51 protein-coding genes, 2 tRNA genes and 3 rRNA genes (1 of these 56 cut by a window edge) are annotated in these 56041 nt (G+C 64.8%); 30 read left to right on the top strand and 26 right to left on the bottom strand.

Features of this window, described 5'->3' with window-relative positions; translation table 11 throughout:
- Positions 1–4466: the 5' portion of an Ig-like domain-containing protein gene (locus U6115_RS02200; RefSeq protein ID WP_193603931.1), read on the bottom strand. The gene continues 2299 nt to the left of window position 1, outside the view; the window shows 4466 of its 6765 coding nt (coding positions 1–4466); it begins with the start codon at positions 4464–4466; its stop codon lies beyond the left edge, outside the window.
- A gap of 219 nt (positions 4467–4685) precedes the next feature.
- Between U6115_RS02200 and U6115_RS02195 the strand changes: the two genes are divergently transcribed.
- The gene (locus tag U6115_RS02195; RefSeq protein ID WP_043580959.1) at positions 4686–5462 is read left to right on the top strand and encodes a class I SAM-dependent methyltransferase; all 777 of its coding nucleotides are present in this window, start codon (positions 4686–4688) and stop codon (positions 5460–5462) included.
- Here U6115_RS02195 and U6115_RS02190 read toward each other — a convergent pair.
- From U6115_RS02190 to U6115_RS02180, 3 genes are read right to left on the bottom strand one after another with little or no spacing between them, the layout of a single operon-like run.
- Complete coding sequence (locus tag U6115_RS02190) at positions 5454–5801, bottom strand: antibiotic biosynthesis monooxygenase family protein (protein WP_043580957.1); 348 nt, start codon at positions 5799–5801, stop codon at positions 5454–5456. The two genes, U6115_RS02195 and U6115_RS02190, sit on opposite strands and share 9 nt — an antisense overlap.
- Entirely contained in the window at positions 5798–6892 is a 1095-nt protein-coding gene (locus tag U6115_RS02185) for a cytochrome P450 family protein (RefSeq protein WP_052258436.1), read from the bottom strand. The genes U6115_RS02190 and U6115_RS02185 overlap by 4 nt, the downstream gene beginning before the upstream one ends.
- A complete protein-coding gene (locus U6115_RS02180) occupies positions 6889–7515 on the bottom strand; it encodes a DUF6058 family natural product biosynthesis protein (RefSeq protein ID WP_052258435.1) in 627 nt (208 codons plus the stop codon). Before U6115_RS02180 ends, U6115_RS02185 begins: the two co-directional genes overlap by 4 nt.
- A gap of 80 nt (positions 7516–7595) precedes the next feature.
- Here U6115_RS02180 and U6115_RS02175 point away from each other — a divergent pair, with 80 nt between their 5' ends.
- Entirely contained in the window at positions 7596–8303 is a 708-nt protein-coding gene (locus U6115_RS02175) for an ArsR/SmtB family transcription factor (RefSeq protein WP_043580954.1), read from the top strand.
- A 6-nt stretch (positions 8304–8309) separates the two neighbouring features.
- On the opposite strand, the gene U6115_RS02170 is transcribed toward U6115_RS02175, so the two are convergent.
- The 3 genes from U6115_RS02170 to U6115_RS02160 all read right to left on the bottom strand — a co-directional run bounded on the left by U6115_RS02170 (position 8310) and on the right by U6115_RS02160 (position 9263).
- A complete protein-coding gene (locus U6115_RS02170) occupies positions 8310–8705 on the bottom strand; it encodes an acyl-CoA thioesterase (protein ID WP_043580951.1) in 396 nt (131 codons plus the stop codon).
- A 130-nt stretch (positions 8706–8835) separates the two neighbouring features.
- Positions 8836–8970, bottom strand: coding sequence for a hypothetical protein (locus U6115_RS02165; protein WP_255361870.1), 135 nt, complete (start codon positions 8968–8970; stop codon positions 8836–8838).
- Entirely contained in the window at positions 8967–9263 is a 297-nt protein-coding gene (locus U6115_RS02160) for a DUF2325 domain-containing protein (RefSeq protein ID WP_043580949.1), read from the bottom strand. The genes U6115_RS02165 and U6115_RS02160 overlap by 4 nt, the downstream gene beginning before the upstream one ends.
- Positions 9264–9471: 208 nt before the next feature.
- On the opposite strand from U6115_RS02160, the gene U6115_RS02155 reads away from it, so the two are divergent.
- From U6115_RS02155 to U6115_RS02135, 5 genes are all read left to right on the top strand, one after another.
- Positions 9472–10785, top strand: a complete 1314-nt coding sequence (locus U6115_RS02155; RefSeq protein ID WP_043580946.1) for a Na+/H+ antiporter family protein — start codon at positions 9472–9474, stop codon at positions 10783–10785.
- 10 nt (positions 10786–10795) lie between these two features.
- On the top strand, positions 10796–11008 hold the full coding sequence (locus U6115_RS02150) for a SlyX family protein (protein ID WP_043580970.1): 213 nt from the start codon (positions 10796–10798) through the stop codon (positions 11006–11008).
- Between the two features lie 10 nt (positions 11009–11018).
- Positions 11019–11483, top strand: coding sequence for a hypothetical protein (locus U6115_RS02145; protein WP_043580943.1), 465 nt, complete (start codon positions 11019–11021; stop codon positions 11481–11483).
- A gap of 244 nt (positions 11484–11727) precedes the next feature.
- Positions 11728–12234 carry a hypothetical protein gene (locus tag U6115_RS02140; protein WP_043580941.1) on the top strand — a complete coding sequence of 169 codons (507 nt, stop codon included), beginning with the start codon at positions 11728–11730 and terminating at the stop codon, positions 12232–12234.
- A gap of 274 nt (positions 12235–12508) precedes the next feature.
- Positions 12509–13201, top strand: a complete 693-nt coding sequence (locus U6115_RS02135; protein WP_047238931.1) for a hypothetical protein — start codon at positions 12509–12511, stop codon at positions 13199–13201.
- A gap of 166 nt (positions 13202–13367) precedes the next feature.
- Here U6115_RS02135 and U6115_RS02130 read toward each other — a convergent pair whose 3' ends face one another.
- Both U6115_RS02130 and U6115_RS02125 read right to left on the bottom strand, forming a co-directional pair.
- Entirely contained in the window at positions 13368–13862 is a 495-nt protein-coding gene (locus tag U6115_RS02130) for a GNAT family N-acetyltransferase (protein ID WP_043580937.1), read from the bottom strand.
- 19 nt (positions 13863–13881) lie between these two features.
- Positions 13882–14805 carry a DMT family transporter gene (locus U6115_RS02125; protein ID WP_047244496.1) on the bottom strand — a complete coding sequence of 308 codons (924 nt, stop codon included), beginning with the start codon at positions 14803–14805 and terminating at the stop codon, positions 13882–13884.
- Positions 14806–14858: 53 nt separating this feature from the next.
- On the opposite strand from U6115_RS02125, the gene dapC reads away from it, so the two are divergent.
- The 9 genes from dapC to U6115_RS02080 all read left to right on the top strand — a co-directional run bounded on the left by dapC (position 14859) and on the right by U6115_RS02080 (position 21704).
- On the top strand, positions 14859–16064 hold the full coding sequence (gene dapC / locus U6115_RS02120) for a succinyldiaminopimelate transaminase (protein ID WP_043580936.1): 1206 nt from the start codon (positions 14859–14861) through the stop codon (positions 16062–16064).
- Between the two features lie 70 nt (positions 16065–16134).
- The gene (dapD, locus tag U6115_RS02115) at positions 16135–16956 is read left to right on the top strand and encodes a 2,3,4,5-tetrahydropyridine-2,6-dicarboxylate N-succinyltransferase (protein WP_043580965.1); all 822 of its coding nucleotides are present in this window, start codon (positions 16135–16137) and stop codon (positions 16954–16956) included.
- 327 nt (positions 16957–17283) lie between these two features.
- Positions 17284–18102 carry an ABC transporter ATP-binding protein gene (locus tag U6115_RS02110; protein WP_043580935.1) on the top strand — a complete coding sequence of 273 codons (819 nt, stop codon included), beginning with the start codon at positions 17284–17286 and terminating at the stop codon, positions 18100–18102.
- Positions 18095–18880, top strand: a complete 786-nt coding sequence (mlaE, locus tag U6115_RS02105) for a lipid asymmetry maintenance ABC transporter permease subunit MlaE (protein ID WP_043580934.1) — start codon at positions 18095–18097, stop codon at positions 18878–18880. Before U6115_RS02110 ends, mlaE begins: the two co-directional genes overlap by 8 nt.
- Before the next feature lie 12 nt (positions 18881–18892).
- Entirely contained in the window at positions 18893–19360 is a 468-nt protein-coding gene (mlaD, locus tag U6115_RS02100) for an outer membrane lipid asymmetry maintenance protein MlaD (RefSeq protein WP_043580932.1), read from the top strand.
- 93 nt (positions 19361–19453) lie between these two features.
- A complete protein-coding gene (locus tag U6115_RS02095; protein ID WP_043580930.1) occupies positions 19454–20086 on the top strand; it encodes an MlaC/ttg2D family ABC transporter substrate-binding protein in 633 nt (210 codons plus the stop codon).
- Complete coding sequence (locus U6115_RS02090; protein WP_043580926.1) at positions 20086–20373, top strand: STAS domain-containing protein; 288 nt, start codon at positions 20086–20088, stop codon at positions 20371–20373. The genes U6115_RS02095 and U6115_RS02090 overlap by 1 nt, the downstream gene beginning before the upstream one ends.
- Before the next feature lies 1 nt (position 20374).
- Positions 20375–21184 carry an MlaA family lipoprotein gene (locus tag U6115_RS02085; RefSeq protein ID WP_043580924.1) on the top strand — a complete coding sequence of 270 codons (810 nt, stop codon included), beginning with the start codon at positions 20375–20377 and terminating at the stop codon, positions 21182–21184.
- A gap of 181 nt (positions 21185–21365) precedes the next feature.
- Entirely contained in the window at positions 21366–21704 is a 339-nt protein-coding gene (locus tag U6115_RS02080; protein WP_043580922.1) for a zinc ribbon domain-containing protein YjdM, read from the top strand.
- Between the two features lie 86 nt (positions 21705–21790).
- Here U6115_RS02080 and murA read toward each other — a convergent pair whose 3' ends face one another.
- From murA to U6115_RS02055, 5 genes are all read right to left on the bottom strand, one after another.
- Positions 21791–23044, bottom strand: a complete 1254-nt coding sequence (murA, locus tag U6115_RS02075; RefSeq protein ID WP_043580920.1) for a UDP-N-acetylglucosamine 1-carboxyvinyltransferase — start codon at positions 23042–23044, stop codon at positions 21791–21793.
- Positions 23045–23054: 10 nt separating this feature from the next.
- Positions 23055–23300, bottom strand: a complete 246-nt coding sequence (locus U6115_RS02070; RefSeq protein ID WP_043580919.1) for a BolA family protein — start codon at positions 23298–23300, stop codon at positions 23055–23057.
- 25 nt (positions 23301–23325) lie between these two features.
- Positions 23326–24081 (bottom strand): ABC transporter permease, encoded by a 756-nt coding sequence (locus U6115_RS02065; RefSeq protein WP_043580917.1) that lies wholly within the window; start codon positions 24079–24081, stop codon positions 23326–23328.
- Positions 24078–24980 (bottom strand): ABC transporter ATP-binding protein, encoded by a 903-nt coding sequence (locus U6115_RS02060; protein WP_043580963.1) that lies wholly within the window; start codon positions 24978–24980, stop codon positions 24078–24080. Before U6115_RS02060 ends, U6115_RS02065 begins: the two co-directional genes overlap by 4 nt.
- Before the next feature lie 90 nt (positions 24981–25070).
- Positions 25071–25712, bottom strand: coding sequence for a TetR family transcriptional regulator (locus U6115_RS02055; RefSeq protein ID WP_043580916.1), 642 nt, complete (start codon positions 25710–25712; stop codon positions 25071–25073).
- A 219-nt stretch (positions 25713–25931) separates the two neighbouring features.
- On the opposite strand from U6115_RS02055, the gene U6115_RS02050 reads away from it, so the two are divergent.
- The 4 genes from U6115_RS02050 (at position 25932) to U6115_RS02035 (ending at position 33064) form a co-directional block, all read left to right on the top strand.
- Positions 25932–27113, top strand: a complete 1182-nt coding sequence (locus tag U6115_RS02050) for an efflux RND transporter periplasmic adaptor subunit (RefSeq protein ID WP_043580914.1) — start codon at positions 25932–25934, stop codon at positions 27111–27113.
- Positions 27114–27133: 20 nt separating this feature from the next.
- Positions 27134–30274: an efflux RND transporter permease subunit gene (locus U6115_RS02045; protein WP_047250344.1), complete on the top strand. Its 3141-nt coding sequence runs from the start codon at positions 27134–27136 to the stop codon at positions 30272–30274.
- Positions 30267–31670, top strand: a complete 1404-nt coding sequence (locus U6115_RS02040) for an efflux transporter outer membrane subunit (RefSeq protein WP_043580911.1) — start codon at positions 30267–30269, stop codon at positions 31668–31670. Before U6115_RS02045 ends, U6115_RS02040 begins: the two co-directional genes overlap by 8 nt.
- A 239-nt stretch (positions 31671–31909) precedes the next feature.
- On the top strand, positions 31910–33064 hold the full coding sequence (locus U6115_RS02035) for a branched-chain amino acid ABC transporter substrate-binding protein (RefSeq protein ID WP_047238941.1): 1155 nt from the start codon (positions 31910–31912) through the stop codon (positions 33062–33064).
- Between the two features lie 140 nt (positions 33065–33204).
- Here the strand turns inward: U6115_RS02035 and rrf are convergent.
- The 6 genes from rrf to U6115_RS02005 all read right to left on the bottom strand — a co-directional run bounded on the left by rrf (position 33205) and on the right by U6115_RS02005 (position 38885).
- Positions 33205–33319, bottom strand: a 5S ribosomal RNA gene (gene rrf / locus U6115_RS02030).
- A gap of 125 nt (positions 33320–33444) precedes the next feature.
- A 23S ribosomal RNA gene (locus U6115_RS02025) occupies positions 33445–36336 on the bottom strand.
- A 282-nt stretch (positions 36337–36618) separates the two neighbouring features.
- A tRNA-Ala gene (locus U6115_RS02020) sits at positions 36619–36694 on the bottom strand.
- Positions 36695–36697: 3 nt separating this feature from the next.
- A tRNA-Ile gene (locus tag U6115_RS02015) sits at positions 36698–36774 on the bottom strand.
- A 92-nt stretch (positions 36775–36866) separates the two neighbouring features.
- Positions 36867–38402, bottom strand: a 16S ribosomal RNA gene (locus U6115_RS02010).
- The 16S, 23S and 5S rRNA genes sit together here with 2 tRNA genes alongside, the layout of an rRNA operon.
- A 231-nt stretch (positions 38403–38633) precedes the next feature.
- Positions 38634–38885 carry a hypothetical protein gene (locus U6115_RS02005; RefSeq protein ID WP_146008394.1) on the bottom strand — a complete coding sequence of 84 codons (252 nt, stop codon included), beginning with the start codon at positions 38883–38885 and terminating at the stop codon, positions 38634–38636.
- A 24-nt stretch (positions 38886–38909) separates the two neighbouring features.
- On the opposite strand from U6115_RS02005, the gene U6115_RS02000 reads away from it, so the two are divergent.
- Positions 38910–40226, top strand: coding sequence for an MFS transporter (locus tag U6115_RS02000; protein WP_157889288.1), 1317 nt, complete (start codon positions 38910–38912; stop codon positions 40224–40226).
- Positions 40227–40310: 84 nt separating this feature from the next.
- Here U6115_RS02000 and hslU read toward each other — a convergent pair whose 3' ends face one another.
- Together hslU and hslV are read right to left on the bottom strand one after the other, a co-directional pair.
- Positions 40311–41657: an ATP-dependent protease ATPase subunit HslU gene (gene hslU / locus U6115_RS01995; RefSeq protein WP_043575148.1), complete on the bottom strand. Its 1347-nt coding sequence runs from the start codon at positions 41655–41657 to the stop codon at positions 40311–40313.
- Between the two features lie 44 nt (positions 41658–41701).
- Positions 41702–42253, bottom strand: coding sequence for an ATP-dependent protease subunit HslV (hslV, locus tag U6115_RS01990; protein WP_011133956.1), 552 nt, complete (start codon positions 42251–42253; stop codon positions 41702–41704).
- Between the two features lie 150 nt (positions 42254–42403).
- Here hslV and U6115_RS01985 point away from each other — a divergent pair, with 150 nt between their 5' ends.
- The 7 genes from U6115_RS01985 (at position 42404) to U6115_RS01955 (ending at position 48758) form a co-directional block, all read left to right on the top strand.
- Positions 42404–43111, top strand: a complete 708-nt coding sequence (locus U6115_RS01985) for an energy transducer TonB (RefSeq protein ID WP_043575146.1) — start codon at positions 42404–42406, stop codon at positions 43109–43111.
- Between the two features lie 44 nt (positions 43112–43155).
- Positions 43156–43485: an energy transducer TonB gene (locus U6115_RS01980; RefSeq protein WP_160309813.1), complete on the top strand. Its 330-nt coding sequence runs from the start codon at positions 43156–43158 to the stop codon at positions 43483–43485.
- Positions 43482–44159 carry a MotA/TolQ/ExbB proton channel family protein gene (locus U6115_RS01975; RefSeq protein ID WP_043575144.1) on the top strand — a complete coding sequence of 226 codons (678 nt, stop codon included), beginning with the start codon at positions 43482–43484 and terminating at the stop codon, positions 44157–44159. Before U6115_RS01980 ends, U6115_RS01975 begins: the two co-directional genes overlap by 4 nt.
- Complete coding sequence (locus U6115_RS01970) at positions 44146–44556, top strand: ExbD/TolR family protein (RefSeq protein WP_043575143.1); 411 nt, start codon at positions 44146–44148, stop codon at positions 44554–44556. The genes U6115_RS01975 and U6115_RS01970 overlap by 14 nt, the downstream gene beginning before the upstream one ends.
- Positions 44557–44736: 180 nt before the next feature.
- The gene (locus U6115_RS01965) at positions 44737–46584 is read left to right on the top strand and encodes a DUF3857 domain-containing transglutaminase family protein (RefSeq protein ID WP_043575140.1); all 1848 of its coding nucleotides are present in this window, start codon (positions 44737–44739) and stop codon (positions 46582–46584) included.
- Positions 46585–46779: 195 nt separating this feature from the next.
- Positions 46780–47340 (top strand): PAS domain-containing protein, encoded by a 561-nt coding sequence (locus U6115_RS01960; protein WP_043575138.1) that lies wholly within the window; start codon positions 46780–46782, stop codon positions 47338–47340.
- Positions 47337–48758 (top strand): methyl-accepting chemotaxis protein, encoded by a 1422-nt coding sequence (locus tag U6115_RS01955; RefSeq protein WP_043575137.1) that lies wholly within the window; start codon positions 47337–47339, stop codon positions 48756–48758. The genes U6115_RS01960 and U6115_RS01955 overlap by 4 nt, the downstream gene beginning before the upstream one ends.
- Before the next feature lie 66 nt (positions 48759–48824).
- Here the strand turns inward: U6115_RS01955 and U6115_RS01950 are convergent, their stop codons facing one another.
- A complete protein-coding gene (locus tag U6115_RS01950; protein ID WP_052258052.1) occupies positions 48825–49478 on the bottom strand; it encodes a methyltransferase domain-containing protein in 654 nt (217 codons plus the stop codon).
- Between the two features lie 282 nt (positions 49479–49760).
- Complete coding sequence (gene adh, locus U6115_RS01945; protein WP_043575134.1) at positions 49761–51266, bottom strand: aldehyde dehydrogenase; 1506 nt, start codon at positions 51264–51266, stop codon at positions 49761–49763.
- A 277-nt stretch (positions 51267–51543) separates the two neighbouring features.
- Here adh and U6115_RS01940 point away from each other — a divergent pair, with 277 nt between their 5' ends.
- Complete coding sequence (locus U6115_RS01940; RefSeq protein ID WP_043575132.1) at positions 51544–53412, top strand: sigma-54-dependent Fis family transcriptional regulator; 1869 nt, start codon at positions 51544–51546, stop codon at positions 53410–53412.
- A gap of 11 nt (positions 53413–53423) precedes the next feature.
- On the opposite strand, the gene U6115_RS01935 is transcribed toward U6115_RS01940, so the two are convergent.
- Positions 53424–54335, bottom strand: a complete 912-nt coding sequence (locus U6115_RS01935) for a LysR family transcriptional regulator (protein ID WP_043575129.1) — start codon at positions 54333–54335, stop codon at positions 53424–53426.
- Between the two features lie 92 nt (positions 54336–54427).
- On the opposite strand from U6115_RS01935, the gene U6115_RS01930 reads away from it, so the two are divergent.
- Entirely contained in the window at positions 54428–55234 is an 807-nt protein-coding gene (locus tag U6115_RS01930) for an NAD(P)H-dependent oxidoreductase (protein WP_043575127.1), read from the top strand.
- A gap of 50 nt (positions 55235–55284) precedes the next feature.
- Here U6115_RS01930 and U6115_RS01925 read toward each other — a convergent pair whose 3' ends face one another.
- Positions 55285–55989, bottom strand: coding sequence for a pseudouridine synthase (locus U6115_RS01925; protein WP_043575125.1), 705 nt, complete (start codon positions 55987–55989; stop codon positions 55285–55287).
- Between the last annotated feature and the right edge of the window lie 52 nt (positions 55990–56041).

Raw genomic sequence — 56041 nt, 5'->3', positions numbered from 1 at the left:
GTCGCCGTCGCGCGGATGCTGTGATTGCCGTCCGCCAAGCTGCTGGAAACGTTGTAGAACCACGCACCGGTATTGTCCGCGGTAGTCGTACCAACCGCCGTGCCATCCACATACAACGTCACCGTGCTGTTCGCCTCGGCCGTGCCTTGGACCGTTGGCGTGTTGTCGCTGGTGACGCCGTCGGAGCTGCTGCTGCCGGTATCGGTGGCAGCGGTCAGACCTGTCACCGTCGGCGCGCTTGGCGCGGTGGTGTCGATCATCACCGTGTAAGCAGTCGATACGCTGCTGTTCACCGAGCCGCTGGTTGCCATGGCGGTTATCGCATGGCTGCCGCTGGCGATCGGGTCACTGAAGGCATAGCTCCAGGCGCCGGTGCCGCTGGCGGTGGTGGTGCCCACCGATACGCCATCCACATAGATGGTGACGGTGCTGTCCGCTTCCGCCGTGCCGGTCACCGTCGGCGTGGCGTCGCTGGTGATGCCGTCGGAACTGCTGCTGCCGGTGTCGGTGCCCGCAGTCAGGCCGCTCACCGACGGCGTCGGCAGCTGGATGGCGATGTTGCGGGTGACGGCGGCACTGTTCACTTCGCCGTCGTTGACCACGAAGCTGATCACCCGGGTGGCGGTATTAGGCGAACCGGAGGTGTCGTTGTACGTTACCGCCTGCAAGGCTGCCTGCCATTGCGCCACTGTCGCGGTCGCGCCGCTGGAGGTCAGCGTCAGCACCCCGGTGCCGCTGTTGTAGCTGGCGACGATGTTGCCGTAGGTGGACGCGCTGGTATTGGTGAAGGCCAGCACGTCCTCGCCGCTGTGGAAGTTGCCGGTGATCGACACCGTGCCGCTCGCCAGCGTGGTGTTGTCGCGGTCGGACACCGTGATGCCGCTGTCCACCGCCACCGGCGTCGGCGTGCCGCTGAGGGTATAACTGCCGTTGGCGCCGGACACGGTGGCGATCGGCGTCTGGTCGGTGTCGGCCACCGTCACGCTGCGTGTCGCCGTGGCGCTGTTCTTGGTGCCGTCGTTGACCACGAAGCTGATGGTGCGCGTGGCGTTGTTGGGCGTGATCGCGCTATCGGTGTAAGTCACCGCGCGCAAGGCCGCCTGCCACTGCGCCAGCGTCGCGGTCGCGCCGCTGGAAGTCAGCGTCAGCACACCCGTGCCGCTATTGTAACTGCCGCTGATATTGCCGTAGGTGGTGGAGTTGGTATTGCTGAACGCCAGCGTGTCTTCCGCGCTCTGGAAGTTGCCGGTGATCGACACCGTCGCGCTGGCCAGCGTGGTGTTGTCCAGGTCGGACACCGTGACGCCGCTATCCACCGCCACCGGAGTGGAGGTGACGTTGTTGCCGGCGGTGAACGCGGCGCTGCCGCCGCTGGCGGTGAGCAGCGGCGTCTGGTCGGTATCCGCCACCGTCACCGTTTTGGTGGTGGCGGCGCTGTTCTTGGTGCCGTCGTTGACCACGAAGCTGATGGTGCGCGTCGCGCTGTTCGGCGTCACCGCGCTGTCGGTGTATTTGACCGCGCGCATGGCAGCCTGCCATTGCGCCACCGTCGCCGTCGCCCCGCTGGAAGTCAGCGTCAACACCCCGGTGCCGCTGTTGTAGCTGCCGACGATGTTGCCGTAGGTGACGGCGCTGGTATTGGTGAAGCTGAGCGAGTCCTCGCCACTGTGGAAGTTGCCGGTGATCGATACCGTGCCGCTGGCCAGCGTGGTGTTGTCGAGGTCGGACACCGTGATGCCGCTGTCGACCGCCACCGGCGTGGAGGTGGCGTTGTCGCCGGCGGTGAAGGCCGTGCTGCCGCCGCTGGCGGAGGCGATAGGCGTCTGGTCGGTATCCGCCACCGTCACCGTCTTGGTCACCGCCGTGCTGGTATTGCTACCGCCGTCCTGCACCTGGAAGCTGATGGTGCGGGTGGCGCTGTTCGGCGTCACCGCGCTGTCGGTATACGTCACCGCCCGCAATGCGGCCTGCCATTGCGCGATGGTGGCGGTGGCGCCGCTGGAGGTCAGCGTCAGCACACCGGTGCCGCTGTTGTAGCTGGCGCTGATGTTGCCCATGGTGCTGCCGTCATTGGTGAACGCCAGCACGTCCTCCCCGCTGTGGAAGTTGCCGGTGATGGACACGGTGCCGCTGGCCAGCGTGCTGCTGGCGTTGTCGGTGACGCTGACGCTGCCGTCCACCGCCACCGGCGTGGAGGTGGCGTTGTCGCCGGCGGTGAAGGCCGAACTGCCGCCGCTAGTGCTCAGCAGCGGCGCGTCGCTGATTGCCAGCGTCACGCTAGACGCCGAGCTGGTGCCGCCGCGGCCGTCGTTGACCGTCACCTGCACAGTGCGGGTGGAGGTATTGGGCGTGCCGGCGGTGTCGTTGAAGGTCAGCGCGTTGACCAGCGTGCCCACCCTGGAGGCAGTGGCGTTGCTGTTGAAGTCGACGATCAGATCCTGCCCGCCGCTGCCCACCCCGCTGCTGTCTATGGTGCCGACCGCTACGCCGCCTACCGACACCGTACTGCCGGAGTTAGTGCCGTTGCTGAGCGTGACCGTGCCGGCGGTGCTGATGCCCAGCACGTCCTCGCCGCTGTGGCCGTTGGCGGAGATGTGCACCGTCAGATTGCCGCCGTTGAAATTCGAAGTATCGCTGTCGCTGACCGTGGCCGCGGTGCCGGTGTCCAGGCTCACCGCGCCGCTGCCGGCGTAGTAGGTATTGCTGTCGCCGTTCAGGTTGCTGATCACCGGCGCGCTGTCCGCCGCCACGGTGACGGTCTTGGTCACCGTGGAACTGGTGTTGCTGCTGGCGTCGGTGATGGCGAAGCTGAGGGTGCGGGTGCTGGTATTCGGCGACAGCGAGCTGTCCCGGTAAGTCACCGCCTCCAGCGCCGCCTGCCACTGGGCATTGGTGGCGGTGGAACCGCTGGAGGTCAGCGTCAGCACCCCGGTGCCGCTGTTGTAGCTGCCGCTGATATTACCCATGGTGCTGCCGTTATTGGTGAATGCCAGCACGTCCTCGCCGCTGTGGAAGTTGCCGGTAATCGATACCGTGGCGCTGGTTTGGGTCGAGGCCGCGGTATCGCTGAGCGTGATGCCGCTGTCCACCGTCACCGCGTTGCCGTTGCCGGAGCTGTAGGCGCTGCTGCCGCCGCTGGCGGTCAGCGTCGGCCCCGGGAAATGGAAGGTGGTGGCGTTGATGGCGCCGATGCCGACCAGGCCGGTGACGTTGTGGCCATTGGCCGAGATCACGCGGAAGGAGTCGATGCCGACGAAATTGCTGTTGCTGGACACATTGAAGGTGACCGGCGAGCCGTCGTTGTCGATGTCGCTGACGCTCTGGCTCAAGGTGGCGCCGGCGACGGCGGAACCGTTCAGATAGCCCACCAGCTGCATGGTGCCGCCGTTGAAGGTGGAATCGTAGCCGTTGATCACCACGGTGATGGAGTTCAGCGTGAACAGGCTGCCATCGTTGGGCTTGACCGAGAAATAATTGATCTGCTTGACGCCGTTGCTCAGCGCGTCGACGGTTTCCGTGGAGCTCGAACCATCCTTCTCGACGATGATCATCTCGTTCTGACCGTCGCTGTTCGAGTTCATGTTCATGGTGAAATTCCAGCCAAGGTAATTGCTTACCGTCAGCGTGGCGTTGCCGGTGGGCACCACGGTGGTGGAACCGTCCAGCGAATCGAAACTGGTGGTGCCGGAAGTCGGCTGCGTCAGCAGGCCGTCATAGCCCGACAGGTCCAGCGTCGCCACGTGCAGCTTGCCGGTGGCGTATTCCAGCGTCCAGTCGCCGCCCAGGCTGGCGGCGCCGGTAAGGTCGGTAGAGCCGGCTGTCACGCGGCCGCTTTCCTGCGCGATCGCATTGACCAGCGCCGCGCCGTCGCTGCCTTCGGCCACATCGCAGCCGTAAAGCAGGATGTCGCCGCCGGGGCGCAAGGCCTGTCCTATCGTGGCCAATTCCGCCTGATAGCTGGCGACATTGGCCGTCGTCAGCTGCGTTGTGCCCAGCTGCAGATCGTTTTCCTGGCCGTGCGAAATGATGTGGATGGCGCCGTAGCCGCTGTGGGTTTGCGCCCACTGCGCGATCTGCGCCAGGCCGTCCTTGCTGCTGTCCAGAATCACCACCTGGTAATTGGACGGCAACTGCGACACCAGGCTTTGCAGGTTGGCGACGTCGTTTTCGACGAACACCACTTGCGGCACGTTGGCCGCGCCGTCGCGCGCTCCGACCGCGCGCGGCGCTTCTGCGGCCGACTGCGCCGCGGCGGCGGCCGGCCTAGCCTCGCCGTGATGCTGCTGCGCGCCGGCGTCCTGCGGGTCGTGCATCACGCCGACATGCTGCGCGACATGGTTGGCGGTGGCAGCCACTGCGCCGTCAAACATCATCCGGGGCTCCAGCGCCTGCAACAGCAAGCGATTGGCCGGACGGGCCGCCTGTTTGGCCGCCTGCTGCCGGCCTGCCGATTTCCACCATGCCATGATGACTCTCCCGACCACTGCCGACGGCCATCGCCGCAGCATGAATAAAGGACGTTCAACTAGATAAATAGACTAGTTGCCCGCATAAGAACATGTTGTTCGGGTAAATAAGCTTTAGATAAATTTACTTAGCAAACGCCAGCCGGTGGCCACTCCCATCCCGGCTTGCGGCAAACAGGCGCATCCCGTATCGTGCGCAACAGTTTTCAAGGAATGCCGATGACCGCCACCCCGCTCTACTGCGCCGAAGCCGCGCGCATCGATGCCGCCCGCCTGCTGGCCGACCGTTTCCAGCTTCCCCTGATCCGCCAGCGCCCCGCCGACGGCTATTGGCTGGAGTTGGGCGCGGAACGGCTGGAGCTGGTCACCACCGGCAAGCACGGCGCGGTGTATGCCGAATTCGTCGAGGGCGCGGCGCGCCATCGCCGCGAGCAGGGCGGCGGCCGCGGCCAGCCGGTGGCCAAGGCGGTGGGCCTGAAAGGGGCGAAAGATTTGCCTTACGTGGTGGACGCCACCGCCGGCCTGGGGCGCGACAGCTTCGTGCTGGCCACGCTGGGCTGCCGGGTGACGATGGTGGAACGCTCGCCGGTGGCGGCGGCGCTGCTGGCCGACGCGCTGGCGCGCGCGGCGCGCGACGACAGCACCCGCGACATCGCGGCGCGGATGACGCTGGCGCACGCCAACTCGCGCGACTGGCTGGCCGGCCTCGCCGACGATCAACGGCCGGACGTGGTGTTCGTCGACCCGATGTTCCCGGACACCGACAAGAAAGCCGCCGCCGCCAAGAAAGACATGCAGGCCTTCCAGCAGGTGATAGGCGACGATATGGACAGCGCCGAATTACTGGCCGCCGCCATCGCCGCCGCCAAGGTGCGGGTGGTGGTGAAAAGGCCGCGCTTGGGCGCGGCCATCGAAGGCGTCAAGCCATCGGCGGTGCTGGACGGCAAGTCCACCCGCTTCGACCTGTACGTGATCAAGGCGCTGGCGTCAGCCTGAGTGCGCGGCGCGGCTGTCGCCGGGTGCCTGCGCCCGGTCGTCCATGCCGTAGTCGCGCACTACCGCCGCCACCCGCAGCCGGTAATCGGCGAAAAACTTTCCCCGCCCCGCCGCCTGCGCCGCCCGGTGCGATTCCAGATTGCGCCAGGCCGCCACCGCCTCCTCGTCGCGCCAGAACGACAAGGACAACAAAGCATCCGGCCGCGCCAGGCTCTGAAAACGCTCTATCGAGAGAAAACCGTCTACGCCGGGCAATGTCTCCGCCAGCCGCGCCGCCCACTGCAGATAAGCATCTCGGCCGTCCGCCGTCGGCGTGGCTTCGAAAATCACTGCGATCATTTGCTCTCTCCCGCGCCGAAGCGGCGCATTCTGATATTCGGCGGCCCCTGAAAAACGATGCCGCCGCCCAAAGCCCGCCAATCCGGACGGCTTGCCTCCAACGCGTCCAGCGCGCCGCAGGCGATCGCCAAGGCCAGCCCTTCGCCCGGACAGGCATGCCGGCCGCGGCCGAAATCCAGCGCCTCTGCTGGTCCCGCCGGGTCATGCGCGGCGGCGGCCAGCAACACCAGCACCTGGTCGCCGGCCTTGAGCCGCTGCCCGGCCAGCTCGACATCCTCCGCCACGAAGCGGCGGGTGTGATGCAGCGCCGGATCGACGCGCAGGCGGCGCTTCCACTCGCCCGCATCACGCCAATCCCACGGTCCCTCGCAACGCCAAGCGATGCCCGCCGACAGCAGCCCGGCGCCGGCGTCGCGGCTCTGGAATAGCGCGCCCAGCAGATTGGCCGCCAATGCGGCCTCGTCCAAATCCACAAAAGCCTCGCGCCAGCGCCGCAGCCAGCCATTCACAGGCAAAGACGCCAATTCGTCGAGCAAGGCCCAGCAGGCTGCAGCGCCCTGCTCCCGCGCCGCATCGTCGGCGTCCGCCGCCAGCGCGCGGCAAAGCAAGGCAATGCCCTCCCCCACAGCGGACAGGCGCGCCGCAGGCCAACCCAGCGCCGCGGCCAGCGCGGCGACAGGCAGCAAGTCGATCAGGCCGTCTATGCGGCAGCCGCTCAACTCGCCCTCGGACAAGAAGCGCGCCGCGAGCGCTGCCGCCACCCCTTCGACCTCGCTTAAGGACAAGGCCGCCAGACTATCCCTCACCGCGCGTCGCAAACCGGCATGCGTCGCGCCCTCGCTCATCCGCAGCCAGCCGCCAAAGGCCTGGCCCAGAACCGAGCCGTCGATGGCGGGCGGCACCGGCTGCCCGCTCGGGCGCACCCGGCAGACCGGACTGTCCAGGACCGCGCCGACGGCGCGGTGCGACGCCGCCAGCCATATCCCCAAGGCCTCGTCGTAATGCCAGCCCTTCTCCGCCAAACTGCGGTAGTAGGGATAGGGGTCAGGATGGCGCGCGGCCATCAAAACGTTTTGCGGCCAGGCGCTCATGCCGCCTCTCCCAGATATTTTCGCTTCACCGCATCCACGCAGCGGGCGCGGGAGCTAGCCGCCTGCTCATCAGGCGCGAACAAGGCGCTGACCGCGTCCAGCAGGTCCACCGCCCGCCACAATAAAGGAATGTCGGCAGCCGGCACGCGCGCCAGCCGCTGGCCGTCGGTCAGCCTGTCGATCACGGCGATGGCCGCGCCCTTGGCCGCGATCTGTTCGATTCGCCCCTGCCGGGTGCATGCCCCGTACACCCCAGCCAGGAAATGCGCCCACTCCTCATCCAACGGCGCTTCGCTCTCCGCCGCGATGCCTTCGGACGCCAAACAGCGCAACTCGGCGCGGTAACGCTGATCGAAACGCCCCCGCAGCGCGGCGGCATCCGCATGCTCCGCCTCGATCAGCCATTCCATCATCGCTCGCGGATACCAGGCCAGCTCGCCGCGCATCCGGCGTTCGCCGAAATGCGAGGACGCCATGCCCGATCCGGACAGTCGGTAAGAAGGCAAGGGCATCCGCCCCGCCTGTTGCAGCTCGCGCAGGCGCTCGGGCGCGCTGCGGCAGCGAAACAACAACTGCGGCTCGCTCAGAAAATGGCTTTGCAGATAATCCAACAAGGCCTGCATGGCGAAACTCCTTGGCTAGCGCTTTCAATGCCGTTATCGTAGCCATCCCTTCCCCATGATGTTTCACGCTGGAGTGAACCATGATCGCCGCCCATCTCCCGGACATCAGCCGTCTGGCCAGCCTGCTGGCCGACCCCGGCCGCGCCCGCATGCTGCTGTTGCTGCTGGACGGCAGGAGCTATCCGGCCAGCGAACTGGCTCAGCACGCCGGCCTCAGCGCCCAGGCCGCCAGCAACCACCTGGCCAAGTTGCTGCAAGGCGGCGCGGTGAAAGTGGAGCGGCACGGCCGCCATCGCTACTATCTGCTGGCCAATGCCGCCATCGCCCAGGCGTTGGAGGCGCTCAGCGCGGCGGCGCATGGCCACGATCTGGCCAAGCCGGCGGCCAGCCGGGTGGCGCCGACGCTCAGGCTGGCGCGCACCTGCTACGACCACTTGGCCGGCAAACTGGGCATCGCCGTCGCCGACGGCATGCAGGCGAGCGGCTGGCTGGCGCTGAACGGGGAGAGGCAGTTCGAAGTCACCGCGGCGGGGCGCGGCTGGTTCGCCGAGGCGTTGGGCGTGGCCGAGCCGGCGAGCGGCCGCCGGCCGCAGGCGCGCGCCTGCCTGGACTGGAGCGAGCGGCGGCCGCACCTGGCCGGCGCCTATGGCGCGGCGCTATGCCGGGAGTTTCTGGCGCGCAGCTGGGTGGAGCGGCGGCAGGATAGCCGCGCGCTGAGAATCACGCCGGCCGGGCTCGCCTTCTTGCGCGAGCAATGGGGCATCCGGCCGGAAACGCTGGCGGAATAGTCCGCCTCAGGCGGTCAGCCGCTCGGCGAAGCCTTCCGGGATGGCCGGGCGGCCGCGCTCGTTGATGGCGGTACCGATCACCAAGCCATCCAGCGCCACCTTGCCGTCGGCCTGGCGGATCACTTGCTGGCGAAAACCGAAACGCACTTTGGAAACAGCCTCGAACGCCACGGTGACGATGAATTGGTCGCCGCTGGTCAGCGAAGCCTTGTAATCCATTTCCGAACGCACCACCACCAGATTGACCTTGTCGCGCGCCAGCTGGGCGAAGTCTATGCCCTTGGCCAGCAGAAACTCATGGCGGGCATGTTCCAGGTAATTGAAATACACGCCGTTGTTGACGATGCCCTGCATGTCGCATTCGTAGTCGCGCACCTTGAATTCAACGGAAAAAACCGACATCTGACGCTTCCTTGCTGATGAAATGGAAAGCCCCCGCCCGGCGGCCGCGCGGCGGCGGAAGCGGGGCGGGGAACGGCGGGCAGTTTGGCAGAACGGCGGCGGCAAGGCCAGCCGTGCCGGAGGCGGCGGTTCAGCGCGCGGGAGGAATGGGCGGCTTGGCGGGCGCCGGGCGGTTTATCTTCAGCCACTCCACCCGCGGCAAAGCCTGCTGGGCGGTTTGCTTCAGCTGCCAGGCCAGCCAGTTTTCATTGCCGGAAAAGATCATGCGCTGCGGCTCCAGCCATGGCGGCGCAGCCGCTGTTCCACCGCGGTGGCGGAGCGGCGGCAGGCCAACACCGGAATCCCCAGCGCGGCGGCGCTGTCGCGGTAATGCCGCATCACGTTGTGGCCGAGGAAGTCGGTCAGCAGGATCAGCACGTCCGGCTTGCCCGGCAGCGCCGCCTTGCGCTGATGCGCGACGTTGCGCCCGCAGATGTGGCGGGCGATGCGGATATTGTAATGCTGCAGGACTTCCGGGATATTGCCCAGGCTGTCCGCGCCTACCAGTAGCGCCTCCATCTTTCCTCCTAGCCGTGTCGCACGGATTCAGGTGATGTCCTGACTGTAAATCCCGCTTGTAATTTCTTCTAGTAATATGAAATTTTAATCCTATCTCTTTTTAATATATAAAGACTGTCTAATGCCGCCGCGCTCGACAGCCCGGACAAAACCCGCTACCCTCGCCGCCCCGCGCCGTCGCGCATAAGCCACTGATTTGTCTATACAAATGAATGCCGTTGTCCTTGCCGTGGGCGCCATGCTCACTCTGGCGCTGCTGCGCACCCACGTCGTCATCAGCCTGCTGCTGGGCGCCCTGATCGGCGGCCTCGCCGGCGGCCTGTCGCTGTCCGCCACGCTGACCGCCTTCAACAACGGCATCACCGGCGGCGCCTCGGTGGCGCTGTCCTACGCGCTGCTCGGCGCCTTCGCCGTCGCCATCGCCAAATCCGGCCTGCCGCACGCGATGGCCGAACTGGCGGTGAAGCGGCTGGAGCACAGCAGCGGCCACGGCCGGCTGAAATGGACGCTGATCCTGCTGTTGGGCTGCGTCAGCGTCGCCAGCCAGAATCTGGTGCCGATACACATCGCCTTCATCCCGATGCTGATTCCGCCGCTGCTGTACGTGATGGCGCGCTTGAAGCTGGACCGCCGGCTGGTGGCCTGCGTGATCACCTTCGGCCTGGTGACGCCCTATATGGTGTTTCCGGTGGGTTTCGGCGACATCTATCTGAAACAGATTCTGCTGGGCAATGCCGCCAAGGCCGGCATGGACATCCGCGGCATCAACGTGATGCACGCGATGGCGATTCCGGCGCTGGGCATGGTGGCGGGTCTGCTGTCGGCGGTGCTGGTCAGCTACCGCAAGCCGCGCCAGTATTCGCTGGGCAAGATCGAACACGCCGAGCGCACCCGCGCCCGCGTCAGCCCCAAGTCGCTGGCCACCGCGCTGGCGGCCATCGTCGCGGCGTTCTCGGTGCAGCTGTACACCGGCTCGATGATCATGGGCGCGCTGGCCGGCTTCCTGCTGTTCCTCGCCACCGGGGTGGTCAAGTGGAAGGACGCCGACGGCGTGTTCAACGAAGGCATGAAGATGATGGCGATGGTGGGCTTCACCATGATCACCTCGCAAGGCTTCGCCGAAGTGCTGCGCGCCACCGGCGAGATCGCCCCGCTGGTCAAGGCCGGCGCCGCGCTGTTCGAAGGCCAGCGCCCGCTGGCGGCGCTGGCGATGCTGGCCATCGGCATGACGGTGACGCTGGGCATAGGCTCGTCGTTCTCCACCGTGCCCATCCTCACCGCCATCTACGTGCCGCTGTGCGCGCACCTGGGCTTTTCGCCGCTGGCCACCGTGTCCATCATCGGCACCGCCGGCGCCTTGGGCGACGCCGGCTCGCCGGCATCCGACTCCACCATGGGGCCGACTTCCGGCCTGAACCTGGACGGCCAGCACGACCACATCCGCGACACGGTGATCCCCACCTTCCTGCACTTCAACCTGCCCTTGATGGCGGCCGGCTGGATCGCGGCGATGGTGTTGTAGAATGGGCGCCATGGATACCGATATCGACACCCGCCTGGCCGAGCTGGAAGTGAAGCTGGCGTTCCAGGACGAGCTGCTGGACGCGCTGAACGCCACCGTGGCGCGCCAGCAAAAGGAAATGGAATTGCTGCAACAGCAGATGCGGCTGCTGTACCAGCAGCTGCGCAGCAGCCAGCCGGACAACGGCGCCGGCGGCGGCCACGAGATTCCGCCGCACTACTGAGCGCCCGGCGATGGCCCAGCATCCGCAAGACTTCGCCCGCGCCATCCGGCCGCCGCTGGGCGATTGCGGCTGGGCGATAGGCGGCAGCACGCTGCTGGCGGAAGCCGGCCTCGCGCTGCAACCGCGCGACCTGGACCTCGTCTGCAGCGAGGCGGCCTTTCCCGCCGCCTACCGCGCGCTGGCGGCGCGGGCGCGCGACATCACCCCGGCTCCCCATCCTCGCTTCGCCACCGCGCGCTTCGCCCGTTTCGAAACCCCGGACGGCCTGCAGATAGACCTGATGGCCGGGCTGCGCATCCGCTCGACCGACGGCATTCATGATCATCCGTTCCGGCAGGACGCCATCCGCTGGCGCGGCGGCCTGCCCTGGTGTCCGCTGCGCGGCTGGCTGGACATGTACCGGCAAATGGGGCGGGAAGAACGGGCGCGGCAGATTGAGCGCCTGCTGGCGGACCCGGCGGCGCGCCTCATCTGAAAACCGCAATTGCTAATTCGAAATGCCGATAACAAACCATTGATTTTAAAAGTATTTATAGCGCAAATACTCCCGTTTGGCCGCTGTCCCTCCGCCCACTATCGCCGTCGTCCCTCCCCAGCTACTCTGGCCTTGTACCGCCGCGCTTCATCGCGCCAATCCACCCAGGGGCAAACCATGACGTCCAACTTCGCCGCGCGCCGCGCAGCCTGCTGTTGATTCCCACTCTTCTCAGGAGCACGACATGGCACACCCCATCGCAGTCAATGTCCCGGCCAAACAGGAAATCGAAGCCGTCGACGGCGTGGTCAAGCAATTGAAGGAGTATCAGTCCAAGAATTGGGCCATCGGCCTGAACGGCGACAACCTGGCGCCGGACAGCTTCCTGGCCTTCTTCACCGAGCGCCAGCTGCCGTTCAGCTACTACGTGCGCGCCCAGGGCGTCAGCGTCGGCGAGCCGGCCGCCTACCAGATCAATACCGACACGCTGAACCATTATGTCGGCCTGATCCGCAGCTCGGAAGGCATCGCCGTCCACGGCGTGATAGAACAGCTGAACCGCTACAAGGCCAATAACTGGGCGATCGGCCTGAACGGCACCACACTGCAGCCGGACGACTTCCTGCCGTTCTTCGACACCCGCGGCGTGGCCTTCGCCTACTACGTGCGCAGCGGCGGCGTCGAACTGGGCGCGCCCAGCGCCTACGATGCCAATATCAAGGCGCTGCAACAGTATCTGCAACAGCTGTAACCGCCGCTCGCTCGCCGCCCGTTTCCAATAGCGGGCGGCGAGTCTTTTCGCATTTCCAAAGAAATAATTCATGCCTGAAACATGAATTCATTTAATCTGTGCATTTCCAAACATGGACTGGCAAAATGCCGCGCCGCATGCCGAACCATGTCCATACATGTTGAATTAACTCCCTCTTCAATGAATCCCATTAAGATAAATTGACTGTATGAGTCATTGGGCGCGCGCTTCTTAAAATAACAACTCTCGCTCCGTGAGACGCAAGGAAATACCCATGCTGTGGAAAAAATTAGCCGTTCCCGCCGCTGTTCTTTTAGCCGCATTGCTGACAGGATGCGCGACTCCGACCAAGATGGCCATGTCGGAAAACCCCGCAGCCAAGCCATCCCAGGATAAAGCGGTATATTTGATGACGGCCACCATCAAAAATGCGTACAAGCCATCCTTCCAACCCGATCTGCTGGTGACCCATTTTGAAAAAAATGGCGGCGCCACCTCGGCGGACCGAATCAATTTCGTGATGGATGAACTGGCGAAAGATAAAAATGACGCGGCAAAAGACGGGCATTCCTATTTGCTTCGCTTCGAGCTGGACAAAGGCAAATATAATCTTCGCGGCATGACTGCGATGGCCAATGCCTTTATTGTCATCGGCAATTTCTTTATCCCGCTGCATCAAGAACTCAATGCCAACGAGCCTGGCCTGTATTACCTTGGCCATGTGCAGGCGGACGTCCGCGAACGCCAGGGAAATGAATTCCGCGCCGGCCCGCCGATCCCGCTGATCGACCAAGCCGCTACCGGCGCCTCCGGCGGCACATTCGACGTGGCGATCCAGGACGCGTGGGAAACCGATGAAGCCAAGTTCCGCAAACGCTTCCCGGGCCTCGCCGACCAAACCATCCACAAAGCCATCCTGCCGCCGTTTGATCGCGCCGCCGCGCAGAAATGGTGGGAAGACCACTAAACGTCGGCAGCGAAGCCATCACCCGCTGCGGCGGCTGAGCTGATCCGTCGCAATATGGCCCGGCATGCCCGGGCCTTTCTGTTTCAAGCGCGGCACGCCGCTCGCCATCTTCTTGGACACTGGCCCACACGCGCGGCATGCTGGCCTATCAAGCTGGCCGGCTAGGCTATTCCGCCTCGCCCAGCCACTTGTACATCACCAGGCAGTCCACCAAACCATGAACGGCGTGGCGATAGGCGCGCGGCAAGCGGCCGACCGTCTCGAAGCCCAGCTTGCTCCACAGCGCCACCGCCGCCGCGTTGCTGGCCACCACGCTGTTGAACTGCAGCGCCAGAAAACCGCGTTCGCGCGCGCGCCGCTGCGAGTGCTCGCACATCGCCCGCGCCACGCCCTTGCCGCGCGCCGCCGGCGACACCATATAGCCGCAGTTGCCGACATGGCCGCCGGGCCCGGCGGCGTTGGCTTTCAGAAAATAGCTGCCGAGAACCGCGCCGTCCTCTTCGGCCAGCCAGGTTTCCAGCGGCGCCTCGCACCACAGCGCCCGCGCCGCCGCCTCTCCCATCGCCGGGTCGAAAGCGTAAGTCTCTTGCGCCGCGACGATGTCGCGGAATATCGGCCAGAACGCCGCGAAATCCGCCGGCGTCATCCGTCTGATCAGCATTTTGCCTCCCGGGTGGCCGTCACGCCGCCGGCTGCGACGGAGAATGGTGGTGAGGGTGCGGCGCCGGATGCGTCATGTCGCCGGACAACAGGCTGGCGCCGGCGATCAGCGCGCCGCCCAGCCATTCCTGCATGCTCATCTCCTCGCCAGCCAGCAAGTAGGCCGACACCGCGGCGAACACCAGCTCCATCAGCATCAGCGTCATCGCCTGCGTCGCCGGCAGGATGGACAGCCCGTGTTGCGAGATCACGCTGGTGCACAGCAGCACCACGCCCAGAATGGCCAGGATCAGCCAGCTCTCGGCCGGGATTTCCAGCATCCTGTGCAATTCGCCGCTGCGCAGCAGGCTGACCGCGCCGATCAGCGCCACCCCGAACCAGATGGTGGCCGACTTCACCGCCACCGGAATGGTGTGCAGCTTGCGGCTGACCACGTTGCCGAAGGCGAAGGCTAGGCCGCCGGACAGCGCCAGCCACTCGTAGGAGTGGGTCAGCGGCAGCTCGCCCGCCAGCAGCCCCGGCCGGTAGATGAACACGAAACAGCCGAGCAGCGACAGCGCCACCACCATCCAGCCGCTGCGCGTCAGCCTTTCATGCAGCAGCAACCGCGACAGCAGCGCGGTCCACAGCGGCGACAGGTAGAACAGCAGCAGCACCCGCATCACCTGCCCTTCCGCCACCGCCATGGTGTAGCTGAAATTGCACCAGCCGAACACCAGCATCAGCAGCAGCAGCGGCGGCTCCAGCCGGAACTCGCGGCGGTAGACCTTGAAAAACACCGTGACGCCGACCGCGATGGTGATCAGATAGGTGGCCAGCGAAGCCATCGGCACGCTGACGCCGCTGGCCTTCAGGCTGCGAAACGGATACCACATCAGCGCCCACACCAGCGCGGTGGTGAGGATGCCGGAGGTGGCGAGAAATTTTTGTTTTACAGGTGTCATGGCTGTTCTTAAGATGATTGATTGCCCGTGCCGAATTTCATGGAGACGCCGCGTTGAACCCACGCCTGGCCCAACTGCATCCTTATCCGTTCCAGCGCCTGGCCGCGCTGCTGGCTGATTGCCGCCCGCCGGCCGAACTGCCCCACGTCAGCCTGGCGATGGGCGAACCCAAGCACCCGGCGCCGCAGCTGGTGAAGGACGCGCTGTGCGCCAACCTGTCCGGCCTGTCCGGCTACCCGGCCACGCAGGGCTCGCCGGCGCTGCGCCAGGCCTGCGCCGACTGGGCGGAGCGCCGCTACGGCGTCGCGCTGGACCCGGTGCGCCAGGTGCTGCCGGTCAACGGCAGCCGCGAGGCGCTGTTTTCGCTGACGCAATGCCTGATAGACGCCGACGGCGGCGCGAAACCGGTAGTGGTCTCTCCCAATCCGTTTTACCAGATTTACGAAGGCGCGGCACTGCTGGCGGGGGCCGAGCCCCATTACCTGAACTGCGAGGCGCGAAACCGCTTCCAGCCCGACTGGGACAGCGTGCCGGACGAAATCTGGCGCCGTGCCCAGCTGCTCATCGTCTGCAGCCCGGGCAATCCCACCGGCGCGGTGATGGGTCTGGCCGACTGGCAAAAGCTGTTCGCGCTGTCCGACCGTTACGGCTTCGTCATCGCCAGCGACGAATGCTATTCCGAAATCTATTTCGACGCGCCGCCGCTGGGCGGCCTGTCCGCCGCGCGGCTGTCCGGCCGCTCTTTGGAGCGGCTGGTGATGCTGACCAGCCTGTCCAAGCGCTCCAACGTGCCCGGCATGCGCTCCGGCTTCGTCGCCGGCGACGCGGCCATCCTGGAAAAATTCCTGCTTTACCGCACCTATCACGGCAGCGCGATGAGCCTGACGGTGCAGGCCGCCAGCCAGGCCGCCTGGAACGACGAAGCGCACGTCGAGTCCAACCGGGCCGCCTACGCCGCCAAGTTCGCCGCGGTGCTGCCGCTGCTCTCGCCGGTGCTGGAGGTGGAAATGCCGGAGGCCGGCTTCTACCTGTGGGCCAAGGTGCCGGGCGGCGACGACGCCGCCTTCGCCCGCGCGCTGTTCCAGCAGCAACACGTGACGGTGCTGCCTGGCAGTTTCCTGGCCCGCGACGCCCATGGCGCCAACCCCGGCCGCGGCTACATCCGCATCGCCTTGGTAGCCGGCCAAGATGAATGCGTGGCCGCCGCGCAAAGAATTGTAGAATTCTGCCGTACGCAATCCGCCGCCCTGACGGCGTGAAACACCGCAACCCGACAGACAAGATCAAATAATGACGACATCCATCCACATTGCCAAAGGACTGAACCAGATGCATCCGATCCAAAGCCTGATCGAACAGGCATTCGAGAACCGCGCCGAAATCACCCCCGCCACCGTGTCGGCGGAACTGAAGGCGGCGATAGACCAAGTGATCGCCGAGCTGGACAGCGGCCGCCTGCGCGTCGCCGAGAAGCAAGGCGCCGACTGGGTAGTCAACCAGTGGGTGAAGAAGGCCGTGCTGCTGTCGTTCCGCATCCGCGACAACGCGGTGCAAGACGACGGCGTGTCGCGCTACTTCGACAAGGTGGACACCAAGTTCTGCGACTGGAACCAGGCCCGCTTCCAGGAAGCCGGCTTCCGCGTGGTGCCGGGCGCGGTGGCGCGCAAGGGCAGCTTCATCGCCAAGAACACCGTGCTGATGCCGTCCTACGTCAATATCGGCGCCTACGTCGACGAAGGAGCGATGGTGGACACCTGGGCCACCGTCGGTTCCTGCGCCCAGATCGGCAAGAATGTGCACCTGTCCGGCGGCGTCGGCATCGGCGGCGTGCTGGAGCCGCTGCAGGCCAACCCGACCATCATCGAAGACAACTGCTTCATCGGCGCGCGCTCGGAAATCGTCGAAGGCGTGATCGTCGGCGAAGGCTCGGTGATCTCGATGGGCGTCTACATCGGCCAATCCACCAAGATCTACGACCGCGAAACCGGCGAAGTGATGTACGGCCGCGTGCCGCCGGGCTCGGTGGTGGTGTCCGGCAACCTGCCGTCCAAGGATGGCAGCCACAGCCTGTACTGCGCGGTGATCGTCAAAAAGGTGGACGCGCAAACCCGCAGCAAGACCAGCATCAACGAACTGTTGCGCGGCGTCTGAACCGCGGCTGGCCGCGCCGGCGCTTGTCCGGCGCGGTTTTAAGGCAAATAACTTGACTCTCAAGTCAAGACAAACGCATTGCGCTGCGGCAAATTTGCACTCAGTAACATAGCGATATTTGGCGGCACGCCCGCAACGCTATAAAATCCAGCTATTCGAGACTGGATGGCGCGCCACCCCCCAAGCTGCCCGCCCGGCACCGCAGAGTGGCGGCCCCTCCTCACCCGTGTCGCGGCTCCGCTCTGCCGCTGCGGTGAAGCTCGCGTGAATTTCGCCGTCTCACCGGGGTCTCAACAAGACTCCTCTTGCAAGCAGTTTGGAATTTTCGTGTCCTCAGACCATTTCATCGAATTCAGGAACGTCAGCTTCGCCTACGGCGACCGGCCCATCCTGAAAGATCTCACCTTGGGCGTGCCGCGCGGCAAGCTGGTGGCCATCATGGGCGGCAGCGGCAGCGGCAAGACCACCCTGCTCAGGCTGATTTCCGGCCAAATCCGCCCGCAAGCGGGCGAAGTGCTGATAGACGGCCGCGACATCGCCAAGATGAGCCAAGCCGAGCTGTACCAGCACCGCCGCCGCATGGGCATGCTGTTCCAGTTCGGCGCGCTGTTCACCGACCTGTCGGTCGCCGACAACGTCGCCTTCCCGCTGCGCGAGCACACCAAGCTGCCGGAAAGCATGATCCGCGACCTCGTCACCATGAAACTGGAGGCGGTGGGCCTGCGCGGCACCCAGAAGCTGATGCCGGCCGAACTGTCCGGCGGCATGGCGCGCCGGGTGGCGCTGGCGCGCGCCATCGCGCTCGACCCGCAGCTGATGCTGTACGACGAGCCGTTCACCGGCCTGGACCCGATCTCGCTCGGCGTGATCGCGCTGTTGATCAAGAAACTCAACGACGCGCTCGGCACTACCGCGGTGATGGTGACGCACGACGTGCACCAGTCGCTGGCCATCGTCGACCACGTGCTGTTCGTCGCCAATGGCCAGATCATCGCCCAGGGCTCGCCGGACGAAGTCCGCAACTCCGATTCGCCGTGGGTGACGCAGTTCATCAACGGCGAGGCCGACGGCCCGGTGCATTACAACTATCCGGCGGCCAGCTCGCTGGCCGCCGACCTGGGGCTGCAAGGGGGCGCGCATGCTTGATTTCCTGACTTCGCCGCTGCGCCGGCTCGGCCACGCCACCATCAACGCGGTATGGCGGCTGGGCTTCGCCGCCCGCTTCCTGGCCGCCATCCTGCTCAACAGCGGCCAGAGCCTGCTCAGGCTGCAGCTGACCATACGCGAGATCTACTTCGCCGGCGTGATGTCGCTGATCATCATCGTCGTCTCCGGCCTGTTCGTCGGCATGGTGCTGGGCCTGCAGGGCTACACCACGCTGGCCAAGTTCGGCTCCGCCGACGCGCTGGGCGCGATGGTGGCGCTGGCGCTGCTGCGCGAGCTGGGCCCGGTGCTGGCCGCGCTGTTGTTCGCCAGCCGCGCCGGCAGCGCGATGACCGCCGAAATCGGCCTGATGAAGACCACCGAGCAGCTGGACGCGATGAGCGTGATGGCGGTCAACCCGATGGCGCGGGTGATCGCGCCGCGCTTCTGGGCCGGCGTGATCTCCATGCCCATCCTGGCCGCGCTGTTCAACGTCGTCGGCGTGTTCGGCGGCTATCTGGTGGGCGTGGTGATGATAGGCCTCGACGCCGGCACCTTCTGGTCGCAGATGCAGGGCAATGTCGACCTGCACTACGACGTGATCAACGGCCTGATCAAGAGCCTGTGCTTCGGCGTCGCCATCACGCTGATCGCCGTGTTCGAAGGCTACGACGCCACCCCGACCGCCGCCGGCGTGTCGGCCGCCACCACCCGCACCGTGGTCACATCGGCCTTGGTGATCCTGGCGCTGGATTTCGTGCTGACCGCCTTCATGTTCTAGGAAAAAAACCGAATGAAACGCTCTACCATTGATTTATGGGTCGGCATCTTTGTCGCTCTGGGCATCGCCGCCGTCGCCTTCCTGTCGCTGAAAGTGGCCAACCTGACGCCGCAGAGCGCGTCGCAAACCTACGTCGTCTACGCCGACTTCGACAACGTCGGCGGCTTGAAGGTAAAAGCGCCGGTCAAGGAGGCGGGCGTGCTGGTGGGCCGCGTGGCCGACATCCGCCTGGACCCGAAAACCTACCGCGCCCGCGTCGCGCTGAACATCGACAAGACCTACCAGCTCAGCGACGACGTCAGCGCCTCCATCCTGACCTCCGGCCTGTTGGGCGAGCAATACATCGGCCTGCAGCAGGGCGGCTCGGAAACCACCCTGGCCGCCGGCGGCACCATCACCATCACCTCGTCGGCGATGGTGCTGGAGCAGTTGATCGGTAAATTCATGACCGGATTTTCCGGCAAAGACGCAAGCAAATAGCGTCGCAAGCGGGCAACCCTCCACGCGGGCATCCGCGGCCGGCGCTGGCCGCCGCTCTGCTCCGCATGAACTGTGAAACATGGAATCTTGCAAATGAAAAAACTGTTTACCCTGTTCTGTCTGATCGTCGGCCTGTCGTCCACCCAGGCCATCGCCGCCGCCGACTCCCCGGTTGAAATCATCAAGGACGGTTCGCGCCAGGTGCTGGACATCCTGAAGCAGGACAACGGCAAGAACACCAAGCAGGTGCGCCAGCAGGCCGAAGCCGCCGCCGTGCCGCTGTTCGATTTCCCGCGCATGACCGCGCTGGCGGTCGGCCTGGGCTGGCGCCAGGCCACCCCGGAGCAGCGCACCCAGCTGACCCAGCAGTTCCAGACCCTGCTGGTGCGCACTTACTCCACCACCATGACCCGCTTCAAGGCCGCCCAGGTCGACGTGAAGGCCAACCCGGCCCTGTCCGCCAACGGCCGCGACACCACCGTCAAGACCAGCGTCACCCTGCCGGGCAACGCCAACCCAGTGTCGGTGGATTACGTGATGTACAAGGGCGACAAGGGCTGGAAGATCTACAACGTCAGCGTCGAAGGCGCCAGCCTGGTCACCGTCTACCGCAACAGCTTCAACGAAGAAATCCAGAAAACCGGCGTGAACGGCCTGATCAAGCTGCTGCAGGACAAGAACGCCACCCCGGCCGCCGCTGCCGCTGCCGGCAAGGGCAAACCCTGATGCTGAAGACCACCGCCCCCGGCGAGGCCAGCCTCAGCGGGCGCATCGACATGGCGGCCAGCGCCGGACTGGCGCGCGCGCTGGCCGAGCTGGCGGCGCGCGGTCCGCTGCGGCTGGACCTGTCCGGCATCGAGGCGGCCGACTCGTCGGCGCTGGCGCTGCTGCTGCAGGCGCGCCGCGCCGCCGCCGCCGCCGGCCACGCGCTGACCTTCGCCGGCATGCCGGCGGGTCTGGCCACCCTGGCCGGCCTGTACGATCTGGGCCCCCTGCTATCCGCCGGAGAGTGAAATGCGCCGCATCCTGCCCCTAGTCGCCATTCTGCTGCTGGCCGGCTGCGCCAGCGCGCCGGCCACGCCGTACGACCCGTACGAGCCTTACAACCGCACGATGTTCAAGGTCAACGACACCGCCGACCAGTGGGTGCTGCGCCCGCTGGCCCAGGGTTACCAGAAAGTGGTGCCCTCGCCGGTGCGCACCGGCGTCGGCAACTTCTTCGACAACCTGAAGGATGTCTACAGCTTCGCCTTCAACGTGCTGCGCGCCGAGCCGGAAAAAGCCGCCAACGACTTCATGCGCGTGGCGATCAACTCCAGCTTCGGCTTGTTCGGCCTGATCGACATCGCCGACCAGGCTGGCCTGAAGAACAACAAGACCACGCTGGGCGACACGCTGGCCACCTGGGGCTGGAAGAGCAGCAACTACTTCGTGCTGCCCTTCTTCGGCCCGTCCACCGTGCGCGACAGCGCCGGCCTGGGCGCGTCGCTGGCCGGCCCCGGCCCGGAGCGGCTGGTCTACCACAACAGCCGGGAGGCCATCGCCTTCTACGGCGTCTACGGCGTCAGCACCCGCGCCAAGTATCTGGGCGTGGACGGCTTGCTGGACACCGCCGCGGTGGACCGCTACAGCTACACCCGCGACGTCTACATGCAGCTGCGCGCCAAGCAGCTGGGACAGCCGGATCCGACCCAGCCGGCCGACAACCTGAACCTGGACGAACTGATGGACTCGCCGGGACCGGGCGGCAAGAGCGACAGCTCCGCGCCGGCCGCGCATGCGGTGGAGAGTTCGGCGCCGGCCGCGGCCTCCGCCGCCCAGTAAGGCCGCCGTCGACCGGACCAGCGCGTCGCCCTGTGGGCGGCGCGTTTTTTTTGCCGCCTGGCGCGCGGCATCCGTGCGCGGGCAAGCGGCCATGGCGCGAGTAGGGTTACAATACCCCGGCCGCCCTGGCGCCAAGCGCAGCCTGGCGGCCGTTTTCATTCTCAATTTGTCAGGAAACACCATGAGTCAATTGCCCGCCTGCCCGCAATGCGGATCGGAATACACCTACCAGGACGGCGCGATGTTCGTGTGCCCCGAGTGCGCGCACGAATGGAACGAGCAAAGCGCCGCGCCAGCCGAGGAACAGCGCGTGGTGCGCGACGCGGTCGGCAACACGCTGCAGGACGGCGACAGCGTCACCGTGATCAAGGATCTGAAGGTCAAAGGCTCGTCGCTGGTGGTCAAGGTCGGCACCAAGGTCAAGAACATCCGCCTGGTGGACGGCGACCACGACATCGACTGCAAGATCGACGGCATCGGCGCGATGGGCCTGAAGTCGGAATTCGTCAAGAAAGCCTGAGTCCGCCGCCCGCCCGGCTCCGGGCAAAGAAAAACGCCGCGCTCCCGATGGAGGCGGCGTTTTTTCGTCTGCGCGAATGGGGCGGATCAGCTGATGCGTTCGATCAGCGCGCCGACGGCGCCCAGCTTCTTCTCGATATGCTCGTAGCCGCGGTCGAGGTGGTAGATCCGGTCGACGATGGTTTCGCCTTCCGCCACCAGGCCGGCGATCACCAGGCTGGCGGAGGCGCGCAGGTCGGTGGCCATCACGGTGGCGCCGGACAGCTTGTCCACGCCCTTGACGATGGCGGTGTTGCCTTCCACTTCGATGTTGGCGCCCATGCGGTTCAGTTCCGGCACGTGCATGAAGCGGTTCTCGAAGATAGTCTCGGTCACCACGCCGGCGCCTTCGGCCACGCAGTTCAGCGTCATCAGCTGCGCCTGCATGTCGGTCGGGAAGGCCGGGTACGGCAGCGTGCGGAAGTTGACGGCCTTCGGACGCTGCTTCATGTCCAGCGAGATCCAGTCGTCGCCGCACTCGATCAGCGCGCCGGTTTCCTGCAGCTTGTCCAGCACCGCTTCCATGCTCTTGGGCGCGGCGTTCTTCAGCACCACGTGGCCGCGGGTCATCGCGCCTGCCACCAGGAAGGTGCCGGCCTCGATGCGGTCCGGCATCACCGAGTAGTCGGCGCCGTGCAGGCGCTCGACGCCCTCGATCACCAGGCGGTCGGTGCCGATGCCGGAGATCTTGGCGCCCATCGCCACCAGGCAGTGGGCCAAGTCGGTCACTTCCGGCTCGCGGGCGGCGTTTTCCAGCACGGTGGTGCCTTCGGCCAGGGTGGCGGCCATCAGCAGGTTCTCGGTGCCGCCGACGGTGACCATGTCCATCACCACGCGGGCGCCGCGCAGGCGCTTGGCGCGCGCCTTCACGTAACCGTGCTCGATCGACACCTCGGCGCCCATCGCCACCAGGCCCTTGATGTGCTGGTCGACCGGACGGCTGCCGATCGCGCAGCCGCCGGGCAAGCTGACCGTGGCTTCGCCGAAGCGCGCCAGCGTCGGGCCCAGCACCAGGATGGACGCGCGCATGGTCTTCACCAGATCGTACGGCGCCACCAGGCTGTCCAGCTGGCCGGCGGTGATCTCCATCTCGTGGACATTGTCGGTCATCACCCGCACGCCCATGCCCTGCAGCAGCTTCTGGGTGGTGGCGATGTCGCGCAGCATCGGCACGTTGGTGAAACGCATGGTGTCGCCGGTCAGCAGGCTGGCGCACAGAATGGGCAGCGCGGCGTTCTTGGCGCCGGAGACGCGGATTTCGCCGTTGAGCGGGCCGTTGCCGATGATTTTCAGTTTATCCATGGTGTGGCTTTCAAGCTTGCAGTTTGGCCCACTCGTCCGGCGTGGCCGCCTTGACGATGGAGAGCGCGTGGATTTCGTTGCTGGCCAGGCGGGCGGCGATCACTTCCTTCACCATGCGGTGGCGGTCGATCAGGCGCTTGCCCTCGAAGGCGGCCGAAACCACGGTGGCGTAGAAGTGGTGGCCGTCGCCCTCCACTTTCAGGTAAGTGCATTCGAGGCCGGCCTCGATGTATTGCTTGACTTGCTGTTCGGTCATTGCGGGAATCCAGAGCGAATAATGTTCAGTGGCGCAGCTTGTAGCCGGAGTGGATCAGCCATAGGGCCAAAGACACCAGCGCGGCGAAGCTGCCGCCCACCACGCCGGCGGACAGCCAAGGGCTGACGTCGGCCTGGCCGAAAAAGCCGTAGCGGAAGCCGTCTATCATGTAGAACACCGGGTTGGCGTGCGACACGGCGTACCAGAACGACGGCAGGCTGTTGATGGAATAGAACACGCCGGACAGGAAAGTCAGCGGCATGATCAGGAAATTCTGGAAGGCGGCCAGCTGGTCGAATTTCTCCGCCCAGATGCCGGCGATCACGCCCAGCGTGCCCAGCACGCCGCAGCCCAGCACCGCGAACAGCACCGCCCACAGCGGCTGGGCCGGCAACGGCAGGCCGAACCAGGCGGTGACCAGCAGCACGCCGGCGCCCACCGCCAGGCCGCGCACCACCGAGGCCAGCAGGTAGGCAAGGAAGAACTCCGGCGCGGTCAGCGGCGGCAGCATCAGGAACACGATGTTGCCGGTGATCTTGGACTGGATCAGGCTGGAGGAGCTGTTGGCGAAGGCGTTCTGCGCCATCGACATCATCGCCAGGCCGGGAATCAGAAAAGCGGTGTAGCCGACGCCGGGATAGGCCTCGACGTGCTTGGACAGCACGTGGGCGAAGATCAGCTGGTACATCAGCGCGGTCAGCACCGGGGCGGCCACGGTCTGGAACGATACCTTCCAGAAACGCACCAGCTCCTTCTTGAACAGGGTGAGAAAACCTATCATGCCGCGCTCCCGTTCATCATCTTGACGAACACGCTTTCCAGGTCCGCCTCCACCACGTTCAATTCGCGCACGTCGACGCCGGCCTGGCGCAAGGTGGCCAGCACCGTTTCCAGTTCGGCCAGCTCGGCCAGTTGCAGCACCACCCGGCCATCCTCGTCGCGCAGCTTGCGCGGCAGCAGGCTGTCGGGCAGCGCGCCGGACAGCTTCACCGCCACTTCGCGGCGCGCGCTGTGGGCCAGCAGCTTGTCCTTGCTTTCCAGCGCCAGCAGCTTGCCCTTCTTCAGCATGGCGATGCGCGAGCACAGCGTTTCGGCTTCTTCCAGGTAATGGGTGGTCAGCACGATGGCGTGGCCGGCGCGGTTCAGCTCCTGCACGAACACCCACAGGCTCTGGCGCAGCTCGACGTCGACGCCGGCGGTGGGTTCGTCCAGCACGATCACCGGCGGACGGTGCACCAGCGCCTGCGCCACCATCACGCGGCGCTTCATGCCGCCGGACAGCGCGCGCATATTGCTGTCGGCCTTGTCGGCCAGGCCCAGTTTGAACAGCAGCTCGTCGATCCAGGCGTCGTTGCGGGACAGGCCGAAGTAGCCCGATTGGAAGCGCAGCGTTTCGCGCACCGACAGGAAGGGGTCGAACACCAGCTCCTGCGGCACCACGCCCAGGGCGCGCCGCGCTTGCTTGAAATCGCGCACCACGTCGTGGCCCATCACCCGGATGCGGCCGCTGTCGGGGCGCGCCAAGCCGGCCAGCGCCGAGATCAGCGTGGTCTTGCCGGCGCCGTTGGGGCCGAGCAGCGCGAAGAATTCGCCGGGCTCGACGGTGAAGCTCACCTTATCCAGCGCCTGCAGCTGGCCGTAGCGTTTGCTGACGGCCTCGATTTCGATTGCGTGGGACATGAAAACCATGGCGCCACCAAGGCGATGCCAGACCAAGACGGCTGCGCTAGTGGCTTGAGAAAAAAGCGCAATTATAGCGCCGCCGCGCGCTCAGGTGGTAAGTTGTTCCATGATTTCAGGCGTGAAGATGCCGCGGTACAAATATTGCAACAAGCGGCTGGCCGCCAGCATGGCGTCCGGCCCCGGCTGCTCTATCACCAGCTTGTGCATCAGGCCGTCGTGCAGCGCCTGCACCACCGTCGCCGCCTCTTCCGGCTCGACGCAGGCATACGCCTGCCCCCTGTCCTTGGCCACCTGCACCACATGGCTCAGCAAGCCGCGCGCCTCGTGCATGTGCGCCACGCACTCCTCGTGGATAGGCTCTAGCTCGCCGACGTGCTCGCTGCGCAAAAACAGGATCAGCAGGATGCGCCGCACCTGCGGATTATGCTCGATCAGCGCCAGCAGGCGGTGGCTGTGCTCCCACAGCGCCCGCGCCGGATCGGTGTCGGCGGTTCGCAACAGTTGCTCGCGCATATCGTCGAAAGACGGCGAAACCCGGTCCAGCATCGCGCGGTACAGGTCCAGCTTGTTCTGGAAATGCCAGTACACCGCGCCGCGGGTCAGACCCGCCGCGGTGGCGATTTCCGCCAGCGAGGTGCGCGACACGCCCTGCTCGCTGAACAGCCGCTCGGCGGCATCCAGCAGCAGCTGGCGGGTCTGCTCGGCCTCTTCACGTGTTTTCCGTGCCATCCATCATTCTTCGCTCTTAGTACTAGTATGAATTTTAACGGTTCTTTGTTGCCCAAACCGCTGCGTTTTTACATATCCGAGACATTATAGCATTTTACATACAGACGCGTATGTATGTAAAATACCGAAGCTTCAGGTTATGACAATCCAGACTGACCATCCCCTGAAGCCCTATCCATTTGATTACCTTCCCGATTTTGCTTTCGAGGATTCGATACCATGCAAGGAACTGCAACTCTCCCGCGCGCCGCGCGCGGCCTGCTGTTGGGCGCGCTGGCAGCCAGCCTGGCCGCCTGCGGACAAAAGCCCGACGCCAAGGCCGGCGCCATGCCGCCGGTGCCGGTGGCCGTGATCAAGGTCGAACCGGCCGACGTGCCGGTATCGTATGAATTCGTCGGCCAGGCGGCCGGCTCGCGCGAAGTCGAGGTGCGCGCCCGCGTCGGCGGCATCCTGCAAAAACGCGCTTACGCCGAAGGCAAACCGGTGAAGGCCGGCGACCTGCTGTTCCAGATCGATCCGGAGCCGTTCAAGGCGGCGCTGGACCAGGCCAAGGGCAATCTGCAGGTGCAGCAGGCGCAATTGCTGCGCACCAAGCAGGACTACGACCGGGTAATGCCGCTGTTCAAGGAAAACGCCGTCAGCCAGAAAGACCGCGACGACGCGGTGGCCGCCTTCAACGCCGCCAAGGCGCAAGTGGCCTCCGCCCAGGCGCAACTGGAGCAGGCGCAGATCAATCTGGGCTACACCCGCGTCACCGCACCGATTTCCGGCATCACCAGCCAGGAAGCCCGCTCCGAGGGCAGCCTGGTGGCCACCAGCGCCGACGCCAGCCTCTTGACCAAGATCTCGCAGCTGGACCCGATCTACGTCAACTTCAGCATGTCCGACGGCGACATGCTGGCGCTGCGCAAGATGCAGCACGCCGGCAAGCTGAAGCTGGCCAATGGCGGCGGCTTCGAAGTGCAGCTGAAGCTGCCGGACGGCAGCGTCTACGGCAAGACCGGCCACCTGAACTTCACCGACAGCCTGGTCGACACCAATACCGGCACCATCCGTTCGCGCGCCAGCTTCGCCAATCCGCAAGGCGGCATCCTGCCCGGCCAGTTCGTCCGCGTGCAGCTGAACGGCGCGGTGCGCACCGCCGCCATCACCGTGCCGCAGCGGGCGGTGCTGACCACCCAGCAAGGCAAGATGGTGTGGGTGGTGGGGCCGGAAGGCAAGGCGCAGCCGCGCCCGATCACGGTATCGCAGGAAGTCGGCCTGAGCGTGCTGGTCGAGCAGGGCCTGAAGGCCGGCGACCAGGTGGTAGTCGACAACATCATCAAGCTGCGCCCGGGCGCCGACGTGAAACCGCATCCGTTCCAGGCGGACGCCAGCGCGCCCGCGGCAGCGGCCCAGTAATCGCAGGGGGAATCTGATTTATGTTTTCCGCTTTCTTCATCCGGCGACCCATCTTCGCCAGCGTGATCTCGATCGTGATCATGCTGGCGGGCCTGGCCGCCATCAAGGCGCTGCCCATCCAGCAGTACCCTGAAATCGTGCCGCCGGTGGTGAACGTCACCGCCAGCTATCCGGGCGCTTCCGCCGAAGTGATCGCCAACACCGTGGCCGCGCCGCTGGAACAGGCGATCAACGGCGTGGACGACATGCTCTACGTGCAGTCCAACAGCGCCAGCAACGGCACGCTGTCGCTGACCGTGTCGTTCAAGATCGGCACCAACCCCGACCAGGCGACCATCAACGTCAACAACCGCGTGCAGTCGGTGCTGTCGCAGCTGCCGGAGGAGGTGCGCCGCCAGGGCGTCAACGTCCGCAAGAAATCGGCCACCATCTTGCAGGTGGTGTCGCTGTTCTCGCCCGACAACAGCCATGACACGCTGTTCATCAGCAACTACGCGCTGCTCAACGTGGTGGACGAGCTGAAGCGGGTGCAGGGCGTGGGCGATGTGGTCAACTTCGCCGGCCAGGACTACTCGATGCGGATTTGGCTGAAGCCGGACAAGCTGGCGCAGCTGAAGCTGACCCCCAGCGACGTGGCCGCCGCCATCCGCGAGCAGAACTCGCAGTTCGCCGCCGGCAAGCTGGGCGCCGAACCGACGCCGCAGAAGCTGGACTTCACCTACACGGTGACCACCAAGGGCCGCCTGTCCGAGCCGGAAGAGTTCGAAAACATCATCGTGCGCGCCAATCCGGACGGCTCCGCGGTGAAGCTGAAGGATGTGGCCCGCGTCGAGCTGGGCGCGCTGTCCTATGACTTCCACGGCAAGCACAACGGCAAGGCCACCATCCCGATCGGCATCTTCCTGGCGCCGGGCGCCAACCAGCTGGCCACCGCGCAGGCGGTGGAAACCGAAATGCTGCGCCTGTCCAAGAGCTTCCCGACCGGCCTGTCCTACGGCATCCCGTACGACACCACCAAGTTCGTCGAAGTATCGATCGAAGAGGTGTACAAGACGCTGGCCGAAGCCATGGTGCTGGTATTCCTGGTGGTGTTCCTGTTCCTGCAGAACTGGCGCGCCACGCTGATTCCCTGCCTGGCGGTGCCGGTGTCCATCGTCGGCGCCTTCGCCGGCATGTACGCGTTCGGCTTCACCATCAACACGCTGACGCTGTTCGGCCTGGTGCTGGCCATCGGCATCGTGGTGGACGACGCCATCGTGGTGCTGGAAAACGTCGAGCGCCTGATGACGCAGGAAGGCTTGTCGCCGCGCGAGGCCAGCCTGAAAGCGATGCAGGAAGTGTCCGGCGCGCTGGTGGCCATCGTGCTGGTGCTGTGCTCGGTATTCATCCCGGTGGCCTTCCTGGGCGGCATCGCCGGCCAGATGTACAAGCAGTTCGCCATGACCATCGCGGTATCGGTGGTGATTTCCGGCATCGTCGCGCTGACGCTGACTCCGGCGCTGTGCGCGCTGATCCTGAAGGCCGAGCACCAGCACCCGAACCGCTTCTTCACCTGGTTCAACAATTGGTTCGACCGCCTGACCAGCCGCTACACCAACGGCGTGGCCTTCATCAACAAGCGCGCGCTGCTGGCGGTGCTGCTGTTCGGCGGCCTGATCGCCGCTTCCGCCGGCCTGTTCCGCATCATCCCGTCCAGCCTGGCGCCGGACGAGGACCAGGGCTACATCCTGGCCGCGGCCTTCCTGCCTGACGGCGCGTCGCTGACCCGCACCGCCGCCAGCATGGACAAGCTGGACGCCATGATGGCCAAGAACCCGGCGGTGCAGGACCGGATGACTTTCGCCGGCTTCGACATCCTGTCTGGCGGCAACAAGACCAACGCCGGCGTGTCCTTCATCGTGCTCAAGCCCTGGGATCAACGCAAAGATCCGCAGCTGTCGGCGCAAGCCGTGGTCAAGGACGTGTTCGGCAAGGGCATGATGGGCATCAGCGACGGCATCGTGCTGGCCTTCAACCCGCCGCCGATCTCCGGCATGTCCAACACCGGCGGCTTCGAAGCCTATGTGCAGGACCGCGCCGGCGGCACCCCGACCGCGCTGGGCGAAGTCACCAAGAAAATGGTGGCCGCCGCCGCCAAACGGCCGGAACTGAAGGGCGTGCAAACCACCTTCTCCGCCAGCGTGCCGCAAGTCTTCGTCCAACTGGACCGCGACAAGGCCAAGGCGCTGGGCGTGCCGATCAACAGCGTGTTCGACACCATGCAGAGCACCTTCGGCGCGCTGTACGTCAACGACTTCAACAAGTTCGGCCGCACCTTCCGCGTGCAGCTGCAGTCGGAGGCGCCGTTCCGCACCAAGGTGGACGACCTGCGCAACGTCTACGTGCGCTCGCAGACCGGCCAGATGATCCCGCTGACCGCGCTGGTGAACATCCAGCAAACCACCGGCCCGGAAACGCTGGAACGCTTCAACGTGTTCCCGGCGGCCAAGCTGGTGGGCGGCCCGGCGCCGGGCTACAGCTCGGGCCAGGCGCTGACCGCGCTGGAGGAAGTCGCCAAGGAAACGCTGCCCGCGGGCTATAGCCTGGCCTGGACCGGCTCGGCCTTCCAGGAAAAGTCCACCAGCGGCTCGTCCGCCCTGGTGTTCGGCTTCGGCATGATCATGGTGTTCCTGATCCTGGCGGCGCAATACGAGCGCTGGAGCCTGCCGATCTCGGTGCTGATGGCGGTGCCGTTCGCGGTGTTCGGCGCGCTGATGGCCAACTGGCTGCGCGGCCTGGCCAACGACGTGTACTTCCAGGTGGCGCTGGTGACGCTGATCGGCCTGTCGGCCAAGAACGCCATCCTGATCGTGGAGTTCGCGGTGCAGAAGATGGAAGAAGGCATGGAGGCGATGGAAGCGGCGCTGGAAGCGGCCCGGCTGCGCTTCCGTCCCATCGTGATGACCTCGCTCGCCTTCGTGCTGGGTTGCGTGCCGCTGGCCATTTCCAGCGGCGCCGGCTCCGCCAGCCGCCACTCGATCGGCACCGGCGTGATCGGCGGCATGCTGGCCGCCACCTTCATCGCCACCTTCTTCATCCCGCTGTTCTTCATCCTGATCATGAAGTTCGGCAAGAAAAAACCTCAACCGGCGGTTGAGGCAGGAGAGAACTCAGATGCTTAAGCGCGCCCTGATTCCCGTCGCCGTCGCGCTGGCCGTATCCGCCTGCGCGGTCGGTCCCGACTACAGCCGGCCCAAGGTCGAGCTGCCCGCGGCCCAGGCCGGCGCCCAGGCGCCGGCGCTGGACGCCGACTGGTGGCAGCGTTTCGACGACCCGGCGCTGAACCAGCTGATCGAGGAGGCCGTGAAGAGCAACCTCGACCTGCAGGCCGCCGCCGCCCGCGTCGAACAGGCCGCCGCCCAGGCCGGCATCGCCCGCGCGGCGCTGCTGCCCTCGCTCGGCGCCAATGCCGGCTACCAGAGCGGCCGCACCTCGGCCCTCACCACCAGCCCCGGCACCCCGCTGGTCAACGACGTGCGCGCGGCCAACCTGACCGCCGCCTGGGAACTGGACCTGTGGGGCAAGCTGCGCCGCAGCAACGAAGCGGCGCGCGCCGGCTACATCGCCAGCCGCTACGACCGCGACGCCGCCCAGCTGGCGCTGACGGCCCAGGTAGCGCAAACCTACTTCCAGCTGCGGGCGCTGGACGCCCAGCTGGACATCGCCAAACGCACGCTGCAAAGCCGCGAGGAATCGCTGAAACTGCAGACCAAGCGCTTTCACGGCGGCCTGATTTCCGAGCTGGACCAGCGCCAGGCCGAAGCGGAAGCCGCCGCGGCGCGCGCCTCGGTGCCGCAGATCGCCCGCTCGCTGGAACAGACCGAAACCGCGCTGGGCGTGCTGCTGGGCCACAGCCCCAAACAGCTGGCCAGCGGCGATCTCACGCGCGGCAAGGACATCAACAGCCTGGCCAGCCCGCCCGACGTGCCGGCCGACCTGCCCGCCAGCCTGCTGGAGCGCCGCCCCGACGTCGCCTCCAGCGAGCAGCAGCTGATCGCCGCCAACGCCCGCATCGGCGTGGCCAAGGCCGCCTACTTCCCCAGCATCAACCTGACCGGGGCGTTGGGCTCGCAAAGCCTGTCGCTGGACGGCCTGTTCACCGGCCCGGCCCGCACCTGGGGCTTCGCCGCCAACCTGGCCGCGCCGATCTTCAACTTCGGCGCCACCGGCTATGGCGTGGATGCCGCCAGCGCCGGGCAGAAGCAGGCGCTGGCGCAGTACCAGAAGTCGGTGCAGTCGGCGTTCAAGGACGCGCTGGACTCGCTGGCCGCCAACAGCGCCGCGCGCGACATCGTGCAGGCGCAAACCACCCAGCTCGCCGCGCTCAACCGCACGCTGAAACTGGCCGGCCTGCGCTACGACAACGGCTACTCCAGCTATCTGGACGTCCTGGACGCGCAGCGCAACAGCTTCCAAGCCGAGCTGAACCTGGTCAGCGCCAAGCTGGACCGCCTCAATACCACGATAGGCGTGTACAAGGCGCTGGGCGGCGGCTGGCAAGCGCCCAAACGGCAATAAGCCTCGCCCGCGCCATCCAAGCCCGCCCTCTCCGGCGGGCTTTTTCCATCCCGGCGCGCGCATTACGAAATCGTCGAATCCGCGCGTCTGCGCGCATTCCACGACGTGGACGGCCGCATTCGCGGCAGATCCTGCCGCCGCGCCGATTGACAAACCCATGGCCAATCGACACAGTAAGCTCACGCCATAGCATTGGCGACACTATCAAAATAAACAAAGAGAACATCAGGAGATTCATCATGCAAACCCGACACAGCCTGCTGCTGTGCGCGCTGGTAGCCGGCGTCGCCGCCTGCAACAAGCCTGCCGGCCAGACTTCATCCAACGACAAGGCCGCCGAAGACAAGATCGTCGTCAAGATCGGCACCGCCAATCCGCTGACCGGCCCGTTCGCCCACTGGGGCCGCGACGCCGACGACGGCGTCAAGCTGGCGGTACAGGAAGCCAATGCCGAAAAACTGGTGCTGGACGGCAAGCCGGCCAGCTTCGAAGTGGTGTCGGAAGACGACCAGGCCGATCCCAAGGTAGCCACCCAAGTCGCGCAGCGGATGGTGGACGCCAAGGTGGCCGGCATCGTCGGCCACCTGACTTCCGGCGCGGCCATCCCCGCGTCCCGCATTTACTCCGACGCCGGCATCCCGATGATTTCCGGCTCGGTCACCAGCCCGTCCTTCACCCAGCAAGGCTATCGCAACACCTTCCGCCTGATCGCCAACGACCAGCAGCAAGGCGAAGCGCTGGCCAAGTACGCGGTGGGCAAGCTGGGCGCCAAGCGCGTGGCGGTGATCGATGACCGCACCACCTACGGCCAGGGCCTGGCGGATGACTTCGCCAAAGCGGTGGAACAGGCCGGCGGCAAAGTGGTGAAGCGCGAGTTCACCACCAATAGCGCCACCGACTTCATGGCGGTGCTCACCTCGATCAAGGGAGAAAAGCCCGATCTGCTGTTCTACGGCGGCATGGATGCCCAGGCCGGCCCGATGGTCAAGCAGATGGGCAAGCTCGGCATCAAGGCGGCCTTCATGGGCGCCGACGGCGTCAACACGCCGGAATTCGCCAAACTGGGCGGCGGCAGCGCCGAAGGCGCCTATGCCTCCAGCGCCGGACTGCCCAAGGAAAAACTGCCCGGCTACGCCGACTTCAACCAGAAGTTCAAGCAGCAATTCCAGACCGAAATCCAGGCCTACGCGCCGTACAACTACGATGCCGCCAAGGTGCTGATCGCGGCGATGAAGCGCGCCGGCTCCGCCGATCCGGCCAAATACCTGCCGGAAGTCGCCAAGACCGATTACCAGGGCGTCACCGGCCCGGTGAAGTTCGACGCCAAGGGCGACATCCAGCAGGCGACGGTATCGCTGTATCAACTGAAGCAAGGCAAGTGGGTAGGCTTGTAAGCATCTCAGGCCTCCGCCCAACAAAAACCCCGCCAGGCAACTGGCGGGGTTTTTCATGGCAAGGCCGAAACGGCGCCGCCCGGCGGGCGGGGCAGAAACGCAGAAACCCCAGCTCATCGAGCTGGGGTTCTGTATGGGGCGTCTGGCGGTGTCCTACTTTCACATGGCGAATGCCACACTATCATCGGCGCTAAGGCGTTTCACGGTCCTGTTCGGGATGGGAAGGCGTGGGACCACCTCGCTATGGCCACCAGACATAAACTGTACAAACTTAAAGAAGCCCGAACCCGTCTCTCAGACAGATTCGCATATATTCGGTATTTGACGTACGTCGCACATCCACTCTCTTGTGTCTCAGTTTCCCAAGCCACTCAAATGATAGGATCAAGCCTCACGAGCAATTAGTATCGGTTAGCTTCACGCCTCACAGCGCTTCCACACCCGACCTATCAACGTCCTGGTCTCGAACGACTCTTCAGGGAGGTCAAGCCTCCAGGGAAGTCTCATCTTCAGGCAAGTTTCCCGCTTAGATGCTTTCAGCGGTTATCTCTTCCGAACTTAGCTACCCGGCGATGCCACTGGCGTGACAACCGGTACACCAGAGGTTCGTCCACTCCGGTCCTCTCGTACTAGGAGCAGCCCCCGTCAAACTTCCAACGCCCACTGCAGATAGGGACCAAACTGTCTCACGACGTTTTGAACCCAGCTCACGTACCACTTTAAATGGCGAACAGCCATACCCTTGGGACCGGCTACAGCCCCAGGATGTGATGAGCCGACATCGAGGTGCCAAACACCGCCGTCGATGTGAACTCTTGGGCGGTATCAGCCTGTTATCCCCGGAGTACCTTTTATCCGTTGAGCGATGGCCCTTCCATTCAGAACCACCGGATCACTATGTCCTGCTTTCGCACCTGCTCGACTTGTCGGTCTCGCAGTTAAGCTACCTTTTGCCATTGCACTATCAGCACGATTTCCGACCGTACCTAGGTAACCTTCGAACTCCTCCGTTACACTTTGGGAGGAGACCGCCCCAGTCAAACTGCCTACCATGCACTGTCCCCAATCCGGATCACGGACCAAGGTTAGAACCTCAAAGGGGTCAGGGTGGTATTTCAAGGTCGGCTCCACCAGAACTAGCGTCCTGGCTTCAAAGCCTCCCACCTATCCTACACAAACCACTTCAAAGTCCAATGCAAAGCTACAGTAAAGGTTCACGGGGTCTTTCCGTCTAGCAGCGGGTAGATTGCATCTTCACAAACACTTCAACTTCGCTGAGTCTCAGGAGGAGACAGTGTGGCCATCGTTACGCCATTCGTGCGGGTCGGAACTTACCCGACAAGGAATTTCGCTACCTTAGGACCGTTATAGTTACGGCCGCCGTTTACTGGGGCTTCGATCAAGAGCTTGCACCCCATCACTTAACCTTCCAGCACCGGGCAGGCGTCACACCGTATACGTCCACTTTCGTGTTGGCACAGTGCTGTGTTTTTGTTAAACAGTCGCAGCCACCGATTCTCTGCGACCTGTCAAAGCTTCGGACGCGAAGTCCTACACCTCAACAGGCATACCTTCTCCCGAAGTTACGGTATCAATTTGCCGAGTTCCTTCTCCTGAGTTCTCTCAAGCGCCTTAGAATTCTCATCCTGCCCACCTGTGTCGGTTTGCGGTACGGTTCTTGTGCAGCTGAAGCTTAGTGGCTTTTCCTGGAAGCGTGGTATCAGTCACTTCAGGTCCGTAGACCCTCGTTATCACGTCTCGGCGTTAAAGAAGAGCGGATTTGCCTACTCTTCACGCCTACCGGCTTGAACAGACTATTCCAACAGTCTGCTGACCTAACCTTCTCCGTCCCCACATCGCACTGCACAAAAGTACGGGAATTTTAACCCGTTTCCCATCGACTACGCTTTTCAGCCTCGCCTTAGGGGCCGACTCACCCTACGCCGATGAACGTTGCGTAGGAAACCTTGGGCTTTCGGCGAGCGGGCTTTTCACCCGCTTTATCGCTACTCATGTCAGCATTCGCACTTCTGATATCTCCAGCATCCCTTACGAGACACCTTCACAGACCTACAGAACGCTCCCCTACCACGGACGCTTACGCGCCCATCCGCAGCTTCGGTTATCAGTTTGAGCCCCGTTACATCTTCCGCGCAGGACGACTCGACCAGTGAGCTATTACGCTTTCTTTAAATGATGGCTGCTTCTAAGCCAACATCCTGGCTGTCTATGCCTTCCCACTTCGTTTACCACTTAACTGATCATTTGGGACCTTAGCTGGCGGTCTGGGTTGTTTCCCTCTTGACGATGGACGTTAGCACCCACCGTCTGTCTCCCATGCTTGCACTTTCCGGTATTCAGAGTTTGCCATGGTTTGGTAAATCGCAATGACCCCCTAGCCATAACAGTGCTTTACCCCCGGAAGTGATACATGAGGCACTACCTAAATAGTTTTCGGGGAGAACCAGCTATCTCCGAGTTTGTTTAGCCTTTCACCCCTATCCACAGCTCATCCCCTAGTTTTGCAACACTAGTGGGTTCGGACCTCCAGTGCGTGTTACCGCACCTTCATCCTGGCCATGGATAGATCACTCGGTTTCGGGTCTACGCCCAGCAACTAAAGCGCCCTATTCGGACTCGGTTTCCCTACGCCTCCCCTATTCGGTTAAGCTTGCTACTGAACGTAAGTCGCTGACCCATTATACAAAAGGTACGCAGTCACGGAACAAGTCCGCTCCCACTGTTTGTATGCATCCGGTTTCAGGTTCTATTTCACTCCCCTCCCGGGGTTCTTTTCGCCTTTCCCTCACGGTACTGGTTCACTATCGGTCGATCACGAGTATTTAGCCTTGGAGGATGGTCCCCCCATATTCAGACAGGATTTCGCGTGTCCCGCCCTACTTCTCGTATGCTTAGTACCAAGAATGCGTTTTCGTGTACGGGGCTATCACCCACTACGGCGGTCCTTTCCATGAACCTTCCACTAACGCAATCTCTATCACATACAGGCTGTTCCGCGTTCGCTCGCCACTACTTACGGAATCTCGGTTGATTTCTTTTCCTTCAGCTACTTAGATGTTTCAGTTCGCTGAGTTCGCTTCCTCTGACCTATGTATTCAGTCAGGGATGACCCCTAAGGGCCGGGTTTCCCCATTCGGATATCGCGGGATCAAAGCTCTATTGCCAGCTCCCCCGCGCTTTTCGCAGGCTTACACGTCCTTCATCGCCTGTGATCGCCAAGGCATCCACCAGATGCACTTAGTCGCTTGACCCTATCATTTCAGCAGCCTAAGCCACTAAAACAACAAGTGTGTTTGTGCGACGACTGCACCGCCCCTTTTGATATGGCGACGCAGCCTTTGATACAATCAAATACCCAAGATGACGATTCATTCAACGAAAGACTTAACTCTCGCTGTTTGTTTCGCCGTCTTAATATATTCGGCTTCTTCAGTTTGTTAAAGATCGGGCGTATTGCTGAGCAGCTTTCGCTGCACGCGAACAACGCAAACAGAATCAAACTCGATCAAGTTCGTTTTTGTTTGCACTGTAAGTGGTGGAGGATGACGGGATCGAACCGACGACCCCCTGCTTGCAAAGCAGGTGCTCTCCCAACTGAGCTAATCCCCCAACTGGTGGGTCTGGTAGGACTCGAACCTACGACCCCTGCGTTATCAACACAGTGCTCTAACCAGCTGAGCTACAAACCCAGTCAACTTCTCAGCACTGAATCTCTTCGATCCAGCTGCCCTTAACGCGAATAACCGATAGGCTGTAAGTGCTTGGCGATCGCCTTCTCTAGAAAGGAGGTGATCCAGCCGCAGGTTCCCCTACGGCTACCTTGTTACGACTTCACCCCAGTCATGAATCCCACCGTGGTAAGCGGCCTCCTTGCGGTTAGCCTACCCACTTCTGGTGAAACTCACTCCCATGGTGTGACGGGCGGTGTGTACAAGACCCGGGAACGTATTCACCGCAGCATGCTGATCTGCGATTACTAGCGATTCCGACTTCACGCACTCGAGTTGCAGAGTGCGATCCGGACTACGATCGGTTTTATGAGATTGGCACCACCTCGCGGCTTAGCGACCCTCTGTACCGACCATTGTATGACGTGTGAAGCCCTGCTCATAAGGGCCATGAGGACTTGACGTCATCCCCACCTTCCTCCGGTTTGTCACCGGCAGTCTCATTAGAGTGCCCAACTAAATGATGGCAACTAATGACAAGGGTTGCGCTCGTTGCGGGACTTAACCCAACATCTCACGACACGAGCTGACGACAGCCATGCAGCACCTGTGTTACGGCTCCCTTTCGGGCACCAAGATATCTCTACCAAGTTCCGTACATGTCAAGAGCAGGTAAGGTTTTTCGCGTTGCATCGAATTAATCCACATCATCCACCGCTTGTGCGGGTCCCCGTCAATTCCTTTGAGTTTTAACCTTGCGGCCGTACTCCCCAGGCGGTCAATTTCACGCGTTAGCTACGCTACCAAGGATTCAAACCCCCAACAGCTAATTGACATCGTTTAGGGCGTGGACTACCAGGGTATCTAATCCTGTTTGCTCCCCACGCTTTCGTGCATGAGCGTCAGTGTCATCCCAGGGGGCTGCCTTCGCCATCGGTATTCCTCCGCATCTCTACGCATTTCACTGCTACACGCGGAATTCTACCCCCCTCTGACGCACTCTAGTCTTGCAGTCTCCAATGCCGTTCCCAGGTTGAGCCCGGGGCTTTCACATCAGACTTGCAAAACCGCCTGCGCACGCTTTACGCCCAGTAATTCCGATTAACGCTTGCACCCTACGTATTACCGCGGCTGCTGGCACGTAGTTAGCCGGTGCTTATTCTTCCGGTACTGTCATCCCCGCCAGGTATTAACCAGCGGGATTTCCTCCCGAACAAAAGTCCTTTACAACCCGAAGGCCTTCTTCAGACACGCGGCATGGCTGGATCAGGCTTGCGCCCATTGTCCAAAATTCCCCACTGCTGCCTCCCGTAGGAGTCTGGGCCGTGTCTCAGTCCCAGTGTGGCGGATCATCCTCTCAGACCCGCTACTGATCGTCGCCTTGGTGAGCTCTTACCTCACCAACTAGCTAATCAGACATCGGCTGCTCGTATAACGTGAGGCCTTACGGTCCCCCACTTTCCCCCTCAGGGCGTATGCGGTATTAATCCGGCTTTCGCCGAGCTATCCCCCATTACACGGTACATTCCGATGCGTTACTCACCCGTTCGCCACTCGTCAGCGGTGCAAGCACCCTGTTACCGTTCGACTTGCATGTGTAAAGCATGCCGCCAGCGTTCAATCTGAGCCAGGATCAAACTCTTCAGTTCAATCTCATAGCAAATTTTCTGGCACGCAAGTTCAAAGAAATAAACAAGTATCTCTTGTCTCTTGCAGTGCAAGTTTTTGGCTTTCGCCAAACACTTACACCTATCGGTTATTCTGTCTGTTAAAGAGCGGTGCCGATCGCTGCGTCGCCATCAGCGGAACCGTTTCGTTTCCGCTGTTTCGTTCGCTGCGTCAGCTGAGGAGACGAACTATACCTGCGCCCTCCCCCTCGGTCAACCGCTTTTTTGAGAAAAGTTGAAGAATTTTACAGAATTATCGGCAAGTCGTTGATTTTCATTCAAATAGGCAGTTTGCATTTTTATTGAGCCTCCGAAAAATCCGCTGAAAACCCGCCTGCCGCCGTGATTGGCTGAATAGATAACTTTGGAAAATCCTCCAAAACCTGCCGAATTTTCATTCTTGCCGTCAGAAATCGCGAACGCCTCGCGCATTGGCGTGACAATGTCATTTCGTGATAGGATCAAATGCCTTCCCCACCGGAGCGCGCCATGCAGACTTCCCTACGACAACGACTGAATGGCCTGCCTCCCGGTTTCCATCTGCTGATGCTCAGCGACGTCTTGAGCGGGCTGGCGATGGGCGCCGGCTATGTCAGCATCAGTTGGTGGGTGGTGTCGATGGGCGGCGCCCGCGACATGGCCTGGTTCAGCACGCTGACCGCGCTGGTGATGCTGGTGGCGCTGCCGCTGACCGCGCCGCTGGGCGACCGCTTCCCGAAAAACCGCGTCATCGCCGGCGGCATCCTGCTGGCGATGCTGTCCGGCCTGGCGCTGGCGGCGATGGCGTGGTTCCACTTCTATAGATTGGCGTGGGTGGTGGCCAGCGAATCGATGGCCATGTTCGCCTGGGCCATCGTAATTCCTTCCATGTTGAGCATCGCCGCCGAGCTGGTGCCGGCAAACCGGCTGTCCGACGCGCTGTCGATGCAGAAAAGCTCGCAATCGGTAGGCAACCTGATCGGCCCGGTCATAGGCGGCAGCCTGATGGCGGTGGCGCCGGCCTGGATGGCGCTGGGCAGCTATACGCTGCTGCTGGCCATCGCCGCCGTCGGCGCCTTGCGCATCCGGTTGCCGGCGCGCAGCTTGGCGGATGTCCGGGCGGAAAGCTTCATCGAACAGATCCGCAGCGGCCTGCGCGTGCGCTGGCGCATTCCGCTGGAGCGCCGCTGGGCGCTGTGGGGCTTGCTGGTGATGACCGCCTACTTCCCGATGGTGGTGACGCTGCTGCCGATCAAGCTGCATCAATTGGGCCTGCCGGCGTTCTGGCTGGGCGCCTGCGAGGCGGCGGTCAGCGGCGGCCTGCTGGTCGGCTCGCTGTGGCTGACGCACCGCCTGCTGCTGCACTGTAGCCGGCCGCGCGCCCGCGCTTTCGCGATGTGGGCGCTCGGCGCGGTATTCCTGGTGGTGGCGTTGACCGATCATCCGCTGGTGATGCTGGCAATGTTCGGCATCGAAGGCGCGCTGCTGTCGATCACCATGCTGATCGGCCAGACCCATCGCACGCTGGCGGTGCCGGAGCCCTATCGCGCGCGGGTGTCGGCGATCAATGTGCTGGTGGCCAAGCTGGGCGGCATGCTGGGGCCGGCGCTGGCCGGCATCCTGCTGGCGCGCTGGTCGCTGGATGAGGTCTATCTGTTCTTCGCCCTGTTCCACCTGCTGACGGTGCCGCCGATGCTGCTGCTGCCCGGCGTCAACCGCTTCCTGAACCTGAGCCATGACGAGGTGAAGGACTGGTACCTGAAACAGCACCCGGAGGCTTTCGAGCCGATGGCGCCGGCGGGCGGCAAGCTGGAACAATCGGCATAAAGCGAAACGGCGGTCCTTTCGGGCCGCCGTTATACCTTATATATAGATTGGCTTCTCTCCACCGGGGAAAGAAGCCAACCCACGTCACAGCACGTAGCGCGCCAGATCTTCGCGCTCGGCCACTTCGCCCAGCTTGCAGTCCACATACGCGCCGTCGATCTTGCGCTCGCCGGACTTGGCGTCGAAAGCCACCTCCTCCAGCAGCTTTTCCATCACCGTGTACAGGCGGCGCGCGCCGATGTTCTCGGTTTTCTCGTTGACCTGCCAGGCGATCTCGGCCAGACGCTGGATGCCGGACTCTTCGAACGCCAGCTCCACGCCCTCGGTAGCCAGCAGCGCCTGGTATTGGCGCGTCAGGCAGGCGTTGGTGCTGGTCAGGATCGCCTTGAAATCGTCCACCGACAGCGACGACAGCTCGACGCGGATCGGCAGCCGGCCCTGCAGCTCCGGAATCAGGTCCGACGGCTTGGACAACTGGAAGGCGCCGGAGGCGATGAACAGGATGTGGTCGGTCTTCACCATTCCGTACTTGGTGGACACGGTGGTGCCCTCCACCAGCGGCAGCAGGTCGCGCTGCACGCCGGCGCGCGACACGTCGGCGCCACCCTGGCCTTCGCCGCGGCTGGTGACCTTGTCGATTTCATCGAGGAACACGATGCCGTTCTGCTCGACGTTCTTCAACGCTTCCGCCTTCAGCTCTTCCTCGTTGACCAGCTTGGCCGCCTCTTCGTCGACCAATTGCTTGAAGGCGTCGGCCACCTTCATCTTGGCGGCCTGCTTCTTGCCCGCGCCCAGGCCCTGGAACATGCCCTGCAGCTGGCTGGCGAAATCCTCCATCCCCGGCGGCGCCATCACGTTCATCTGGGCGATGGGGGCGGCGATTTCCAGTTCGATCTCTTTGTCGTCGAACTTGCCCTCGCGCAGCATCTTGCGGAATTTCTGCCGGGTGGCGCCGTCCTCATGCTTGTCCTCGACCGCCGGTTCGCCGGCGAAGAAGCCGGTTTGCGGCTGATGCACGCGCGGCAGCAGCGCGTCGAGGATACGCTCCTCGGCGGCGTCTTCGGCGCGGACGCGGTTGCGCTTGATGGCGGCGTCGCGGGTTTCCTTGATCGCCACTTCCGCCAGGTCGCGGATGATGGTGTCGACATCGCGGCCGACATAGCCGACCTCGGTGAACTTGGTGGCTTCCACCTTGATGAAGGGCGCGCCGGACAGCTTGGCCAGGCGGCGGGCGATCTCGGTCTTGCCGACGCCGGTGGGGCCTATCATCAGGATGTTCTTCGGGGTGATCTCGCTGCGCAGCGGCTCGGCCACCTGCTGGCGGCGCCAGCGGTTGCGCAAGGCGATGGCCACCGCGCGCTTGGCGGCGTGCTGGCCGATGATGTGCTGGTCCAGCTCGTGGACGATTTCCTGCGGGGTCATTTGCGTCATGACGATCTCCGCCCGGCCGCGCGGGCCGGGCCTTGCATTCGGGGTCAGGCCTCGTCGTCCGGGCCCAGGGTTTCGATCAGGTGGTTGTGGTTGGTGTAGATGCAGATGTCGCCGGCGATCTCCAACGACTTCTTCACCACCACCTCCGGCGCGAGATCGGTATTCTCGAACAGCGCGCGCGCGGCCGACTGCGCGAAGGCGCCGCCGGAACCGATGGCGGCGATGCCCTGCTCCGGCTCCAGCACATCGCCGTTGCCGGTGATGATCAGCGTGTGGTCCTTGTCGGCGACGATCAGCATCGCCTCCAGCCGGCGCAGCATGCGGTCGGTGCGCCAGTCCTTGGCCAGTTCCACCGCCGACACCAGCAAGTTGCCCTGATGCTTCTGCAATTTGGCTTCGAAGCGCTCGATCAGGGTGAAGGCGTCGGCGGTGCCGCCGGCGAACCCGGCCAGCACCTTGCCGCCGTGCAGCTTGCGTATCTTGCGCGCCGTCGCCTTGATCACGATGTTGCCCAGGGTCACTTGCCCGTCGCCGCCCAGCGCCACGCGCTCGCCGCGACGGACGGAAACGATGGTGGTTCCGTCAAATTGCTGCATGTTCGGTATTCCAATGGATATCAGGGATGCCGGCATGCGCCGGCTCAGCTCTGAATATGCAGGCGATCGCGGCGATTGCAAGCCGCGTTTGCGTGCGGCGCGGCCGCGCCCTGTTGTATAATGAGAATTATTTGTATTATCATCGATTTCATGAAACCCCTGCCAACCTTGCAACTTTCTGCCATCGGCGCGGTGCTGGGCCTGCATGCGCTGGCGCTGTGCTTGCTCAATGGCCAGCCCGGCCGGGAGCTGCCGGTGACGCCGCCGCGGCTGCTGACATCGATGACGATGCTGGCGCCGGCGGCCGCGCCCAAGGCCGCCGCGCCGTCTCCCGCAGCCCCGCAGAAACCGCAGGTCCAGGCCAAGGCCGCGCCTAGCAAGGCCATCCCGCAGACGCGGCCGCTGCCGGCAGTGAAGCCGCAGAAAACCGACACGCCGCCGCCGGCGCCCGCCAAGGCCATCCAGGTGGCCGCCGCCGCTCCCGCAGCCTCTGCTGCCCCGGCGGCGGAGCTGGCCAAAGCGCCCGGCGGCGGCAAGCCGGACGGCGACAGCCGCCAGCAGCAAATCACCGAGCCGCTGTCCACCGGCGGCTACCTGAACAATCCGCAGCCCGCCTACCCCACCGTCTCCAAAGAAGAAGGCGAGGAAGGCACCGTGCGCCTGCGCGTCCATGTCAGCGTGCAGGGCCTGCCGCAAGAAGTGTCGGTGCAAAGCAGCAGCGGCTTCCCGCGCCTGGACCGCGCCGCGCTGGCCTCGGTCAAGCGCTGGCGCTTCATCCCGGCCAAGCGCGGCGCCGAGCCCATCGCCTACACCTACATCGTGCCGGTCGAGTTTTCCTTGAAGTCCAGCAGGTCATGAGCGCCGCCGCATATCGCCAGGCCGGCGCCGCGCTGGCGGCGGCCATGCTGATGCTGACGAACGCCGCGGCAGAACCTAGTCCCGCCGGCCACGATCAAGCCCGCCGCAAGCAAACCTCCTCCTTGTCCGAGGAAGCGATGGAGGCGATAGCGGCAGGCCAAGCCGGTCTCGCGAAAGTGCGGGTGCTGATCAGCGCCGAAGGCCTGCCGCAGGAGATCGCCCTGATTAGCAGCAGCGGCGTCCCGCAATTGGACGCCGCCGCATTGAAAACCGTCAAAAACTGGCACTTCACCCCAGCCAAACGCGATGGCCAGGCCATTCCTGTCATCGTTATCGTCCCTATCGAATTTTCTTTGAAGCCTGGCAAACCATGAATCTAATGACCGTATTCCACCAAGGCGACGCCGTACTGATTTCGGTGTTCCTGATCCTGATCCTGATGTCGGCGCTCACCTGGTACCTGATCATCGTGCGCGGCGTGCAGACCCTGCAGGCGCGCCGCGCCAACCGCAGCGCCGAGAGCGCGCTGTGGAGCGCGGCCGGCTGGACGCAGGCGGAGCACCAGTTGGCGCACAGCCGCGGACAGGTGGCCAACCTGACCCGCGCCGGCCTCGCCGCGCTCAAGCAGTACCAAAGCCAGGCCGGACGCGCGCTGGGCCAGGCTTGCGGCGTCGACGAATTCCTCACCCGCGCCATCCGCAAGGCGCTGGCGCAGGAAAACGCCCGCCAGGAAGCCGGCCTGACCGTGCTGGCCTCCATCGGCTCCACCGCGCCTTTCATCGGCCTGTTCGGCACCGTCTGGGGCATCTACCACGCGCTGGTCAATATCGGCCAGGCCGGCCAGATGAGCATAGCCGCGGTCGCCGGGCCGATAGGCGAAGCGCTGATCGCCACCGCCGCCGGCCTGGCCGCCGCCATCCCGGCGGTGCTGGCCTACAACGCCCTCACCCGCGCCCAGCGCGTGATGTCGCAGGAACTGGACTATTTCGCCCACGACCTGCACGCCCAGTTGTTGACCCAATCCGGAGAGCAAGATGGCGTTCGGTAGTTTCAACCAGGGCCCGGCCGCGCCGATGGCCGAGCCCAACACCACGCCGCTGGTGGACGTGATGCTGGTGCTGCTGGTGGTGTTCATCATCACCACCCCGCTGCTGACCAACGCGGTCAAGGTGGACCTGCCGCGCGCCCAGGCCGCCCAGCACCAGGACAAGCCGGAACAGATCCGCCTGGCGGTGGACGCCGCCGGCAAGCTGTTCTGGAACGACAAGGCGGTGGCGGAAGCCGACCTGCCGGCCCGCTTCGCCGCCGCCGCCGCCGCCAATCCCGAGGTGGAGCTGCACCTGTCGGCCGACAAGGCCGTGCGCTACGAAACCGTGGCCAAGACCCTGGCCGCCGCCCAGAGCAACGGCGTCGGCAAGATAGGCTTCGTCACCGCCGCGCCCTGAGCGCCAGCCAGCCTCCCGCCCCGGGGGGCTGGGCAGCCGCCGCGGAACCCCGGGCCGCCGGCCCACACTAAGCCATATTCCCGCGCCGCTGGCCTGCGCCAGCCGGCCATGGCAAGATTATTGCCTCATCTATCGACCCACCCCGCGCGCCGCGGCGCGCCAGCCAAGAATGGTTTCCCGATGCGTTTTCCCGTTTCCCTGTTGAGCACCACGCTGGTCCTGGCCGGCCCCGCCGCGCTGGCGGCGCGCCAGCCGGCGGAAGAGGCGCCGCTGGCGCTGAAGGCCAGCATCAGCTGCCGCCACAACGCCGACAACAGCCTGGACTGCACCACCCGCAACCAATTCACCATCCTCAAACCCGCCGGCAAGGAGTTTCTGTCGCGGATAGATTTCACCTACCCGGACACCGACAAGCTGGAAGTGCTGGGCGGCGAAGTGCGCCAGCAGGACGGCAAGGTGGTCAAGCTGGAAAAGTCGCAGGTGGAAACCCGCGCCGCGCCCAACCCCTACGCCGGCGTCAGCCGCGACAAGCAAACCTGGCTGGCCTTCCCCGAATTGGCGGTGGGCAGCGTGGTGTCCTACCAGGTCAGGCACCATATCGCCGCGCCGCCGCTCAGCCGCGAGTTGCTGTACCGGCTGGACTTCGATCCCGAGCCGGTGCGCTACGACAGCTATCATTTCGAGCTGGATTCGCCGCGGCCGCTGCTGTGGCGCGCCGAAGCGATGGAAGGCTTCCAGACCGCGGCCAGCGCCGACGGCAAGCGGATCACCGTCGACCAGCACGGCAGCCGCTACCTGAACCTCACCAATGAATGGAGCAATAGCGCGCTGCGCCGCTGGCCGCGGCTGAGCATCGCCACCAGCGACTCGCCGCAGCAGCATTTCGGCGTCTACGCCGAGCGCTACAACGCCATCCTGGCGGCGCCGTTGCCGCCGGGCGCGGCGGCGGTGGTGGAGCAGCAGCGCGGCAAGCCGGCCGCCCAGCAAGTGGCCGCCTTCATGCAGCACATCAACAGCCATTACCGCTACCTCAACGACCAGCGGCTGGCCGAACGCGGCCTGGTGCCGTTCACGCTGGCCGAAATCGAGCAGCACGGCTACGGCGATTGCAAGGACCTGGCCACCTTGCTGACCGCGATGCTGCGCCGCGCCGGCATCGCCGCCGAACCGGCGCTGGTCTTCCGCGGCAACTTCGCCCAGCAGCCGCTGCTGCCGGGCCTGGGCACCGTCAACCACATGATCGTGCGCGCGCAAGTGGACGGCAAAACCGAGTGGCTGGACGCCACCAACCCCTTCTTCGCCGCCGGCCGCATCATGCCTGACCTGCAGGAGCGCGCGACCTACCTGATGGGCGACGACGGCAAGGTGCGCCAGGACTTCATTCCGCTGCAGGCGGCCACCCTCAGCAGCTCGGTCAAGCGCGTCGAAACCCTGAAACGCGACAGCAGCGCGCGCATCGTCAGCCAAAGCCTGCTGGCCGGCTGGCCCTTGATCGAAATGACGATGCAGGACCGCTACCAGGGCAGCAGCGGCACCGACCAGAACATCTGCCGCGGCCTCGGCAACCAGACGCAGAACTGCAAGGTGGCGCGCGCCGCCACCGGCTTCCTGATTCCGGAGCGTTACCCGATCCAGATAAGCGGCGACGACACCCGCGCGCTGGAGAAGATCTCCGGCCTCTACCTGTACGACCCGCGCCTGGAAAGCCGCTGGAACGACTTCGACAACTACCGCGCCAACGGCAACCAGGCCGACGTCTACCTGGGCGACCCGGAAATCATGGAGCGCTCGCTGGAACTGAAAGGCGCCAAGGCCATCCAGCCGCCGTTCAGCTGCCAGGCGCGCTCGCCCTGGTTCGACCTGGACCTGAAGCAAACCGCCGACGCCAGCGGCGTCCGCTACCAATACCGGCTGAGCAGCAAGGTGCGCTGGCTGAGCCACGACGACATCGTCAGCCCGGAATTCGCCGCGCTCAGCCGCCAGGCCCGCGCCTGCGCCACCCAGGTGCGGCAGATCCTGAAGCTGTAAACCCGGCGCGCGATGCCGGCGCCAAGGGGGATGGCCGCGGCCTCCCCTTTTTTGCCGCCAGCAAGCATTCGATTTAAATAAAATGATTTTAACTTAAACCATTTCGCAATAAATCCTTGCCCTGTCATGCACAGGACATGACAATGCCAATTTGCCGGCAATACTACAAAGAGCATGGTCAAAGAGAAGCAGACAATGGAAAAAACAGCCATCGGCAGAGGCGCCGGCCGGGAAGTGCAGCTCGCGCCGCACGAACTGATCGTCACCAAGACCGACCCCAGCGGCCACATCACCTACGCCAACCGCGTGTTCATGCGGGTGGCCGGCTACGCCGAGCACCAGCTGCTGGGCAAGCCGCACAACCTGATCCGCCATCCCGACATGCCGCGCGGCGCCTACCGGCTGATGTGGCAGACGCTGCAGGCCGGCCACGAATTCTTCGCGCTGGTGAAAAACGCCACCGCGGACGGCAACTACTACTGGGTGCTGGCCAACGTCACGCCCGATTACGACCCGCAAGGCCGCCTGCAGGGCTACTACTCGGTGCGGCGCCCGCCCAGCCGCGCCGCCATCGCCGCCATCGAACCGATCTACGCCGAAATGCGCAAGATAGAAGCCAGCCAGGGCAAGGCCGCCGCGCCAGACGCCTCGCGCGACTGGCTGCTGGCGCTGCTGGCGGAAAAAGGCTGCAGCTACCAGGACTTCATCCTGGGGCTGAACGCCGACGTACTGAAAGCCAAAGGAGTCACCGGATGAGTTCCCCCCGCAAAGCCAGCCCCTTCCTACGCTCGCATCTGGCCTGGGTGCTGGCGGGCTTCAACGCCCTGGTGGTGCTGTCCATCGTCGACGACTACCTGCTGCCGGCCGGCGCCCAGGCCGCGGTCAGCGTCCTGCTGCTGATCGCCACCATCGCGCTGTCCTGCTGGCTGTGGCAAAAGGGCAGCCGCATCTTCCTCCTGCTCAACGCCCTCACCCGCCAGCTGGGCCTGGCCTGCAGCGGCGAATTGCACCACCGCAGCACCGGCACCCGCGAAATGGGCGAAGTCGGCCAGGTGGCCTGGCAGCTGAATGACTTCCTCGACCTGGTGGAAACCTACTTCAAGGAAATCAACACCTGCTTCCAGGAGATCAGCCAGGGCAACTTCTCGCGCCGGCCGCTCAACCAAGGCCTGCCCGGCATCCTGGCCAGCTCGCTGGAGAACGTGAACAAGACCATCCAGACCATGGCCGACAACGACGGCTTCGTGCGCCGCAACCGGCTGTCGTCGCAACTGGCGGCGCTGAACAACCCCAACCTTCGTCACGACCTGTCCGGCAGCCAGCACGACCTCACCGCCATCAGCCAGGCGATGGACGCGGTGGCCGGCATCACCCGCGACAACGCCGCCGGCGCGCGCGAAAGCCTGGACAGCGCGGCGGAATTGTCCAGCCACCTGGATACCATCGCCGGCAGCGTCAACAGCATGGATCAGGCCAGCCAGCTGCTGGCCCAGGAATGGCAGGGCATAGAAAGCTCGCTGGCCGACATCTCGGCCATCGCCGACCAGACCAATCTGCTGGCGCTGAACGCCGCCATCGAAGCCGCCCGCGCCGGCGAAACCGGCCGCGGCTTCGCGGTGGTGGCCGACGAAGTGCGCAAACTGGCCGAGCGCAGCAAGAGCACCGCCAACCAGGTGCAGAATGTGCTGGAATCGCTGTCCACCCGCATCGCCGACATGCAGGCGCAGGCCAGCGACGCCGGCGGCGTGGCCGGCAATGTGCAGACATCGGTGGAATCGTTCCGCCAGCGCTTTGCCAGCCTGGCCGAGCAATCCGACCGGGTGTTGAAGCAGGTGAGCGAGGTGCAGCAGAAGTCGCAGACCTCGCTGCAGAAAGTGGCGCACGTGATCTACAAGCAAAGCGCTTACCACGCGATCGAGGAAGCCGAGGCCCAAGCCCCGGCGGTGGAGCTGGAGCACTGGATAGACGGCGGCGGCGCCAGCCTGTTCGGCGCCTCCGCCACCCAGGCGCTGCGCCAGCCGCTGGCGCAGCTGCAGCAGCAAGTCGGCGCGGCGCTGGCCGCCGCCAGCCAGAGCGGCCAGCTGGACGAGGCCGGCATCGTCGCGCGGATGCAGGCGATGGAGCAGGCCAGCCAGAAGCTGCAGCAGGGCCTGGACCAGCTGTCCGCGGCCTGAGTCCGTCCCCTCTTCCCCTTGCCAAGCCGGGCCCAGCCCGGCTTTTTCACGTCCGCGCGCGGCGCCTCAATGGCGCTTCGGCAAACGGTATTGCAGCAGCCAGAAATGCTCGCGCCGCAGCAAGGCCATGTCGCTGACGCCATGCCGGCCCAGCAGGATGCGCAATTCGGTTTCGCTGGGAAAGTTCTTCAATAGCCGCAGCTCGCCGCCGTCGGGTCCGGGCCGCATCTGGTAGCCGTTGCCCGCCGCGTCATACTCCACCAGCGGATATTCGCGGCACTGCGCCTCGCTGTCGTCCAACCACAGCACCTCGGCGCCGGCCTGCAAGCCGCCGTGCAGGCCAGCCAGCCAATCGTCGCGGCGCTGCTTGGGCAGCCGCGAAAAACACTGCGCGGCGAAAGCCGCGTCGAAACCGCCGGCGCCGGCCGGCAGCGCGCAGTCCTGCACCAGGCGAAACTCCACCCGCTCCACGCCCGGCCGTTGGCGCGCCAGCGCCAGCGCGGCAGCGGCCTCGTCCAATGCCAGGTAGCGCCGCGCCCGCGGCGCCAGGTATTGCGTCCAGTAACCGCTGCCGCACGCCCATTCCAGCACCTGGCGGCCGGCGAACTGCTGCGGCAGATAACGCCGCAGCCAGGCCAGCTCCAGCGCCCGCTCGGGCTGTTCGTACGCCGCGTCGCCTTCTTCCGCGCCATGGATGCTCATTTCCCGGTCCGACTGCATGCGTGCTCTCCCACGGGCCCAGCCCTTTTCTACCCGAATAGCATACCATCCAGTCCACCCCCTGTATTTGTTATAAATTACGTAAATAAAATATGTATATCATTAAATAAATAATATTTAGCTTATTGCTCTAGGCGAAATCCATAAATCCCGCAATCAAGTCGTCATGGAAAATGCTCCTCTCGGCAGCCTTCATCCCCGCCGCCACGCTGCTCATGAAAAAAACCGCCCGAGATGGGCGGCTTTGCAAAACCGCGGCGCCGGCCCAAGGACCGCGCCGGCTCAGAAAAAGCCCAGCTTGTCCTCGCCGTAGCTGACCAGCAGATTCTTGGTTTGCTGGTAGTGGTCCAGCATCATCTTGTGCGTTTCGCGGCCGATGCCGGACTGCTTGTAGCCGCCGAAGGCCGCATGCGCCGGGTAAGCGTGGTAACAGTTGGTCCAGACGCGGCCAGCCTCGATGTGGCGGCCCATGAAGAAGGCGGTATTGATGTTGCGCGACCAAACGCCGGCGCCCAGTCCGTACAGGGTGTCGTTGGCGATGGCCAGCGCCTCGTCGCGGTCCTTGAAGGTGGTCACCGACACCACCGGGCCGAAGATTTCCTCCTGGAAGATGCGCATCTTGTTGTTGCCGGCGAACACCGTCGGCTGGATGTAGAAGCCGCCGGCCAGCTCGCCGGCCAGTTGCGCGCGCGCGCCGCCGGCCAGCACCTTGGCGCCTTCGTCGCGGCCGATGGCGAGGTAGCTCTGGATCTTGTCCATCTGCTCCTGCGACGCCTGGGCGCCTATCATGGTGGCCGGGTCCAGCGGGTTGCCCTGCTGGATGGCGGCGACGCGTTTCAGCGCCTTTTCCATGAAGCGGTCGTAGATGGATTCATGGATCAGCGCGCGGCTGGGGCAGGTGCACACCTCGCCCTGGTTCAGCGCGAACATCACGAAGCCTTCGATGGCCTTGTCGAAGAAGGCGTCGTCCTGCGCCGCCACGTCGTCGAAGAAAATGTTGGGCGACTTGCCGCCCAGCTCCAGCGTCACCGGAATCAGGTTCTGGCTGGCGTACTGCATGATCAGCCGGCCGGTGCCGGTTTCGCCGGTGAAGGCGATCTTGGCGATGCGCTTGGAGCTGGCCAGCGGCTTGCCGGCTTCCACGCCGAAGCCGTTGACCACATTGAGCACGCCCGGCGGCAGCAGGTCGCCCACCAGTTCCATCAGCACCAGGATGGACAGCGGCGTCTGCTCGGCCGGCTTCAGCACCACGCAGTTGCCGGCCGCCAGCGCCGGCGCCAGCTTCCACGCCGCCATCAGGATGGGGAAGTTCCACGGGATGATCTGGCCCACCACGCCCAGAGGCTCGTGGAAGTGGTAGGACACGGTGTTGGCGTCGATTTCGCCCAGGCTGCCTTCCTGCGCGCGCACGCAGGCGGCGAAGTAGCGGAAATGATCGATGGCCAGAGGAATGTCGGCGGCGCGGGTTTCGCGGATCGGCTTGCCGTTGTCCCAGGTTTCCACCTCGGCCAGCAGGTTCAGATTGGCCTCCATCCGGTCGGCGATCTTGTTCAGGACGATGGCGCGCTCGGTCACCGGCGTATGGCCCCACTTGAAACGGGCGGCGTGGGCGGCATCCAACGCCAGCTCAACGTCTTGCTCGTCCGAGCGCGGAATCTCGCACAAGGTCTTGCCGGTGATCGGGGTGACGTTTTCGAAATAGCGGCCGTTCACCGGCGGCACCCATTGGCCGCCGATGAAATTGGCGTAACGCGTCTTCAATTGAAATCCAGGTTGCAGGCTTGCCATCTTCAGTCTCCTCGTCTGGTGGATGGTGGCTATCCGTTCAGCGGATTGCGCAACAGCGCAAGCGCCGTGCCAGATTTATGATTTTTGCATTGCATCATCGCGCCGGCCCTTGCAAGGCGAAGCCGCCGGACTCTCCATTGCGCAACGCAGCAAACCTCTCGCGGAATCAAGGAATTGCCAAGCGAGCGGATGCGGCGATAATCGGCCGTATCGCCAATCAAACTGTCTCGCGCCGCGACACCTGTCGCAGCGTGGCGAGGCAGGCCAGGAGCCGCGCATGAACGCTGTCCGCAGTTTGCCGCTGGGCGAGATCCGCCGCCGTTTCTTCACCGGCCAGCCCTTGCCCGGCCAGGCGCTGCCGCCACCCATCCTGCACTCCTGGCAACGCTGCCGCAGCCTGGGCCTGCCGGCCGGCGGCGGCGGCGGCGGCGGCGACAAGCTGAGCCCGATGGAGCTGAACGAAAGGCAGCAGGCGAACCAGGACTGGCTGGCGCCGGCCGCGCCGGCGCTGGCCGGCTTGTACGAACAAGTGGCCAGCCAGCAGCTGGCGCTGGTGGTGGCCGACAGCCGCGGCCTGATCCTGGACGAGTGCGGACATATCGATTTTCTGAACAAGGCCGAGCGGCTGGCGCTGACGCCGGGCATGGACTGGAGCGAGGCCGCGCGCGGCACCAACGCCATCGGCACCGCGCTGGCCGCGATGGACAGCGTGCTGGTGCGCGGCGGCGAGCATTACCTGGAGCGCAACCGGGTGCTGGCCTGCGCCGCCGCGCCCTTGCTCGGCCCACAGGGACAGTTGCTAGGCGCGCTGGACATCAGCGGCGCCAGCCGCAAGCTGGGGCCGCCGCAAATCCTGGCGCTGCACGCCGCGCGCGGCCAGATCGAGGCGCGCTTGCTGGAGGACGCCGCCCGCCACGGCTGGCTGCTATGCCTGCACGCCGATCCGCGCCTGCTGGACGCGCCCTCCGCCTGCAAGCTGGTTTTCGACGGCGATGGCCGCCTGCTGGCCGCCAACCGCCCGGGTTTGGCGCTGTGCGGTCTGGAAGCCGGCGGCTGGCAGGCGCGCCATTTCGCCGCGCTGTTCGGCCAAAGCCTGGAGCACTGGCTGCAACGCCATGGCCAGGCCATCGGCGCGCTGCGAATCGGCGCGCAACGATTCTCCGCCCGGCTGAAGCCGCCGGCTCCCGCCCAATCGGCCGCGTCTGCCAGCCGTTCGCCTCGGTCCGCGCCGCCGGCGAAAGCAGCGCCCACCGCCGCCATCGCGCCGCTGGACGGCGCGCCGCCCGAATTGTTCGCCGCCGCGCGCAAGCTGCTGGAGGCCGACATTCCGGTGCTGATCCTGGGAGAAACCGGCACCGGCAAGGACCGGTTGGCGCGCGCGCTGCATGGCGCCGGCAGCCGCCGCGGCCAACCCTTCGTCGCGGTCAACTGCGCCGCCATTCCCGAAGGCCTGATCGAGGCCGAGCTGTTCGGCTATCTGCCCGGCGCCTATACCGGCGCCAACCGCCAGGGCAGCAAGGGCAGGTTGCGCGAGGCCGACGGCGGCGTGCTGTTCCTGGACGAAATCGGCGACATGCCGCTGGCCCTGCAGGCGCGGCTGCTGCGGGTGCTGCAGGAGCGCGAAGTGACGCCGCTGGGCGGCGGGCCGGCGCAACAGCTGGACATCCGGCTGATCTGCGCCACCCACCGCGACCTGCGCGCCAAGGTGGACGAGGGCGCTTTCCGCGCCGACCTGTATTACCGGCTCTGCCACTATCCGCTCAGCCTGCCGCCGCTGCGCGAGCGCGGCGACGTGGCCGCCATCGCGCAGCGCATGCTGGACGAAATGGGCGCGGCGCGGCGCGGCATCGCGCTGGCGCCGGAGTTGGCGCGGGCTTTCCGCGGCTACCGCTGGCCCGGCAATCTGCGCGAATTGGCCAATTTGCTGGCCACCTTGCTGGCGCTGGCCGACGACGGCGCGCAACTGGAAATCCGCCATCTGCCGGCCTTGCTGCGCGCCGATATGGCAAGCCAGGGCCATGCGGTGCCGGACAGCGCCATCGCCGATTTGCTGCGCCGCTGCGGCGGCAACGCCAGCGCGGCGGCGCGCGCGCTGGGCATCAGCCGCGCCACGCTGTACCGCCGCTTGGGCAAAACCGCCAAATAAGCGCGGCTACGCTATGCCGCGGCGGACTCTGCCATCAACTCGGCAAACTGCTGCCGTATCCAGCGCTGGCCCGGATGGCTGTGGTTGCGCGGATGCCAGACCATCGCCACGCCGAAGCCGCTGAGCGGAAACGGACACGCCGCCGTCTGCAGCGGCACCCGGCTGACCGCCACCAGCCGCGCCGGCAGCAAGGCGAGATAATCGGTTTGGAAAACGATTTCCGGCACCAGCAGAAAAGACGCCGCCGACAAAGCCACCCGTCGCGCCAGCGCTTGCTCGGCCAGCGCCGCATCCACCGCGGTGCTGAAATCGCCGCTGCCCAGCGACACCACCACATGCTGATGTTGCAGATAGCTCTCCAAGCTGAGGCCCTGCCGCCAAGCGGGATGCCCCGGCCGGCCGATCAGGACATAGCGGTCTTCAAACAAGGGCTTGGCATGCAAGCCTGGCGGCGCGCAATCCGGGCTGATCAAAGCCAGATCCACCTCGCCGCTCTCGGCCTGGCGCTGCAAGCGGGACGCTTCCAGATGGCGCAGCGCCACCCTGATGCCCGGCGCGCGCAGGCGCAAGCGCTGGATCAGCGGAATCGCCGCCACCGCCTGGACGTAATCGGTGCAGGCGAGCTGCAAAGTCATGCTGGCGGCGGCTGGATCGAACGCCTGGTGCGCCAGCAGGTTTTCGCGCAGCTGTTGCAGCGAGGCCTGCAAGGGCGCCAGCAACTGCTCCGCCTTGGCGGTGGGACGCATGCCGCGCTGCGTCGGCAGCAACAGCGGATCGCCGAACAGTTCGCGCAAGCGGGCCAGCTGCGCGCTGACGGCTGGTTGGCTCAGATGCAGCCGCGTGGCCGCGCGGGTGACGTTGCGCTCCTCCAGCAGCGCTTCCAGCGTATGCAACAGATTCAAATCCAGGCGCTTGGTATCCATGAAACAGATAGCTCATCAGAAAAGCATCGATTTCACTTATTTATCATGCCGGCACACACTGACGCCATCGAAACCCCATTGAAAGTCCACGCATGCGCCGCACGATATTGCTGGTCTACGCCCAGCCCGAGCCTCGCTCCCTGACCCGCGGCTTCGCCGCCGCCGCCGTGGAAACGCTGACGACGCAAGGGCATCAAGCGTTGCAGTCCGATCTCTACGCCATGCGCTGGAAAGCGGTGCTGGACGCCGACGATTTTCCGGCGCGGGCCGATCCCGGCCGCCTGTCTTTCATCGACGAATCCGGCCACGCCTACGCCAATGGCGCGCAAACGCCCGATGTCGCCGAAGAGCAGCGCAAACTGCTGACCGCCGACGCGGTGATCTTCATATTTCCGCTATGGTGGTACGGCGTGCCGGCCATTCTGAAAGGCTGGTTCGAGAGGGTGTACGCCTATGGCTTCGGCTATGGCTACCAGAACCAGGCCAACCGGCTGCGCTACGGCGACGGCGCGCTCAAGGGCAAACGCGCGCTGCTGGCGGCGATGGTAGGCGGCGGTGAACGGGACTACGGTCCGCGCGGCATCAACGGCCCGCTGCAGGAGCTGCTGTTCCCGGTCACCCACGGCTGCCTGTTCTACCCCGGCATGGACGTGCTGCCCACCCACGCGGTCTATGGCGTCAACCATTTGAGCGCAGCAGACCTGCGCCAGCAACTAGACGCGTGGCGCACGCGCTTGGCCGGCTTGTTCGACGAAGCGCCCATCCCGTTCCGCCGCCAGAACGGCGGCGACTATCCGGACGGACACCAGCTGGCCGACCACATCGCGCCGGACAAGGAGGGCATCTGCGCGCACGTGGCCGCGCCGGGGCCGGCGATGACCGGAGCCGCGGCGCAATAAAAAAACGGCGGGGAGACGCGTTCCTCGCCGTTTTTGGCTTTCGGATTCAATCAGAAGCCGAAGGCCGCCAATTCTTCGGCCGTCAGATGCCGCCATTCGCCCGCCGGCAGATCGCCCAAGACAATAGCCCCCAGGCTTTCGCGGTGCAGCGCCTCGACGCGGTTGCTGGCCGCCGCCACCATCCGCTTCACCTGGTGGTACTTGCCTTCGGTGATGGTCAGCAAGATGGTGTGCGCGTCGATCTGGGCTACGCTGTCGGCGGCGAACTCGCGCGCCTCGTCGTTCAGGTACACGCCGCTCTGCAGTTGGGCGATCAGCTCCGGCGTCGCCTCGTGCTTCAGCGTGACGCGGTAAACCTTGGGCACCAGCTTTTTCGGCGAGGAGAGCGCGTGGATGAACTGGCCGTCGTTGGACAGCAGGATCAGGCCGGTGGTGTCCACGTCCAGCCGGCCCACCGCGCTGATGTCCAGATTGGAGAACTGGTCCGGCAGCAGCCGGTAGATGCTGGGGTGGCAGTTGGGCTTGTGCGAGGTTTCGTAATTGGCCGGCTTGTGCAGCAAGAGGTATAGCGGCCCGCGCACCACCGGCCACGGCTCGTCGTCCACCGTCAAGCTGGAAATGTCGGCCAGCTCGAACTGGGCGCGGTAGTTGTCCACCACCTCGCCGTTCACTTCCACCAGGCCGTAGTCGATCAGCTGGCGGCATTCCTTGCGGCCGCCGAAGCCTTGTTGTTGCAACAGTCGATAGAGTTCCATGGCCGGATGGTAGCACGCGCGCCGCGCGCCTGCCCGGCTTGCCTGCGACGGC

The organism is Chromobacterium subtsugae, from assembly GCF_035919665.1.
Taxonomy (GTDB): domain Bacteria; phylum Pseudomonadota; class Gammaproteobacteria; order Burkholderiales; family Chromobacteriaceae; genus Chromobacterium; species Chromobacterium subtsugae.
The sequence above is the reverse complement of the archived record's forward strand: the minus strand, read 5'-3'. Positions and strand labels throughout refer to the sequence as shown.

Excerpts from the sequence above, each read along its gene's own strand:
- U6115_RS02195 (WP_043580959.1), top strand. The coding sequence starts at position 4,686 with ATGACCGCCACCCCGCTCTACTGCGCCGAAGCCGCGCGCATCGATGCC.
- U6115_RS02190 (WP_043580957.1), bottom strand. The coding sequence starts at position 5,801 with ATGATCGCAGTGATTTTCGAAGCCACGCCGACGGCGGACGGCCGAGAT.
- U6115_RS02185 (WP_052258436.1), bottom strand. The coding sequence starts at position 6,892 with ATGAGCGCCTGGCCGCAAAACGTTTTGATGGCCGCGCGCCATCCTGAC.
- U6115_RS02180 (WP_052258435.1), bottom strand. The coding sequence starts at position 7,515 with ATGCAGGCCTTGTTGGATTATCTGCAAAGCCATTTTCTGAGCGAGCCG.
- U6115_RS02175 (WP_043580954.1), top strand. The coding sequence starts at position 7,596 with ATGATCGCCGCCCATCTCCCGGACATCAGCCGTCTGGCCAGCCTGCTG.
- U6115_RS02170 (WP_043580951.1), bottom strand. The coding sequence starts at position 8,705 with ATGTCGGTTTTTTCCGTTGAATTCAAGGTGCGCGACTACGAATGCGAC.
- U6115_RS02165 (WP_255361870.1), bottom strand. The coding sequence starts at position 8,970 with ATGATCTTTTCCGGCAATGAAAACTGGCTGGCCTGGCAGCTGAAGCAA.
- U6115_RS02160 (WP_043580949.1), bottom strand. The coding sequence starts at position 9,263 with ATGGAGGCGCTACTGGTAGGCGCGGACAGCCTGGGCAATATCCCGGAA.
- U6115_RS02155 (WP_043580946.1), top strand. The coding sequence starts at position 9,472 with ATGAATGCCGTTGTCCTTGCCGTGGGCGCCATGCTCACTCTGGCGCTG.
- U6115_RS02150 (WP_043580970.1), top strand. The coding sequence starts at position 10,796 with ATGGATACCGATATCGACACCCGCCTGGCCGAGCTGGAAGTGAAGCTG.
- U6115_RS02145 (WP_043580943.1), top strand. The coding sequence starts at position 11,019 with ATGGCCCAGCATCCGCAAGACTTCGCCCGCGCCATCCGGCCGCCGCTG.
- U6115_RS02140 (WP_043580941.1), top strand. The coding sequence starts at position 11,728 with ATGGCACACCCCATCGCAGTCAATGTCCCGGCCAAACAGGAAATCGAA.
- U6115_RS02135 (WP_047238931.1), top strand. The coding sequence starts at position 12,509 with ATGCTGTGGAAAAAATTAGCCGTTCCCGCCGCTGTTCTTTTAGCCGCA.
- U6115_RS02130 (WP_043580937.1), bottom strand. The coding sequence starts at position 13,862 with ATGCTGATCAGACGGATGACGCCGGCGGATTTCGCGGCGTTCTGGCCG.
- U6115_RS02125 (WP_047244496.1), bottom strand. The coding sequence starts at position 14,805 with ATGACACCTGTAAAACAAAAATTTCTCGCCACCTCCGGCATCCTCACC.
- dapD (WP_043580965.1), top strand. The coding sequence starts at position 16,135 with ATGCATCCGATCCAAAGCCTGATCGAACAGGCATTCGAGAACCGCGCC.
- mlaE (WP_043580934.1), top strand. The coding sequence starts at position 18,095 with ATGCTTGATTTCCTGACTTCGCCGCTGCGCCGGCTCGGCCACGCCACC.
- mlaD (WP_043580932.1), top strand. The coding sequence starts at position 18,893 with ATGAAACGCTCTACCATTGATTTATGGGTCGGCATCTTTGTCGCTCTG.
- U6115_RS02095 (WP_043580930.1), top strand. The coding sequence starts at position 19,454 with ATGAAAAAACTGTTTACCCTGTTCTGTCTGATCGTCGGCCTGTCGTCC.
- U6115_RS02090 (WP_043580926.1), top strand. The coding sequence starts at position 20,086 with ATGCTGAAGACCACCGCCCCCGGCGAGGCCAGCCTCAGCGGGCGCATC.
- U6115_RS02085 (WP_043580924.1), top strand. The coding sequence starts at position 20,375 with ATGCGCCGCATCCTGCCCCTAGTCGCCATTCTGCTGCTGGCCGGCTGC.
- U6115_RS02080 (WP_043580922.1), top strand. The coding sequence starts at position 21,366 with ATGAGTCAATTGCCCGCCTGCCCGCAATGCGGATCGGAATACACCTAC.
- murA (WP_043580920.1), bottom strand. The coding sequence starts at position 23,044 with ATGGATAAACTGAAAATCATCGGCAACGGCCCGCTCAACGGCGAAATC.
- U6115_RS02070 (WP_043580919.1), bottom strand. The coding sequence starts at position 23,300 with ATGACCGAACAGCAAGTCAAGCAATACATCGAGGCCGGCCTCGAATGC.
- U6115_RS02065 (WP_043580917.1), bottom strand. The coding sequence starts at position 24,081 with ATGATAGGTTTTCTCACCCTGTTCAAGAAGGAGCTGGTGCGTTTCTGG.
- U6115_RS02060 (WP_043580963.1), bottom strand. The coding sequence starts at position 24,980 with ATGTCCCACGCAATCGAAATCGAGGCCGTCAGCAAACGCTACGGCCAG.
- U6115_RS02055 (WP_043580916.1), bottom strand. The coding sequence starts at position 25,712 with ATGGCACGGAAAACACGTGAAGAGGCCGAGCAGACCCGCCAGCTGCTG.
- U6115_RS02050 (WP_043580914.1), top strand. The coding sequence starts at position 25,932 with ATGCAAGGAACTGCAACTCTCCCGCGCGCCGCGCGCGGCCTGCTGTTG.
- U6115_RS02045 (WP_047250344.1), top strand. The coding sequence starts at position 27,134 with ATGTTTTCCGCTTTCTTCATCCGGCGACCCATCTTCGCCAGCGTGATC.
- U6115_RS02040 (WP_043580911.1), top strand. The coding sequence starts at position 30,267 with ATGCTTAAGCGCGCCCTGATTCCCGTCGCCGTCGCGCTGGCCGTATCC.
- U6115_RS02035 (WP_047238941.1), top strand. The coding sequence starts at position 31,910 with ATGCAAACCCGACACAGCCTGCTGCTGTGCGCGCTGGTAGCCGGCGTC.
- U6115_RS02000 (WP_157889288.1), top strand. The coding sequence starts at position 38,910 with ATGCAGACTTCCCTACGACAACGACTGAATGGCCTGCCTCCCGGTTTC.
- hslU (WP_043575148.1), bottom strand. The coding sequence starts at position 41,657 with ATGACGCAAATGACCCCGCAGGAAATCGTCCACGAGCTGGACCAGCAC.
- hslV (WP_011133956.1), bottom strand. The coding sequence starts at position 42,253 with ATGCAGCAATTTGACGGAACCACCATCGTTTCCGTCCGTCGCGGCGAG.
- U6115_RS01985 (WP_043575146.1), top strand. The coding sequence starts at position 42,404 with ATGAAACCCCTGCCAACCTTGCAACTTTCTGCCATCGGCGCGGTGCTG.
- U6115_RS01980 (WP_160309813.1), top strand. The coding sequence starts at position 43,156 with ATGCTGATGCTGACGAACGCCGCGGCAGAACCTAGTCCCGCCGGCCAC.
- U6115_RS01975 (WP_043575144.1), top strand. The coding sequence starts at position 43,482 with ATGAATCTAATGACCGTATTCCACCAAGGCGACGCCGTACTGATTTCG.
- U6115_RS01970 (WP_043575143.1), top strand. The coding sequence starts at position 44,146 with ATGGCGTTCGGTAGTTTCAACCAGGGCCCGGCCGCGCCGATGGCCGAG.
- U6115_RS01965 (WP_043575140.1), top strand. The coding sequence starts at position 44,737 with ATGCGTTTTCCCGTTTCCCTGTTGAGCACCACGCTGGTCCTGGCCGGC.
- U6115_RS01960 (WP_043575138.1), top strand. The coding sequence starts at position 46,780 with ATGGAAAAAACAGCCATCGGCAGAGGCGCCGGCCGGGAAGTGCAGCTC.
- U6115_RS01955 (WP_043575137.1), top strand. The coding sequence starts at position 47,337 with ATGAGTTCCCCCCGCAAAGCCAGCCCCTTCCTACGCTCGCATCTGGCC.
- U6115_RS01950 (WP_052258052.1), bottom strand. The coding sequence starts at position 49,478 with ATGCAGTCGGACCGGGAAATGAGCATCCATGGCGCGGAAGAAGGCGAC.
- adh (WP_043575134.1), bottom strand. The coding sequence starts at position 51,266 with ATGGCAAGCCTGCAACCTGGATTTCAATTGAAGACGCGTTACGCCAAT.
- U6115_RS01940 (WP_043575132.1), top strand. The coding sequence starts at position 51,544 with ATGAACGCTGTCCGCAGTTTGCCGCTGGGCGAGATCCGCCGCCGTTTC.
- U6115_RS01935 (WP_043575129.1), bottom strand. The coding sequence starts at position 54,335 with ATGGATACCAAGCGCCTGGATTTGAATCTGTTGCATACGCTGGAAGCG.
- U6115_RS01930 (WP_043575127.1), top strand. The coding sequence starts at position 54,428 with ATGCGCCGCACGATATTGCTGGTCTACGCCCAGCCCGAGCCTCGCTCC.
- U6115_RS01925 (WP_043575125.1), bottom strand. The coding sequence starts at position 55,989 with ATGGAACTCTATCGACTGTTGCAACAACAAGGCTTCGGCGGCCGCAAG.